The sequence below is a fragment of the Frankia sp. Allo2 genome (assembly GCF_000733325.1).
Classification (GTDB): domain Bacteria; phylum Actinomycetota; class Actinomycetes; order Frankiales; family Frankiaceae; genus Frankia; species Frankia casuarinae.
In genome coordinates this window covers 1-57,671 of the sequence record NZ_JPHT01000009.1, presented here as the reverse complement: position 1 = coordinate 57,671, position 57,671 = coordinate 1, and the positions used below count along the sequence as shown (strand labels likewise).

General features: G+C 70.4%; 48 protein-coding genes, 2 tRNA genes, 1 other RNA gene, 3 pseudogenes and 1 riboswitch (1 of these 55 running past the window's edge). Of the genes and pseudogenes, 25 read left to right on the top strand and 29 right to left on the bottom strand.

Translation table 11 applies throughout. From position 1 onward, the window contains the following. Window positions 1-617: the 5' portion of an RNA polymerase sigma factor gene (locus ALLO2_RS08865; RefSeq protein WP_035731191.1), read on the bottom strand. 529 nt of this gene lie to the left of the window's left edge; 617 of the gene's 1,146 nt are visible here — the first part of the coding sequence; its start codon is at window positions 615-617; its stop codon lies beyond the left edge, outside the window. Window positions 618-625: 8 nt separating this feature from the next. Next, window positions 626-1,033, bottom strand: a complete 408-nt coding sequence (locus ALLO2_RS08860; RefSeq protein WP_011434713.1) for a YciI family protein — start codon at window positions 1,031-1,033, stop codon at window positions 626-628. Window positions 1,034-1,195: 162 nt separating this feature from the next. Here ALLO2_RS08860 and ALLO2_RS08855 point away from each other — a divergent pair, with 162 nt between their 5' ends. Next, window positions 1,196-1,465 carry a type II toxin-antitoxin system VapB family antitoxin gene (locus tag ALLO2_RS08855; RefSeq protein ID WP_011434714.1) on the top strand — a complete coding sequence of 90 codons (270 nt, stop codon included), beginning with the start codon at window positions 1,196-1,198 and terminating at the stop codon, window positions 1,463-1,465. Window positions 1,466-2,082: 617 nt separating this feature from the next. Further along, window positions 2,083-2,322 (top strand): hypothetical protein, encoded by a 240-nt coding sequence (locus ALLO2_RS25525; RefSeq protein ID WP_023840133.1) that lies wholly within the window; start codon window positions 2,083-2,085, stop codon window positions 2,320-2,322. A 3-nt stretch (window positions 2,323-2,325) separates the two neighbouring features. On the opposite strand, the pseudogene ALLO2_RS08845 reads toward ALLO2_RS25525, so the two are convergent. From ALLO2_RS08845 to ALLO2_RS08810, 8 genes and pseudogenes are all read right to left on the bottom strand, one after another. Next, a pseudogene (locus tag ALLO2_RS08845) lies at window positions 2,326-3,167 on the bottom strand (transposase family protein). A gap of 322 nt (window positions 3,168-3,489) precedes the next feature. Beyond that, window positions 3,490-4,416, bottom strand: coding sequence for an ABC transporter ATP-binding protein (locus ALLO2_RS08840; protein WP_023840131.1), 927 nt, complete (start codon window positions 4,414-4,416; stop codon window positions 3,490-3,492). Further along, on the bottom strand, window positions 4,389-5,231 hold the full coding sequence (locus ALLO2_RS08835; RefSeq protein ID WP_035731189.1) for an ABC transporter permease: 843 nt from the start codon (window positions 5,229-5,231) through the stop codon (window positions 4,389-4,391). Before ALLO2_RS08835 ends, ALLO2_RS08840 begins: the two co-directional genes overlap by 28 nt. A 42-nt stretch (window positions 5,232-5,273) precedes the next feature. Then, on the bottom strand, window positions 5,274-6,314 hold the full coding sequence (locus ALLO2_RS08830) for an ABC transporter substrate-binding protein (RefSeq protein WP_035731091.1): 1,041 nt from the start codon (window positions 6,312-6,314) through the stop codon (window positions 5,274-5,276). A gap of 189 nt (window positions 6,315-6,503) precedes the next feature. Then, entirely contained in the window at window positions 6,504-7,430 is a 927-nt protein-coding gene (locus tag ALLO2_RS08825) for a TauD/TfdA family dioxygenase (protein WP_011434720.1), read from the bottom strand. 310 nt (window positions 7,431-7,740) lie between these two features. Then, window positions 7,741-9,120 carry an ROK family transcriptional regulator gene (locus ALLO2_RS08820; protein ID WP_035731187.1) on the bottom strand — a complete coding sequence of 460 codons (1,380 nt, stop codon included), beginning with the start codon at window positions 9,118-9,120 and terminating at the stop codon, window positions 7,741-7,743. 470 nt (window positions 9,121-9,590) lie between these two features. After that, on the bottom strand, window positions 9,591-10,829 hold the full coding sequence (locus ALLO2_RS08815) for a M56 family metallopeptidase (RefSeq protein ID WP_035731089.1): 1,239 nt from the start codon (window positions 10,827-10,829) through the stop codon (window positions 9,591-9,593). Between the two features lie 13 nt (window positions 10,830-10,842). Further along, window positions 10,843-11,400, bottom strand: coding sequence for a BlaI/MecI/CopY family transcriptional regulator (locus ALLO2_RS08810; RefSeq protein ID WP_023840127.1), 558 nt, complete (start codon window positions 11,398-11,400; stop codon window positions 10,843-10,845). Between the two features lie 548 nt (window positions 11,401-11,948). Between ALLO2_RS08810 and ALLO2_RS08805 the strand changes: the two genes are divergently transcribed. The 5 genes from ALLO2_RS08805 to ALLO2_RS08785 all read left to right on the top strand — a co-directional run bounded on the left by ALLO2_RS08805 (window position 11,949) and on the right by ALLO2_RS08785 (window position 17,847). Continuing rightward, window positions 11,949-13,616 (top strand): cytochrome ubiquinol oxidase subunit I, encoded by a 1,668-nt coding sequence (locus ALLO2_RS08805; protein ID WP_023840126.1) that lies wholly within the window; start codon window positions 11,949-11,951, stop codon window positions 13,614-13,616. Beyond that, the gene (locus ALLO2_RS08800) at window positions 13,616-14,608 is read left to right on the top strand and encodes a cytochrome d ubiquinol oxidase subunit II (protein WP_011434725.1); all 993 of its coding nucleotides are present in this window, start codon (window positions 13,616-13,618) and stop codon (window positions 14,606-14,608) included. Before ALLO2_RS08805 ends, ALLO2_RS08800 begins: the two co-directional genes overlap by 1 nt. Before the next feature lie 73 nt (window positions 14,609-14,681). Continuing rightward, complete coding sequence (locus tag ALLO2_RS08795) at window positions 14,682-15,482, top strand: CPBP family intramembrane glutamic endopeptidase (RefSeq protein WP_232234979.1); 801 nt, start codon at window positions 14,682-14,684, stop codon at window positions 15,480-15,482. Between the two features lie 186 nt (window positions 15,483-15,668). Continuing rightward, window positions 15,669-17,237: a CYTH and CHAD domain-containing protein gene (locus tag ALLO2_RS08790; protein WP_035731087.1), complete on the top strand. Its 1,569-nt coding sequence runs from the start codon at window positions 15,669-15,671 to the stop codon at window positions 17,235-17,237. A gap of 406 nt (window positions 17,238-17,643) precedes the next feature. Beyond that, a complete protein-coding gene (locus ALLO2_RS08785; RefSeq protein ID WP_009740954.1) occupies window positions 17,644-17,847 on the top strand; it encodes a cold-shock protein in 204 nt (67 codons plus the stop codon). 209 nt (window positions 17,848-18,056) lie between these two features. On the opposite strand, the gene ALLO2_RS08780 is transcribed toward ALLO2_RS08785, so the two are convergent. Together ALLO2_RS08780 and ALLO2_RS08775 are read right to left on the bottom strand one after the other, a co-directional pair. Then, window positions 18,057-19,136: an aspartate-semialdehyde dehydrogenase gene (locus ALLO2_RS08780; protein ID WP_035731185.1), complete on the bottom strand. Its 1,080-nt coding sequence runs from the start codon at window positions 19,134-19,136 to the stop codon at window positions 18,057-18,059. Between the two features lie 109 nt (window positions 19,137-19,245). Continuing rightward, a complete protein-coding gene (locus ALLO2_RS08775; RefSeq protein ID WP_011434729.1) occupies window positions 19,246-20,514 on the bottom strand; it encodes an aspartate kinase in 1,269 nt (422 codons plus the stop codon). Between the two features lie 299 nt (window positions 20,515-20,813). Between ALLO2_RS08775 and ALLO2_RS08770 the strand changes: the two genes are divergently transcribed. Further along, the gene (locus tag ALLO2_RS08770) at window positions 20,814-21,398 is read left to right on the top strand and encodes a TerD family protein (protein ID WP_011434730.1); all 585 of its coding nucleotides are present in this window, start codon (window positions 20,814-20,816) and stop codon (window positions 21,396-21,398) included. A gap of 13 nt (window positions 21,399-21,411) precedes the next feature. Next, on the top strand, window positions 21,412-22,410 hold the full coding sequence (locus ALLO2_RS08765; RefSeq protein ID WP_084588382.1) for a zinc-dependent alcohol dehydrogenase family protein: 999 nt from the start codon (window positions 21,412-21,414) through the stop codon (window positions 22,408-22,410). 145 nt (window positions 22,411-22,555) lie between these two features. On the opposite strand, the gene ALLO2_RS08760 is transcribed toward ALLO2_RS08765, so the two are convergent. After that, on the bottom strand, window positions 22,556-23,008 hold the full coding sequence (locus ALLO2_RS08760) for a hypothetical protein (protein WP_011434732.1): 453 nt from the start codon (window positions 23,006-23,008) through the stop codon (window positions 22,556-22,558). A gap of 633 nt (window positions 23,009-23,641) precedes the next feature. Between ALLO2_RS08760 and ALLO2_RS08755 the strand changes: the two genes are divergently transcribed. Then, window positions 23,642-24,223, top strand: coding sequence for a hypothetical protein (locus tag ALLO2_RS08755; RefSeq protein WP_232234978.1), 582 nt, complete (start codon window positions 23,642-23,644; stop codon window positions 24,221-24,223). A gap of 107 nt (window positions 24,224-24,330) precedes the next feature. Here ALLO2_RS08755 and recR read toward each other — a convergent pair whose 3' ends face one another. The 4 genes from recR to ffs form a co-directional block, all read right to left on the bottom strand. Further along, a complete protein-coding gene (recR, locus tag ALLO2_RS08750) occupies window positions 24,331-24,930 on the bottom strand; it encodes a recombination mediator RecR (protein ID WP_035731081.1) in 600 nt (199 codons plus the stop codon). 15 nt (window positions 24,931-24,945) lie between these two features. Further along, window positions 24,946-25,422, bottom strand: a complete 477-nt coding sequence (locus tag ALLO2_RS08745; protein ID WP_011434736.1) for a YbaB/EbfC family nucleoid-associated protein — start codon at window positions 25,420-25,422, stop codon at window positions 24,946-24,948. Between the two features lie 58 nt (window positions 25,423-25,480). After that, a complete protein-coding gene (locus ALLO2_RS08740; RefSeq protein ID WP_035731078.1) occupies window positions 25,481-27,919 on the bottom strand; it encodes a DNA polymerase III subunit gamma and tau in 2,439 nt (812 codons plus the stop codon). A 38-nt stretch (window positions 27,920-27,957) separates the two neighbouring features. Next, window positions 27,958-28,054, bottom strand: an RNA gene (gene ffs / locus ALLO2_RS24215) — signal recognition particle sRNA small type. Window positions 28,055-28,160: 106 nt separating this feature from the next. Here ffs and ALLO2_RS08735 point away from each other — a divergent pair. After that, window positions 28,161-28,245: transfer RNA gene (locus tag ALLO2_RS08735), tRNA-Ser, on the top strand. A 279-nt stretch (window positions 28,246-28,524) separates the two neighbouring features. Here ALLO2_RS08735 and ALLO2_RS24205 read toward each other — a convergent pair. The 3 genes and pseudogenes from ALLO2_RS24205 to ALLO2_RS26290 all read right to left on the bottom strand — a co-directional run. After that, window positions 28,525-28,758, bottom strand: a pseudogene (locus ALLO2_RS24205) (zinc ribbon domain-containing protein); the annotation flags it as partial. A 1,050-nt stretch (window positions 28,759-29,808) separates the two neighbouring features. After that, a complete protein-coding gene (locus tag ALLO2_RS26295) occupies window positions 29,809-30,354 on the bottom strand; it encodes a hypothetical protein (protein ID WP_023840119.1) in 546 nt (181 codons plus the stop codon). A gap of 19 nt (window positions 30,355-30,373) precedes the next feature. Continuing rightward, the gene (locus ALLO2_RS26290) at window positions 30,374-30,610 is read right to left on the bottom strand and encodes a hypothetical protein (protein WP_023840118.1); all 237 of its coding nucleotides are present in this window, start codon (window positions 30,608-30,610) and stop codon (window positions 30,374-30,376) included. Window positions 30,611-30,671: 61 nt separating this feature from the next. Between ALLO2_RS26290 and ALLO2_RS08725 the strand changes: the two genes are divergently transcribed. The 3 genes and pseudogenes from ALLO2_RS08725 (at window position 30,672) to ALLO2_RS08710 (ending at window position 33,272) form a co-directional block, all read left to right on the top strand. Then, entirely contained in the window at window positions 30,672-31,145 is a 474-nt protein-coding gene (locus tag ALLO2_RS08725; protein ID WP_011434739.1) for a hypothetical protein, read from the top strand. Window positions 31,146-31,176: 31 nt separating this feature from the next. Then, window positions 31,177-31,410, top strand: a pseudogene (locus ALLO2_RS27050) (radical SAM protein); the annotation flags it as partial. A gap of 824 nt (window positions 31,411-32,234) precedes the next feature. Further along, window positions 32,235-33,272, top strand: coding sequence for a hypothetical protein (locus ALLO2_RS08710; protein WP_035731072.1), 1,038 nt, complete (start codon window positions 32,235-32,237; stop codon window positions 33,270-33,272). A 37-nt stretch (window positions 33,273-33,309) separates the two neighbouring features. Here the strand turns inward: ALLO2_RS08710 and ALLO2_RS08705 are convergent, their stop codons facing one another. Further along, on the bottom strand, window positions 33,310-36,318 hold the full coding sequence (locus tag ALLO2_RS08705; protein WP_232234977.1) for a TIR domain-containing protein: 3,009 nt from the start codon (window positions 36,316-36,318) through the stop codon (window positions 33,310-33,312). A 631-nt stretch (window positions 36,319-36,949) separates the two neighbouring features. Between ALLO2_RS08705 and ALLO2_RS08700 the strand changes: the two genes are divergently transcribed. Both ALLO2_RS08700 and ALLO2_RS08695 read left to right on the top strand, forming a co-directional pair. Next, entirely contained in the window at window positions 36,950-37,285 is a 336-nt protein-coding gene (locus ALLO2_RS08700) for a DUF4326 domain-containing protein (RefSeq protein WP_023840114.1), read from the top strand. Between the two features lie 534 nt (window positions 37,286-37,819). Further along, the gene (locus tag ALLO2_RS08695) at window positions 37,820-39,205 is read left to right on the top strand and encodes a pyridoxal-dependent decarboxylase (RefSeq protein ID WP_011434745.1); all 1,386 of its coding nucleotides are present in this window, start codon (window positions 37,820-37,822) and stop codon (window positions 39,203-39,205) included. A gap of 127 nt (window positions 39,206-39,332) precedes the next feature. Here ALLO2_RS08695 and ALLO2_RS08690 read toward each other — a convergent pair. The 3 genes from ALLO2_RS08690 to ALLO2_RS08680 form a co-directional block, all read right to left on the bottom strand. Further along, a tRNA-Ser gene (locus tag ALLO2_RS08690) sits at window positions 39,333-39,419 on the bottom strand. A gap of 118 nt (window positions 39,420-39,537) precedes the next feature. Beyond that, window positions 39,538-40,068, bottom strand: coding sequence for a tRNA adenosine(34) deaminase TadA (gene tadA, locus ALLO2_RS08685; protein WP_084588380.1), 531 nt, complete (start codon window positions 40,066-40,068; stop codon window positions 39,538-39,540). 42 nt (window positions 40,069-40,110) lie between these two features. Continuing rightward, window positions 40,111-40,602: a tRNA adenosine deaminase-associated protein gene (locus ALLO2_RS08680; RefSeq protein ID WP_011434747.1), complete on the bottom strand. Its 492-nt coding sequence runs from the start codon at window positions 40,600-40,602 to the stop codon at window positions 40,111-40,113. Window positions 40,603-41,022: 420 nt separating this feature from the next. On the opposite strand from ALLO2_RS08680, the gene ALLO2_RS08675 reads away from it, so the two are divergent. From ALLO2_RS08675 to ALLO2_RS08665, 3 genes are all read left to right on the top strand, one after another. Next, the gene (locus ALLO2_RS08675; protein ID WP_011434748.1) at window positions 41,023-42,273 is read left to right on the top strand and encodes a MurT ligase domain-containing protein; all 1,251 of its coding nucleotides are present in this window, start codon (window positions 41,023-41,025) and stop codon (window positions 42,271-42,273) included. Window positions 42,274-42,371: 98 nt separating this feature from the next. Continuing rightward, window positions 42,372-43,115, top strand: coding sequence for a type 1 glutamine amidotransferase (locus ALLO2_RS08670; RefSeq protein WP_011434749.1), 744 nt, complete (start codon window positions 42,372-42,374; stop codon window positions 43,113-43,115). 136 nt (window positions 43,116-43,251) lie between these two features. Next, complete coding sequence (locus ALLO2_RS08665) at window positions 43,252-43,899, top strand: PHB depolymerase family esterase (protein WP_084588388.1); 648 nt, start codon at window positions 43,252-43,254, stop codon at window positions 43,897-43,899. A 519-nt stretch (window positions 43,900-44,418) separates the two neighbouring features. Here ALLO2_RS08665 and ALLO2_RS08660 read toward each other — a convergent pair. From ALLO2_RS08660 to corA, 3 genes are all read right to left on the bottom strand, one after another. Next, window positions 44,419-45,525: a C40 family peptidase gene (locus ALLO2_RS08660; protein ID WP_011434751.1), complete on the bottom strand. Its 1,107-nt coding sequence runs from the start codon at window positions 45,523-45,525 to the stop codon at window positions 44,419-44,421. Between the two features lie 5 nt (window positions 45,526-45,530). Beyond that, window positions 45,531-45,697, bottom strand: a riboswitch (cyclic di-AMP (ydaO/yuaA leader). A 351-nt stretch (window positions 45,698-46,048) separates the two neighbouring features. Further along, window positions 46,049-46,435, bottom strand: a complete 387-nt coding sequence (locus ALLO2_RS08655) for a hypothetical protein (protein ID WP_035731069.1) — start codon at window positions 46,433-46,435, stop codon at window positions 46,049-46,051. A 214-nt stretch (window positions 46,436-46,649) separates the two neighbouring features. Beyond that, the gene (gene corA / locus ALLO2_RS08650; protein WP_023840111.1) at window positions 46,650-47,909 is read right to left on the bottom strand and encodes a magnesium/cobalt transporter CorA; all 1,260 of its coding nucleotides are present in this window, start codon (window positions 47,907-47,909) and stop codon (window positions 46,650-46,652) included. A gap of 224 nt (window positions 47,910-48,133) precedes the next feature. Here corA and ALLO2_RS08645 point away from each other — a divergent pair, with 224 nt between their 5' ends. The 5 genes from ALLO2_RS08645 (at window position 48,134) to ALLO2_RS08625 (ending at window position 53,543) form a co-directional block, all read left to right on the top strand. Beyond that, a complete protein-coding gene (locus ALLO2_RS08645; RefSeq protein WP_035731067.1) occupies window positions 48,134-48,847 on the top strand; it encodes a PhzF family phenazine biosynthesis protein in 714 nt (237 codons plus the stop codon). Between the two features lie 204 nt (window positions 48,848-49,051). Next, window positions 49,052-49,813 carry a hemerythrin domain-containing protein gene (locus tag ALLO2_RS08640; RefSeq protein WP_232234976.1) on the top strand — a complete coding sequence of 254 codons (762 nt, stop codon included), beginning with the start codon at window positions 49,052-49,054 and terminating at the stop codon, window positions 49,811-49,813. 236 nt (window positions 49,814-50,049) lie between these two features. Continuing rightward, window positions 50,050-51,222, top strand: a complete 1,173-nt coding sequence (locus ALLO2_RS08635) for a PP2C family protein-serine/threonine phosphatase (RefSeq protein ID WP_011434756.1) — start codon at window positions 50,050-50,052, stop codon at window positions 51,220-51,222. Then, window positions 51,222-52,853, top strand: a complete 1,632-nt coding sequence (locus tag ALLO2_RS08630; protein ID WP_035731063.1) for a CHASE3 domain-containing protein — start codon at window positions 51,222-51,224, stop codon at window positions 52,851-52,853. Before ALLO2_RS08635 ends, ALLO2_RS08630 begins: the two co-directional genes overlap by 1 nt. Window positions 52,854-52,880: 27 nt before the next feature. Continuing rightward, the gene (locus ALLO2_RS08625; RefSeq protein WP_198030973.1) at window positions 52,881-53,543 is read left to right on the top strand and encodes a TIGR03085 family metal-binding protein; all 663 of its coding nucleotides are present in this window, start codon (window positions 52,881-52,883) and stop codon (window positions 53,541-53,543) included. A gap of 67 nt (window positions 53,544-53,610) precedes the next feature. Here ALLO2_RS08625 and ALLO2_RS08620 read toward each other — a convergent pair whose 3' ends face one another. Continuing rightward, the gene (locus ALLO2_RS08620) at window positions 53,611-54,957 is read right to left on the bottom strand and encodes a glycoside hydrolase family 26 protein (RefSeq protein ID WP_023840108.1); all 1,347 of its coding nucleotides are present in this window, start codon (window positions 54,955-54,957) and stop codon (window positions 53,611-53,613) included. A 483-nt stretch (window positions 54,958-55,440) separates the two neighbouring features. Here ALLO2_RS08620 and ALLO2_RS08615 point away from each other — a divergent pair, with 483 nt between their 5' ends. Continuing rightward, window positions 55,441-56,007, top strand: coding sequence for a CD225/dispanin family protein (locus ALLO2_RS08615; RefSeq protein WP_023840107.1), 567 nt, complete (start codon window positions 55,441-55,443; stop codon window positions 56,005-56,007). Between the two features lie 70 nt (window positions 56,008-56,077). Here the strand turns inward: ALLO2_RS08615 and ALLO2_RS23225 are convergent, their stop codons facing one another. After that, on the bottom strand, window positions 56,078-57,115 hold the full coding sequence (locus tag ALLO2_RS23225) for a CD225/dispanin family protein (protein WP_049760811.1): 1,038 nt from the start codon (window positions 57,113-57,115) through the stop codon (window positions 56,078-56,080). Window positions 57,116-57,671: the final 556 nt, after the last annotated feature.

Here is a 57,671-nt window from a genome sequence, read left to right as displayed (position 1 = left end):
GCGAGCAGCCCCGCCACCTCGGGATGGTCGACCGCGGCCGCGAGCTGCCGGGTGAGCCGGATGGACTCGGCGGCAAGGTCGACGTCGCCGGAGTAGCCCTCGTTGAAGACCAAGTAGAGGACGCGCAGCACGGTGGCGACGTCGCCGGGCTGGCCGAACCGCACGCCGGAGATGGTGCGCTTGGCACGGCTGATGCGCTGCGCCATGGTCGCCTCGGGCACCAGGTAGGCCTGGGCGATCTGGCGGGTGGTCAGCCCGCCGACGGCGCGCAGCGTGAGCGCGACCGCGGACGACGGCGTCAGCGAGGGGTGGGCGCACAGGAAGTAGAGCTGGAGCGTGTCGTCCACCGTGGGCGCGGGCCCGGGCGCCGGCTCCTCGTTGACGAGGTCCTCACGCCGGCGGCGGGCGGCGTCCGCCCGGGTCGCGTCGAGGAACCGGCGCCAGGCCACGGTGACCAGCCAGCCCTTCGGGTCCCGCGGCGGGTCGGCCGGCCAGACGCGGACCGCCTCGACCAGCGCGTCCTGCATGGCGTCCTCGGCCGCCGCGAAGTCGGCTCCGCGGCGGACGAGGATCCCTAGCACGCTCGGGGTGAGGCTCCGGAGCAGGGCCTCGTTTATCTGAGAGGTCACTCTGTGATGGTGGGCGGTGAGGTCAGGAACGGGCGCACCTCGAGCCACTCGTGGATCGGCTTCCCGCCCGCCCCAGGGGCGGCCGACAGGTCCCCGGCCAGCTCGATGGCGCGCTCGTAGCTGTCGACGTCGATCACCATCCAGCCGGCGATGAGATCCTTGGTCTCGGCGAACGGGCCGTCGGTGACCGGTGGGCGCCCCTCACCGTCGTACCGGACGAACGTCCCCTCGGGGGCAAGCGCCTGGCCATCGACGAACTCGCCGGTCCCCTCGAGCCGGGCCGCGAAGTCGTGCATGTACTGCATATGCGCCGAGATCTCCTCCGGGGTCCACTGGTCCATGGGCACGTTGTTGACCGGAGCCGGAGCGCCGCGGTAGTGCTTGAGCAGCAAGTACTTAGCCATCGTGTTTCTCCTCGGTGCTGGTGCTACCCATTTTGGTCACGTTCACCGCGGGGACGGAGCCAGTCGCGGGTTCTCGACATCGCCGGTTGCATCCCGAGCGCCGGAGTCTCAGCCGGTAAGACCCAACGGACGGCGGGTACCTTGGTGGAAGGACCCGCCTCCATGGTGGACGGAGCCTTGACGGTGTTGAACATCAAAAATGAGGAAGCCCAGCGTCTGAGCCGCGAGCTTGCGGAGCTGACGGGGGAGACCGTCACGACGGCCGTGCTCGTCGCTGTCCGGGAACGCCTGGAGCGGATGCGCGCCGACCGCGACGAAGGTGAGCAGCGAGCGGCCCGCATCGTTGCCCTGGGTCGTCAGACAGCGGCCGCGGTGCCCCCGCCCGGCCTGAGCATCGAGGATCTCTACGATGAGCATGGGTTGCCAGCGTGATCGTAGACTCGTCGGCACTCGTCGGCACTCGTCGGCTCAAGGGTGAGGACTTCGTCCACACTGATCTGATCGCCGCGGAGCTGGACGACGAATAGGCACACCGACGAATGACCGGCTGAGTAGGCATTCCGTTGGCTTCTGACGCACCAGGCTTTGCGGGCCAGCGCCGCTTCTCCCTTCGTTTTGGCTGGGGACTTGAGGATCTTGCCGTTCTTGCGCCAACAAGCGACATCCACGTCGTCGTGGACGTGTTGTCATTCAGTATGGCGGTGTCGGTCGCGGTCGGGCACGGGGCGCGCGTCTTTCCATACTTCAGCGAGAGTTTCTGGCCGCCGGGGGTTCTCGACGGCACGCTGTCCCTGCCCACCAGCGTGGTGGTGCTCACCAGCGCGGTGATGCCCACCAGGCCCGGCCTTCTTCCGCTTGATCGTGACAGCCTGCCGCATGTCCCCTTGGCTAGGGCCAGTCGTCGCTGCGGCCCGGGACGCCCGCATCGATCACTTGCACCTCGTCGGTCACTCGCTCGGCGCCGTCGTGGCCACGGCCACCGCAGGGCTGTACCCGACAGGGTACGGTCCCTGACGGCGCATGCCGGATGGATCAGCGCGGACCCGAGGATGGCGTTCCAGTTCGAGCTGTGGAAGCGGTTGGTGTTCGTCGACCCCGCGGCGATCGCGCAGCTGCTGTTGCTCACCGCGATGGGCAGGGAAACCCTGGACGCCTGGGAGCGGACCGATTTCGAGCGGGCGAGGGAGGCCTTCGTCGGCCTGTTGGACGGTGCCGCGGCCGGTTTCGCCCGGCAGTGTGATGCCGACACGACCATTGAGCCTTTCCGCGTAACCGATCGTCACGTTTAGTGATCACGTCGTTCGATCATGCTCGATGTGCAGGAGCACGAGAGCGGCGGCGACAATCTTCCCGATCTTCCACGGGCAGACGCTGACGTTGCGCAGCGCCTTGAACGTCATCTTCAAGAGCGAGTTCCCGCGTTCGCCGACGGCCCGTTGGGCGTTGTGCGCCTTGTTGGATGCTTTCTGGTCGTCGGTGAGCGAGCCACCCTTGGGCTTCAGCCACCCTTGGGCTTCTTGATCGCGACGGTCACGGTGTCGCGTTCGCCTTCGTAGCCNAGATCGCCCAGGACCGGCAGGCCTGCGGCGATCCAGACCGCCAGCGCCGGCAAGATCTGCGGGTGCGCGCGCAGCGCGGTGGTGTCGTGTTCGCGGCCGGGGCGCACCTCGGAAGTCCACAGCGGCCAGCCATNGGGCGNGGTGACGNCCTGGATGTTCCCGCCGTGATTGGCATGCTTGCCCGACCACCACAGGTCCACTCCCGCGGTCGGGCCCGGGGTGGCGTTCCGGTCGGTCTCGATCAGCGTGCCATCGACACTGACGTGGCTGTGACCGGCGGCTTTCGCGGCGAGCAGGGCGGATTCCAGCTTCGGGGCGCGCTCGGCCAGCACGGCGATCCCTTCGTGGAGGTAGTCGTAGCCGGTCGACTTCTTGATCCCATGGTCGACGATCAGTTGGGCGACCTGGGTGGCGTCGGCGAACCAGCGCAGCACGAGCACCGCCTGCTCACGACTGGTGAGCTTCCGTGTCCCCTTCCGGGTGCCGCGGCGGACACGTTCCGCTTCCAGCAGGCCGGTGACGAACTCGACCGTGTGGTCCTGGAACGGCAGTACGGCCGTGTATGTCGCACTCATGGCGCGCGCGGGACTCCCTGAAGCTGGTCTTTGGTCGGAACAGACTTCTACCGGGGTCCCGCGTTTCTTCTTGCACCGCCCCCTTCGGACCGCCCTACCGCCTACCGTCCGTGATGCTCACGCAGAGCTATCGATCGTTGCGCGGAAAGGCTCAATGACTGATCCGTCCAGACGTGCCCGGCGGGAGACGATCCGAGCCGAGCACGCGGCCGAGGATGCCGAAGCCGCCGAGGCGGAGGCGGTGGAGTCCGAGCAGGCCGTCCCCGGTACGGGTGCCCACATCGTCGGCGGACGGGCTGCGCGTCCGCGAGGCGGCGGCAGGTCAATGATCGCCTTCGGCGAGTTCGTCGACGCCGAGCTCGGCCAGCAGCGTGGAACGCAGCCGGTCGAAGGCGGGGTCGGTCCGTCGCCGAGGGGACGCCACATCGACTGGAACGTCGAGGGAGAGCCGTCCCTCGGTGAGGACAAGCACCCGCTCCGCGAGCAGGATCGCCTCGTCAACGTCGTGCGTGACGAACAGTACCGCCGGCCGGTGGCGACGGCACAGCTGCTGGAGCAGGGCGTGCATCCTGATCCGGGTCAGGGCGTCGAGGGCCCCGAACGGTTCGTCGAGCATGACAAGGTCCGGCTCCCGAACCAGCGCCCGGGCGAGCGCGACCCGCTGTGCCTCACCACCGGACAGCGCCACCGGCCAGGACCGTTCCCGCCCGGCCAGCCCGACCTCTGCGAGCGCCACCCGTCCGCGTTCGGCGACGTCGCGGCCGGACAGACCGATCGTCACGTTGGCCAGGGTCCGCGTCCATGGAAGCAGCCGGGCCTCCTGGAAGACGACCGAACGCTGCCGGGTGGCCAGAACCTCGCCGGAGATGCCGCCGTCGAAGCCGCCGAGGATGCGGATCAGCGTGCTCTTCCCTGACCCGCTGCGGCCCAGCAGGGCGACGAACTCCCCGGAGGCGACCGTGAGGTCGAGGCCGTCGAGGACCGTGTGATTCCCGAAGGTGCGACGCAGGCCGCGGATCCGGATGGCGGCGCCGTCGGCACCGCGGGTTTCGGCGGTTTCGGCGGTGTGCTGAGCGTCGGCGGTGTGCTGAGCGTCGGCGGTGTGCTGAGCGTCGGCGGTGTGCTGAGCGTCGGCGGTGTGCTGAGCGTCGGCGGTGGCCGGGCGCTCCAGGGTGGCGACGGCCGTGGCCGCCGCCGTGGTGTTGGTGTCGGTGTCGGTGCTCAGGTTCCGTCGAAGCCGCGGCGCCATGACAGCAGCGTCCTTTCCAGGATGCGGACCATTCCGTCGCTGACGAGTCCCAGGATTCCGTAGATGACCAGGCAGAGGACCATGATGTCGGTCCGATTCCAGGACTGCGCGCTGTTGAGCAGGTAGCCGATGCCCTTGTCGGTGTTGACCTGCTCGGCGAAGACCAGCAGTAGCCAGGCGACTCCCAGAGCCCAGCGCAGACCGACGAGGAAGCCCGGGAGCGCGCCGGGAACGATGACTCGCCGGATGAGCCCGAACCGGCCGAGGCCGAAGGTCTGGCCGGCCTCCACCAGTTTGATGTCGACCCCGCGGATGGCGGAGTAGGTGTTCATATAGATGGGGAAGGAGACCCCCACGGTAATCAGGAATATTTTTGCTTCCTCGCCGATGCCGATCCATACGATGATGAGCGGCAGCAACGCGATGACGGGGATCGTCCGTAGGAAGTTCATCGCGGAGTCGACGACGTCCTGGCCGGCGCGGAAGAAACCGGCGATCACCGCGAGAGTCAGCCCGATGGTGACTCCGAGGATCAGGCCGACCCCGCACCGGTAGAGCGAGATGCCGAGGCTGTCCAGCAGCTCGCCGCTGTTCCACAGCTCCCGTCCCGCGCCGAACACCGCGGCCGGGGAGGCCAAGGACTGGTCGCTGACGAGGCCGAATCCCGTGACCGTCCACCAGGCGGCGAACAACAGCGCGGGACCGGTGAACCGGCGGACCTCCGGCGGAATCCACCGGCGCCCGCCGGAGCNGCGCGGCCCGGCCTCGGTCCGGCCGTCAGCGATGACGCCGTCGGGTAAGATGAGTTCGTTCACGTTTATCATCCCCTCGGATGGAACGTCCCGGTGCCCTGAGGTTCAGGTGGCCAGCGAGGCCTTGGTGAACGCGGCGGTCAGCTCGGCATTGAAACCCTTGTCGATCTCGTCGTTGACGTTCAGGGTCTTCGGCAGTTGGTCGACGTCGATCAGCAGTCGGGCCTGCACGCGCTGGCTCTCGATGAAGCTTTCGGAGACCGGCTTGTAGAGTGCCCGCGGCAGCGAGTCGAAGTACTTCCTCGCCGCCTGCGGGTTCTGCTTGAGCTGGCCCACGTAGTACTTCTTGATCCACTCGTCCTCATGGGCCTTCGGCCAGGCGGATGCCCGGGACAGGCGGATCAGGAAGTCCTGCACCGCCGTGCGCTTCGCCGGATCCTTGAGGGTGTTCTTCGATGCCAGCACGACCGAGAAGACCGGGAGCGGCTTGGTCTCGATCTCATAGGAACCGGGAGCCTGCTGGCCGACCGCGGCGACGTACTGCTTGGCGTACACGATGGCGTCGACCCGACCGGAGGCGAGTGTCGCTCCGAGGCTCGTGATGGGCACGTTCACCGGGGTGATGTCGCTCTGCTTCAGACCGGCGGACGCGAGCTGGTTGAGCAGATAACCGTGCAGGGAGGTACCGAGGGTGAGGGCGATGCGCCTGCCCTTGAGGTCGGCTGGCTTGTGAATCCCGGAGCCGGCCTTGACGATGATCGTCTGGGTGTTCACCGGGTTCTCCGCGACAGCGACCGCGGTCACGCCGGCGTGCGCCCCGTTCGCGAACAGTACCGGTGTATCGCCCATGAAGCCCACGTCGATCTTGCTCGCGCTGAACGCGGCGTTCATGTGCGGACCGTCGGCGAAGGTGTTCCAGCTCAACCCGTAGGAAGTGCCCCGCGCCTCGCCGGAGAGCGTGAGCGGCAGTTCCAAATACTTGCCCTGGTCGCCGATCCGCAGCGTCACCTGGCCACCCGTAGNGGCCGAACCCGCGCTGCCGCTGCCGCCGTCGTTCCCACAGGCGGCCAGGGTCACCGCGACGGCTGCGGCAAGTCCGGCGGCCAGGAGGGAAAGACGCCGCCCGCGCGGTCGTCGATGCTGCATCGGAAATCTCCCTATCGGGTCGTTCGGTCGTGATCCGGCGGACAGACGGTGGCCGTTCGGGGTGGCTTGTCGTTCGAGGTGGATCGTTGGTCGGGGTGCCGACAGCCGCGAGGGACTTGGCCCTCGCGGCTGTCAGCGGATTGCCGGCTCCGGTATTCGTGGTGTCCGCGGATATCGGCGGACAGCGGATCAGGAGCCGAGGAACGGTTCCCCGGCGACCAGTTCGGATTCCTTGCCGTCGACGCCGACCGGAATGTCGCCCTCGATGGTCACCCGGTACAGCACCCGGTCGAAGTCGAGGTGGCCCAGGTCCGACGGGCCGAGGTGGGAGGTCGCGCGGTTGTCCCAGAAGGCGATGTCACCGGGGTTCCACTTGAACCGCACCGTGAACTCGGGCCGGGAGATCTGCTCGTAGAACAGGTCGAGGATCCGGCGGCTCTGTTTCGGCGAGAAACCGATGATCTCGCTGTCCTTGGAGGTGAAGCTCGGGCTGACGAACAGCGCCCGCTCGCCGGTCTCCGGATGGACGCGCACCACCGGGTGGATCGCGACCAGCGGGTTTGCGGCGACCTTCCGCCCGTACTCGCTCTCGCTGGGGAAGTTTCCGAAGCTATGCCGGGCGCGCAGGCCGTTGGCCAGGTCCCGAAGCTGCTCGGGCAGCTCCTGGTAGGCGGCGACCAGGTTGGTCCACGCAGTGTCGCCGCCGTATGGCGGGACGATGCCGGCCCGCAGGATCGACGCGGCGGGCGGGTTCACCAGCGCGGTGACGTCGGTGTGCCAGCCATTGTCGTAGGTGACCTTCTTCTTCGTTCCGAAGAACCTGGCGTACCGCCGGCTGTCGATCGGCAGGATCTCCGGGAAGCCCGCCGGCGGCGCGTCCTCGTGCGGGTGGGCCGGGGTCAGCTTGCCGAAGCGTCGGCCGAAGGCGACCTGCTGGGCGTGGTCGATGTTCTGGCCGGGGAAGAAGACAACCTTCCACTGGTGCAGCGTGGAGCGGATCTCGGCGATGGTCGCGTCGTCCAGGTCCTCGCGCAGGTCCACTCCGTGAATCTCGGCCCCGATATAGCCGGAAAGCGGGCGGACGTCGAGTCCCAGAAGAGGGGTCGTGGTTGTCATCCTGTGTTCCTCCAGAGGTTGGGAAAAGATGCGAAGACGGCGGGGAGGGCAGCCGGAATTCCGGGTGACGGACCGGTGGGACGCGTTCTCGGGGAGTGCCGGGAACGCCTGCGCTATCGTGATCGGCACTATTGCGATCGACTACGGATTCTGTCGCGACGGACAGCGGAACGTGACGCCGGGCGGCAACATCGGCGACAACGAGCGCTGGCTGCGGGAAATCTTCCCGTACCGCCGTTCCTGGAGTCGCTCACCGGTCAATCTTCGGTCTCGCCCTTCCGGGCCGTCAACGTTTTGTGTTCTGGTGGAATTAATACCTCCGGCGGGCGGCTGCGGCGACTGTCGGTGTCCGTGATGGTGTCCGCGACGGCATCGGGGCGGGCAGCGGGACGGGCAGACTGTGCGGGCGGCGGTGGACCGCGTCGAGGACGGTCGCTCCCGCCGCGACGGCCAGCACGTTCATGCCGAAGCTGCTCGGCAGCACCATCCGCTCGGGATCGGTGCACACACGTGAGTGCGCGGCGATCTCCTCGTGCAGGTCGACCAACAGATCCGGCAGGCAGAGCGCGGCGGCCTCGGTGAGAACGACGATTTCCGGGTCCATCATGTCCACGAGCAGGCTGATCATCCGACCCACCAGCCGGAGCCTGGCGCGCAACAGCGACAGCGCGCGCGGGTCGCCGGCGAGCCCGGCGTGCAGCAGCACCTGCAGGTCCGGACGGGAGATGATCCCGTCCTGGGTCGCCCGCAGCAGCATGGTCCGTTCCGACAGCGCCGCCTGCGCGCAGCCCGACCGGCCGCAGCGGCACGGGACGTCGCTGTCGGCGAGCCGCAGGTGAGCGATGCCGCCCGCAGCGGAATGCGGTCCGATGTGCACCGATCCGTCGGTGGCGAACGCGGCGTCGACCACGTTGCCGACGAACAGCTGCAGCAGGCTGCGCCGGGCGCGCGGGTCGCCGAAGAGGATCTCCGCCTGGGCCAGGGCGCGGGCGTGCCCGTCGACGTGCACCGGCATGCCCATGGCCGCCGCCAGCACCTCCCGGACCGGCACGTCATGCCAGTCCAGGGGCTCGTGTTCGATCACCACGCCGAGGTCGGGGTCGACCCGGCCGCCGGTGACGACGCCGAGGCCGAGGACACGGTTGCCCTGGGCGCGCCGGGCGAGGAAGTCGGGCAGATGTCGGGCGATCATCCGAAGGACGTCCGCCGGGCCCCCCTCCCGCGGCAACTGCTCCCGCGTCACCACCTGTCCACGCAGGTCGACAAGGCTGAAGGTGACGAACGGGACGGCGATGTGCACCCCGCAGGCCAGATGAAGGTCGGTGTCCACGTCCAGGGGCACGTGCGGCCGCCCGGCCCGGGGAGCCAGCGAGGAGGCGGGAAGCTCTCGGAGCAGACCCAGGGAGATCAGCCCGGCTGTCTGCCGGGAGACCGCCGCCGGGCTGAGCCCTGTTGCCCTCCCGATGGCGGTGCGGGCGACCGGACCGTGGTCGAGGACCGCCCGCAGGATCGCCGCCGCGGAGCCCGCGGGGCCGCCCGGGGCACCGTAACCACTGGGGGCGCCGGAGCCGCCGGAGCCGCCTGGGCTGCCTGGGCCGCCGGCAGTGGTTCTCCCGGCTCCAAGCCTGGAGACGACCCCCGCCGCGGCCCGCGGCCTTCCCTGCGCCGGCAGCGTTTCCCGCGCCGACATCTTGTCGCGTACTGGCGCCTTGTCGCGTACGGGCACGGAGAACCTCCTCGCGATGCGACCACGCGGCCGACGGGGCCTCTCGTCGCCGCGCACGCGCAAGGCGTGCAAACACAGGGCAGGTGGAACGCACGGAAAAGTCAGGACCGGGGGCCCGGCTGACCACAGGGACGGTGGACCGGAGGGAGGGGCCCACCCTTCGCTGACATCAGGTCGGCGGCCGTTGGCCGGCTCGGGTACGAGGCGGCAGGTGCCGTCACCGGGCGCCGGGGGCTTACGGTGACGGATGCCAGTCGGCGGAACGGGGCCTGATGATCAGCGGGATCGATGGTAAGGGTGACAGAGCGCGCTCGCGACGCGATGAAAGTCAATGTGTGCACGGCAGACCAGAAGCGGGCGCCGGCTCATGACGCTGACAGTAGATATCATTCCGCCGCTTGTCAATAAAAAAAGTAGAGATTATCGCCTTCCACTCAGCCGACTAGGAGAATAAGCGGGGGCGCGGCGAGCACGATGATCGCCCCGAAGTAGGCGCACGGCGGCATCCACCATGGCACTTCCGGCGGGTCGAGGAGCCGGGTGATCCGCGAGATGACCGGATTGGCCGTGCCGCGCCGGGGGCCGCCGCCGACCGGTCGTGTCTGGCCGGGCGCCGCATCGCCGGGCGCCGCATCGCCGGGGTCTGGCCCGCCGGCGTCTGGGTTGCCCGGGCNGGGNGGGCCGGAATCGCGGACGCCGACCGCCGTAGGCTCGTGGGAGCCGAGTGCGGGCAGCACAGCGGCCGGAGAATCGATGATCCCCAGCGCCCCGGCGGGGACCGGTGCCCTTGCCCCGCCCAGCCGGGCCAAGGCCCGCGCGAGCGATCGGCGGCTTGTCTGCCGGGCCGCCGCGTCGTCGGCGAGCATCTCGACGAGGAGCGAGACGGCCGCGGTCGCCTCCCTGGCCGGGTCCAGGAACGGGAAGGTCCGCTCCCACGCGACGAACGGCTGGATGACGAGGTCGTGACGACCGGCGACGTGGGCCGCCTCGTGGGCGAGCACGGCGTCCAGTTCGGTGGCGTCGAGGGTGTTCAGTAGCCCGCGGGAGACCACAACCCGGGCGTGCCGCACCCCCGGCACGCAGTAGGCGACCGCGACGGGATGATCGAGGATACGCAGTAGAATGCCGGCCCGGTCCCGGTGTTCGCACAGGCAGCAGCCGGTTGCGCCCCCGCCGTCGGCGGTTGTGCCAGGGTCGGTGGCCGCACCAGAGTCCGCGGCTGTGCCGGAATGATGGGACGCATGGCCGGGCGGGACGCAGGTCTCATGCCGGCGATGCCGACGGCCAGCCAGATCGACCAGGTCGCGGTGTCGGTGACGCTCGCGAAGGGTGGCGGCGCTGGAGGTGCCGAGCACCCCGAACAGCCGGGAGGCCAAGGCCGCCGCCACAGCGAGGCCGATGAGGTTGATCAGGCCCAGGCCCGTCAGCGGCGCGCCGGCCGCGATGTTGTCGAGATGGTCGACGATGGCGGTCGGGGTGTCGCCGGANAGCGGTGAGACGGTGAACGCGATCGCCGCGAGTAGCGCCGACACTCCGCCGGCCAGACCGACCGCCTGCCAGAGCACGATCGCCGCCCGTGGACATCGGTAGGGCCAGCGCGCGGCGGCCAGCAGGCGTGGGACCGGCCAGGCCAACACGCCCGCGAACAGGGCGAGAAGTGCCGCGGTCGTCATGTCCCGGCTAACGCTACCGGTGGTCGGGCGGAATCTGGGCCGTTCGATCCGGGTCGGTGGCTACCGTGACGATCTGCTCCGGGTCGTCGCGGGGCGGGTCTCCGATCGCCGGACCGCGCCGGGCCTCGGCGTGCCGGACCTCCGTGTGCGGATCCTCGGCCTGCGGATCCTCGGCGCGCGGGGCCTCTCCGCCAGGCACGAAGATGCCGGGTGCCCCGGAACCGACGGGTTCCAGGGCACGGCGAAGGATCTCGGCCTCCTCCGCGGACACCGACCCCACGAAGCGGACCAGGGCGGAACCACGATCGTCCGCCGTGCCGAGCGCCTCCATCATCGCCTCGGCCACGACGGCCTCGCGACTGTCGCTGGCCGCGTAGCGATGCGCGCGCGCCGAACGCTGACGCCGCACGAATCCCTTCCGTTCCAACCGTTCGAGCACGGTCAGCACGGTGGTGTACGCGAGATCGCGTTCATGCTGGAGACGGCCGGCGACCTCGCGGGCGGTCAGCCAGTCGTCGCTCGCCCACAACACGTCCATGACCGACCGTTCGAGGTCACCCAGGCGCGCCATGGTGCCAATCCTACGTGGCGTAGAACATTCGTGGAACCGAACGGGGTGCTTCGTTGAGGCCTGTTGCGTCACAGCCACGCGGCAACGGTGCCGGCCGTCGGGGAGGAACCGGGGAGGAACCGGCCTTCCAGCCCCCGATCTGCCTCCCGGCTCCCGATCGGCGCCCGGCTCCGGACCAGTGCGAACCCGCCGGCTGACTGATCCGCCGCCGTTCACGCGGCCCGAATTCCTTTACAAGGAAACATCTTCATGACTTAGGGGACTATCTATCCGCCGAACGGGCTATCCGCCGAACGGGCTATCCATCAAACAGGATGACGGCCGCAATGGAGGTATCTTTCGGTCCCGCCCCGTGCCGTCGACCGTGGCGCACGTCTCGACAGCGCCGTCGGTAGTGCCGTCGGTCTTGACCATGTCATCGAGCTCACTGCGCTTTGCTCGTCGCCAGGAGAATTGGCTNCATACCGTAGAAACCTCTATGCCTCGTAGAGGATCGGTTGGCTCTCGGCCGATTTTTCCCCTCGCGGCCCACCGAAGGAGCTGTGCGCATGGTTCTCGCCGCTGATGCCGTCGACCTTGCCCGCGCCCAGACAGCGTTCTCCCTCGCGTTTCACATCTGTTTCGCCGTGTTCGGGGTCGGCATGCCGTGGCTGCTGATCTACACCGAGGGGCGTTGGGTGCGGACCGGTGACGAGACCTGGCTGGCGCTCACGAAGAAGTGGTCGCGGGCATTCGCCGTGCTGTTCGCGGTCGGGGCCGTCTCGGGAACGGTGCTCTCGTTCGAGTTCGGCCTGCTCTGGCCCGCGTTCATGTCGAAGTACGGCAGTGCGCTCGGACTGTCGTTCTCCCTGGAGGGCTTCGCGTTCTTCACCGAGGCGATCTTTGTCGGGATGTACCTGTACGGCTGGAAGCGCTTGTCGCCGCGCGCGCACTGGCTCACGCTATGGCCGATCGCGATCTCCGGCACCCTGTCGACGTTGTTCATCATCACGGTGAACGCCTGGATGAACGTGCCACGGGGGATCACCGAGGTGAACGGCAAGGTCGTCGCCGCCGAGCCGTTCGCGCCCTTTCTGAGCCCGGGGACTCCGCCCCAGGTGGTCCACATGCTGCTGGCCGCGCTGATGTGCACCGGCGGGGCCGTCTCCAGCATTTACGCGGTCGGCATGCTGCGCGGTCGCCGGGACGCCTACCACCAGCGCGGGCTGCGGATCGGCCTGGCGGTGGTGCTGGTCTGTGCGCCGCTTCAGCTGATCGTGGGGGACTGGGCGGCCCGGATCGCCGGGGCCAACCAGCCGTTCAAGCTGGCCGCGATGGAAGGGCTTTACCACACCAGGTCGCACGCGCCGCTGACCCTCGGCGGGTTCTACGACGACAAGAGCGGCGAGGTCCGCTACGGGCTGGAGATCCCCGGTCTGCTCTCGCTGATGGAGGGATTCAGTACAGATCACGTGATCACCGGTCTGGACGCCGCGCCGCCGGACGAGCGCCCGAACGGCCTGCTGGTGCACGGGTCGTTCGCGACGATGGTCGGGTTCGGTTCCGCGCTGATCGGACTGTCCGCTCTGACTGGTGCCGCCGTCGTCCGCCGGCGCCGTCGCGGCGAGAAGACGCTGCTGCCCACCGGACGGCCGTGGCTGTTCGCCGCGGCGGCCACGGGACCGGCGTCCGCGCTGTCGATGATGGCCGGCTGGGAGGTCACCGAGGGTGGTCGTCAACCGTGGATCGTGGGCGGTCACATGCGGGTTCACGACGCGGTGACGGGCGCCGACGGGGTCGCGCCGATGTTCGCCGGCTCCCTGGTCTTGTACCTGGGGCTCGCGGGTGCGCTGATCCTCATCCTGCGCCGGATGGCCACCGGCGGCCCGGCCGTCGCGGAGATCCGGTCCGGGCGGCCCGCCGCGGGCGTCCACCGCACGGCCGTCCACGGCGCGGGGCAGGCGAGCCCGGCCAGGCCCGGACGGACAACCGATTCCGATTCGCCATCCATCCCGAAGCCGCGACCCGAACCGGCGGCGGTTGAACCGGCGGCGGTTGAACCGGCGGTTGAACCGCCGGTCGAACTGCCGGTCGAACTGCCGGTCGAACCGCCGGTGGCCGGCAGGCGGCGCACCGGCGGCGGTCCCGAGGGATCCCGCGGTTCGGCGCACCCGGGTGAGACAACGGGAACGGGATCCGACGGCACCACCGGTTTCGGCGGGCGGGGAGAAGACTGATGACCAGCGCTGACCTCCTTCTGATCATCATGGTGGTAGGGCTCACCGCCTACGCGCTGCTCGGTGGCGCGGACTTTGGTGGCGGGGTGTGGGACCTACTGGCACGCGGACGGCACGCCGGCGACCAGCGGAAACTGATCTCGGCGTCACTCGGCCCGGTGTGGGAGGCCAACCATGTCTGGCTGATCTTCATCGTGGTGGCGATGTTCAGCGGGTTTCCCGAGGCCTACGGGGTGATCGGCTCCTCTCTGGAGGTGCCGCTGTCCGTGGCCCTCGTCGGCATCGTGCTGCGTGGCGCCGCGTACGTGTACCGGTCCTACGGGGCGGGTGGGGCCGGTCCCGACCACTGGTGGGGGCACGTCTTCGCGGTCTCCTCGACGATCGCCCCGTTCGCGCTCGGGGTGGCCGGTGCGGCTCTGGCCAGCGGTGATCTGTCGACCGACGACCCGTTCGCGCCGGTGCGCAGCCCGTTCGGGCTCGTCTGCGGGGCCTTCGCGGTCGCCGCGACGGCCTTCCTCGCCGCCGTCTACCTCTGCCGGGACGCCGCCTCTTCCCCGGCCACCGCGCACCTGGTGGCCGACTTCCGCCGGCGGGCCATCGGCGGCGCCGTGCTCTGCGGTGCACTCGCCGCGATCCTGCTGCCCCTGCTGTGGGCGGACGCCCCGCAGGTCGCCGGCCGGTTCAGGGACCGCTCGCTTCCCCTGGTAGCCCTGTCCACCCTCGGCGGGATCGGCGCCCTCGTCGCGCTCTGGCGCGAGCAGTTCGGTGCCGCCCGCATCGCGGCCGGTCTCGCCGTCGGCGCGATGCTCTGGGGCTGGGCGGTGGCCCAGTACCCGGACCTGGTGGTCGGGCAGGCCACGGTGGACACGGCCGCGGCGCCGACGACGAACATCCGGGCCATGCTGTTCGCCATCGCCGGCGGTCTGGTGGTGCTTGTGCCGTCCCTGATGATGCTGTTCCGGCTGTTCTCCCGGCCGGAACCGGCGGAGTGATCGGGCCGGTGCAGTGATCGGGCCGGTGCAGTGATCGGGCCGGCCCGCCGCGGCGGTGGGCTACGGTCATCGCGTGACCTCTGCCCCCGCTCAGGCGCCGGTCATCGCGGGTGAGTCGCTCACCCGCCGGCAGCTCGTCGTCGAGGTCTGGCTCGTGCTCGGGGTCTCCTTCGCCACCTCGGCGCTGTTCGCGGTCATCCGCTACGTCGGGGTGCTGACCCGGCCGGGCCCCGTCCGTTCCCAGGTGGCCCGGCTGAACACCTCGGCGGCGCCGGGACGGCCTTGGCTCGACCTTGCGCTCCAACTCGCCGACCTGGTCACCGGGCTGGTGCCAGCGCTGCTCGCCGTATACCTGCTGACGAGGCACGGAGGCGGACCGCGGGCGATCGGCCTGGACGGTCGGCACACCGGTCGCGACGCCGGCCGGGGAGCGGCGATCGCGGCCGGGGTCGGCGGGCTCGGCCTGGGCCTCTACCTGCTGGCGTGGCACAGCGGGGCGAACCTCACCGTCGCGCCCTCGGGCCTGCCGGACGTGTGGTGGCGTGTACCGGTCCTGGTCCTCAGCGCGGCGCAGAACGGCCTCGCCGAGGAGGTCATCGTCACCGGGTACCTGCTGGTGCGGCTGCGTGAACTTGGTGTCGCGGCCAACCGGGCGCTGGCGGCCAGCGCCCTGCTCCGCGGTTCCTATCACCTCTACCAGGGGCTCGGTGGGTTCACCGGTAACCTCGCGATGGGCCTGCTGTTCGGCCGGATGTTCCAGCGGACCGGCCGGGTGCTGCCGCTCGTCATCGCCCACGCACTCATCGACACCGTCGCGTTCGTCGGATACGTAGCGTTGGTCGGAAAGATCTCCTGGATCCCGGCGCCGCGCTAAGGTTACGGGTGGGGAAATAGAGATCGTCTGATGGGCATACGATGCGTATCTCAACGGTGTATCGCGGAGGCGGTGGATCGTTCGAGGACGTCAACGTCGGCGGGTTCGGGGCGCCGGAAGGCCATGGGGCGCCGGAAGGCATAGCCGTCGAGTGCCTGCCGCGGTACGGCTGGTCGGGGAGGACCGATGGTCAACGGAATCCGCGAGATCGAGCGCAAGTTCTCGGTCGAACCGACCTTTGTGCTCCCGAAGTTGGGGGAGGTTGCGGGCGTCGCCACCGCGCGCACCCGCAAGACCGTCAGCCTGGAGGCCGTCTACTACGACAGCGACGATCTCCGATTGGCCCGTAACAAGATCACGATACGGCGTCGGACCGGTGGGGCGGACGCCGGATGGCACCTCAAGCTGCCCGTCCGGGTGGGGGAGCGGGACGAGCTCCAGCTCCCGCTCGACGCGGGCGTGGGCGTGGGCGTGGGGGCGGAGGGCCCGCGGTACAGCCCTCCCGCGGAGTTCGTCGATCTGGTGTCGGTCCATCTGCGCGGCGCCGAGCCGCGGCCGGTCGCCAGGCTGCGGACACTGCGGACAGCGCGCCGACTGCGGGACACGGTCGGAGTCGACCTGGCCGAGGTCGTCGATGACCAGGTCTCCGCGCAGACCCTGGGGGAGACGACGGTACTGAGCAGCTGGCGGGAGATCGAGGTCGAACTCGTCAACGGCGGGCCCGAGGNGCTCGACGAGGNCGCCGGTCTGCTCACGGCCGCGGGCGCCACCCCGGCGGCGGACTCCTCGAAGCTCGCGCGGGTCCTGGGTGAGGCGCTGGCCGCCGGCCCCGGGCCGGACGTTCCTTCGCCGCCGCGCAAGCCACGACGCGGGACGCCGGCGGGCGAGGTGGTACGGGCCTACCTGATCGAACAGGCACGTGCCCTGCTCGCGGCCGATCCGCGGGTGCGGCTCGACGAGCCCGAGGCGGTCCACAAGATGCGCGTCGCCTGCCGTCGGGCCCGCAGCACCCTGCGGACGTTCGCGCCGCTGTTCCCGCCCGAGAGAGCGCTCTTCCTGGACGGCGAGCTGCGGGACCTCGCCGGCGCGCTCTCCGGCGCCCGCGACGCCGAGGTCCAGGCCGCCTATTTCGAGACCCGCCTGGCGGAGCTGCCCACCGAGCTGGTCGCGGGGCCCGTGCGCAAGACGGTCACCGCGCACCTCGGCGCCGGCACGGCCAACGGCCGGGCGGAGGCGTTGGCCATGTTGCGCAGTGACCGGTACTTCGCGCTCGTCTCCAACCTGCTCACCCTACTGCGGGGCCCGCTCACCCCCGCGGCGGCCCGTCCGGCCGGCAAGGCCCTCCCCGATCTGCTGCTCGGCGCCGACCGGAAGCTGGCGAAGAAGGTCCGTGCCGCGAGCGCCCTGAAGGCCGGCTCGGAACGGGACGAACTGCTGCATTCCGCCCGCAAGCAGGCCAAGCGGTTACGGTACGCGGCGGAAGCCGTCGCACCGCTGTACGGGAATGACGCGGCGCGGCTGGTCGAGCAGGCCCAGATCGCGCAGGAGCTGCTCGGAACCCATCAGGACGCCACCATCGCGCGCAGGCTGCTGGGGGACTGGGGGACGGCAGCGCAGGCCCAGGGCGCCCCCACCGCGTTTACTCTGGGTGTCCTGCTGGGCCTGGAGGAGTGCCGGGCACGCATGGCGGAACGAGACTTCTTCGATGCGTGGCCCGCGATCTCGGCAGCCCGGCACCGTCGCTGGATCCGCTGACCTGAGGCCGTGCCGGGTGGGCTCTGCCGTGGTCTGACCGATTACCTCCTCCGCGTCACCCATTCGTGCGCCACATCCGGGCCATCGGGCGCACGACCATCCGCCACGGGTCGGCGCGCTCGGGAAATCCCTGTCAGCTCGACGGATTGCGGGACGGGACGGGTGGAGCTGCCGGCGGCCGGACCTGCTGCGTTGTTCTGTGACCGGGGTATGAAGTGGACTTCCTTGCCCGGAGGACTCCCGCGAAGGCCTCCGTCCGTGTAGCGTCGTCCCTGGCCGGAGTTCGGCGGTTCGCGTCTCAACCGAGGCGCGGCGGAACAACGTCAGGGGCTCTTGCAGCTTCCTGATGTTCGGCCCGGGGCCCGCGCGGTGCGGGTCCTGACTGCACCAGCAGGGAGAACGGCACGTGGCTCAGGGCACGGTGAAGTGGTTCAACTCGGAGAAGGGCTTCGGCTTCATCTCCGTGGACGGCGGCGGTTCCGACGTCTTCGTTCACTACAGCGCGATTCAGATGGACGGTTACAAGGCACTTGAGGAGGGCCAGCGGGTCGAGTTCCAGGTGACCCAGGGTCAGAAGGGTCCGCAGGCCGACGCCGTCCGCGTCGTCTGAGCCACGAGAGACTTCAACGGTCAGCCCGCCCAAGGGTCCTCCTGGGGCGGGCTGACCGCTTCTCGACTTCTCGATCAGTTCGATATCCGACAGTTCGGTGGAAGGTATGTTTTTTCCGGCTGATCTCGATCGTTTTCTCGGGCCGGAAAGCGCGGGGCGTTCATCGGTTCCCGGATGGCGTGGTTCGCGGCCAAAAGCTTAACGCCTGATTAAAGGTACAGCCAATCCTGCACGAGAAGTTCGGCGATCTGCAGGGTGTTCAACGCGGCGCCCTTGCGCAGGTTGTCCCCGCAGAGGAACAGCGCGACCTCGTGCGGGTCGTCCGGCGACTGCCGGATTCGGCCGACCCAGGTCGGGTCCGTTCCGACGACGTCGGCCGGGGTCGGGAACTCGCCGGCTGACGGATCGTCGACGACGGCGACGCCGGGAGCGTTCAGCAGCACCGTGCGCGCCTCGTCCGCGGTCACCGGCCGGGTGAAGCGGGCGTGCACCGCGACCGCGTGCGTGGTGATGACCGGCACCCGCACACAGGTAGCCGACACCCGCAGATCCGGGATACCCAGGATCTTGCGGGACTCGTTGCGGACCTTGAACTCTTCCGAGGACCAGCCGCCGTCCTTCAGTGAACCGGCCCAGGGCACGACGTTGAGCGCCAGCGGCGCCGGGAAGGGGCCGAGGCCGTCCTCACCGATGGCCTTACGCACGTCACCGGCGGTCCGCCCCAGCTCGCGGGTGCCACCGACGACGGTGAGCTGGTCGTAGAGGGCGTCGATGCCGGCCTGCCCGGCGCCGCTCGCGGCCTGGTAGGAGGCCGCGAACATCGACTCCAGCCCAAACGCCCGGTGCAGAGCGCCGACCGCAACGATCATCGNCAGGGTGGTGCAGTTCGGGTTCGCGATGATGCCCCGCGGCCGCGTGGGGATCTGGTCGGCGTTCACCTCCGGCACGACCAGCGGCACGTCGGCGTCCATCCGGAACGCGCCGGAGTTGTCGACCGCGACCGCGCCGTGGGCCGCCGCTACCGGTGCCCACCGGGCGGAGACCTCGTCGGGAACGTCGAACACGGCCACGTCCACGCCGTCGAAGACCTCCGGTGCCAGGGCCTGGACGACGACGTCCGCGCCGCGCACCCGTACCGTCCGTCCCGCGGATCGGGCCGAGGCGATCGGCCGGATCTCTCCCCAGATGCCGGGGCGTTCGTCGAGCAGCGACAGCATCACCGTGCCGACCGCGCCGGTCGCCCCCACCACTGCGAGCGTCGGTCGCCGGCCCGCCTCGTTGCTCGTCACGATCCATCCTCCTGATTCGCCACTGTGCCGCCGCGGCGTGTCCAGCTGCCGCGGCGTGTCCAGCTGCCGCGGTGTGCCGCCGTCTCGAGGACCCACGACGTCGCCAACGTCATCGTCCGGTTCCCGCGTACACGATCGCCCCGCCGTTCGGGTCACCCAGGTCGAAGGCGCCGTGCACGGCCCGCACGGCGAGCGGGAGGTCGGTGTCGCGCACCACTACTGAGATGCGAATCTCAGAGGTGGAGATGATCTCGACGTTGACCCCCGCGTCGGCGAGGGAGCCGAAGAACCGGGCGGACACCCCCGGGTGCGACTTCATCCCCGCGCCGATCAGCGACAGCTTGCCGATGTGGTCGTCGTAGAGGGTGCGCTCGAAGCCGATCTCGCTTTGGACCTTCGTGAGCGCGGTGAGCGCGGTACGTCCATCCGCCTTGGGCAGGGTGAACGAGATATCCGTCCGCCCCGACCCGGCGACCGAGCCGACCTGAACGATCATGTCCAGGTTGACGTCGGTGTCCGCCACGGCCCGGAACACCGCCGCCGCCACCCCGGGCTTGTCCGGGCATCCGACGACCGTCACCTTCGCCTCGCTGAGGTCGTGCGCGACCCCACGGATGATGGCCTGTTCCACGAGCTGTTCCTCCGGAATCTCGGTGACCCACGTGCCCGGCTTCGCAGAGAAGGACGATCGGACATGCACGGGGACGCTGTAACGGCGGGCGTACTCGACGCACCTCAGCATGAGGACCTTCGCGCCGCACGCCGCCATCTCCAGCATCTCCTCATAAGAGATCGTGTCGATGCGGCGGGCGTCGGGGACGATGCGCGGGTCGGCGGTGAACACGCCGTCTACATCGGTGTAGATCTCGCAGGCGTCCGCTCCCAGCGCGGCAGCGAGCGCCACCGCGGTCGTGTCCGAGCCGCCTCGACCGAGCGTGGTGATGTCCTTCGTGTCCTGGCTCACACCCTGGAAGCCCGCGACGATCGCGATGGCGCCGGAGTCCAGGGCGGCGCGGATCCGCCCGGGGGTAACGTCGATGATGCGCGCCTTGCCGTGCACCGAGTCGGTGATGACTCCGGCCTGGGAGCCGGTGAACGAGCGGGCTTCGGCGCCGAGGGTGGTGATCGCCATGGCCAGCAGCGCCATCGAGATTCGCTCACCGGCGGTGAGCAGCATGTCGAGCTCCCGGGCGGGCGGAAGCGGCGAGACCTGTTCGGCCAGATCGAGAAGTTCGTCGGTGGTGTCACCCATCGCGCTGACCACCACGACGACGTCGTTGCCGGCCCGCCGGTTCTCCACGATTCGCTCAGCGACTCGTTTGATGCGGTCCGCGTCGGCAACGGAGGACCCACCGAACTTCGCGACCAAGAGCGCCATGGCAGCCAGGTTACCGAGCGCGGCCGCTGACCGAGCGCGGCCGCCCGTCGCCCTTGCTCGGCGGCCTTGCCCGGATCTGGTCCGGTGTCCCTTTTCCGCCGCCGGGACGATGTCGCCCCGGCGACGGGGTGCTGGGCGTATTCCTTCCGGTGTGCCAGGGTGATGACATCCGCACGACCGGCTCACCCGTATGACCGACTCACCCGTACGACCGGCTCACCCGTATGACCGACTGCGACGCACGCGGTCCACGCGATGGTCCCCGACGCCGAGGACCAGCTCAGGAAGGACGATCCTCAATGGCAGTCAGCCTTGCCAAGGGCGGCAACGTCAGCCTCACGAAGCAGGCCGCCGAGGCCGGCACCCCCCAGCTCACCGCGTTGAACGTCGGGCTCGGATGGGACGCCCGCACGACCACCGGGACCGATTTCGACCTGGACGCCTCTGCCATCGGCGTCCGGGCGGACGGCAAGGTCCTCAACGACGGCTACTTCGTCTTCTTCAACAACCTCGCGTCCCCCGAGGGGGCGATCACGCTCACCGGTGACAACCTGACCGGACAGGGAGAGGGGGACGACGAGTCCGTTATCATCAACCTTGCACTGGTTCCAGTCGACATTGACCGGATTATCGTTCCGGTTTCCATCTACGACGCGGTGAACCGGAACCAGAACTTCGGCCAGGTGCGCAACGCCTACATCCGCGTGGTCGACCAGGGCGGAAACGAGCTGGTCCGCTACGATTTGTCCGAGGACTACTCCACCGAAACCGTCGTCATCTTCGGTGAGGTCTACCGCAACGGCGCCGACTGGAAGTTCCGCGCCGTCGGCCAGGGCCACAATGACCTTGGTGGTCTGGCTCGTGATCATGGCGTCAACATCTGAGCTACCCGAGCGGATGCGTGCCTGGCAAGTAGTCGCTCCCGGGCCGATGAGCACCCGCCCGCTGCGCCCGGCCGAGCTGCCCGTGCCCCGGCCAGGGCCGGGCCAGGTTCGGGTCCACGTCGACGCCTGCGGAGTCTGCCGTACCGATCTGCNCCTCGCCGAGGGTGATCTCCCGCCGCACCGACCGCGCACCGTGCCCGGACATGAGGTCGTCGGACGGGTCGACGCGGTTGGCGAGGGGGTGAGCGGCGTGCGCACCGGGGACCGGCTGGGCATCGCCTGGCTGGCCTCGACCGACGGGACCTGCGGGTACTGTCGGCGCGGAGCGGAGAACCTCTGCCCGGCCTCGACCTACACCGGATGGGATGTCGACGGCGGATACGCCGAGTACGCCTGCGTGCGCGCCGACTATGCCTACCGNCTGCCCGACGGCTACAGCGATGCGGAGCTTGCCCCGCTGCTGTGCGCCGGCATCGTCGGCTACCGGGCGCTGCGCCGGGCGGAGCTGCCGCCCGGCGGGAGGCTCGGCATCTACGGGTTCGGCGCGTCCGCCCATCTCGCCGCCCAGGTGGCGATCGCACAGGGCGCCACCGTCCACGTGATGACGCGCTCGGCGCGGGCCCGCGAGCTTGCTCTGGAACTCGGCGCCGCCTCGGCGGGCGAGGCGTATGCCGCACCGCCCGAGCCGCTGGACGCGGCCGTGCTCTTCGCCCCGGTGGGTGACCTGGTGCCGGTGGCGCTCGCCGCGCTCGACCGTGGCGGCACGCTGTCCATCGCGGGCATCCACCTCAGCGACATCCCGCCGCTCGTTTACTCCGACCATCTGTTCCAGGAACGGTCCGTACGCAGCACGACCGCCAACACTCGCGCCGACGGTGAGGAGTTCCTGGCGATCGCCGCCGAGCACCGGCTCGCGGTGACCGTGTCGCCCTACCCGCTGTCCGCGGCCGACCGGGCCCTCGCCGACCTCGCCGCCGACCGGGTCACCGGCGCGGCCGTGCTGCTGCCCTGACCGTTTTGCCTGTCCTGTCGGTGCCGGGCCTTCCTGCCGATGCCGGCCCTTCCGGATCTGGTTCGTAGATCCGGAAGGGCCCGGGATCCGGAAGGGCCCGGAGGTTTGGCGACCTTGCCGGGGGATGCGCGCTGAGCTTCCGCGTTCAGTCGCCGCGGGTCGCGAGTCGGCGCAGGAGCAGGGTGCCCGCGGTGGTCAGTACGGCGGCCGTCGCAATCTCGCGCGGCAGGCGGTGTCGGGCCTCGTTCTGGATCGCTTCGTGGAAACGGTCGAACCGGCTCGGCCAGGGACTCACCCCGACGAAGTACCGGCCCACCTTGTCGGTGTCCGGTAGGCAGGCACCGGTCATGCCGGCGAGGACGGCGAGTCGGCGCCCGGCGGGGGCGGACGCCGTCAACAAGGCCATGGCCGCGAGTCCCGCCACGCCGTCCTTGCGTGCGATCGGCAACCATTCCGGCTCGGTGTTCGGACCCGTTCCCCAGTGGGGCAACGCGTCCATGACCAGGTGTGAGACGAAGCCGGCGGCGAGGGCGGACACCGGGTGCCGGATCGCCATGCCCACGAAAGCGCCCGCCCCGACATGTGAACTGATGATCATGCTTCAGGACCTCCTGGTGGCAGACGGACGGCAGAGCGTTCGCCGGGTACCCCCTACCCTGACGTCCCGATTGGAGGATGCGTACCGCGGGGTGATGGTGGGGCCTTCCGGTGGTCACCATCAGTGGTCGCCCGGTGGTCTCCGTGTTTGGGGGCGCGGGTACCACCGCTCCCGGGATCGGATCCGGGTGTCCGATGCTCGCGCGAAGGTGCGCGCGGACGCCGTCCCACCTTTCTCTGGATGCTCTTGCTGCCGCCCGTCTCGATGCGTTCGTCGATGCTCCGGCCGATTCCCACGCCGACGCGCGAGCCGACGAATTCGTCGAATGCCCGCGCAGATGCTCGGGCGAATGCGCATCATGGGTAGATCGGCGCGCCTCGTAGCATCTGGGCGCGTAGCGGAGCGACTCGGCGGCAATCCATGGATGAAGGGCTGCTGTAGCGTGAAGGAGATAACTCAGAGTGATCAATTTTGAGGTTTGGGTGGCGTTGGTGCGGGAAGCTACCGGGATGTCCTCCGGTGAGGATGGCGGTTCGCCGGGCGGTCCGGGGCACCGCGGCGGCGTGGGTCCGGGGCACCGCGGCGCTGGAGACCTGAGCGGTGTGGATGGATAGGCGCGTCCGTGATCTACGCATGTGCCACCTACCAGCCGTCTGCGACCTGGCCACGCCGGTGCCGTCGGGGGTGGTCGTCTCCGTCGCGTGGCGGCTGGAAGGGGCCGGGCGGATCATCGGCGGCATGGTGCCCCGCGGCCATCCGGGGGCTGGCCCGCAGGGTAAACGGGTCCTGCACGGTGAGGGGATCTGGGCGGCCGAGATGTATCCGCGGGACCGGGAGATCGCGGCGGAGGCCGACCTCGTCGAGCCGGGTTCGGCGGCCCGGCCGGTCCGGCTGGTGGTGCACGGCTCCGACCGGGACATCATCGGCTATCTGGATCAGCCCTGCCTGCCGGCCACCCGACTCGCCCGGCTCACGACCGGGCTGCGCCGGGACGCCCGTCAGGTCAGGGTCCGGGCGGCCGGGCGGGNCTGGTGGCTACGGGCGACGAACGTCTTCGGAGTACAGGTCGTCCGGGATCCCGAGGTACGGATCTACCGCACCAGAGGATTACACGCCGTGTTCAGTGCCGAGGCCGACCACCTTGACGTCAGCGTGGTCCTGCTGGCCCTGGCCTCGATTCCCAGCTCGGCTTATGCCCCCATCCTGGGGTTCTAGCGGCTGCAGCGGCCCCGGCGGACCCGGTGGCGGACCGGCGGACCCGGTGGCGGACCGGTGGAGCCGGGTGGCTTCGGGGTGGGACCGGGTGACAGCAGGCCGGGGTGTCAGGCGCTGACGACGCGGCGTCCCTCGAAGGCGCGTCCCAGGGTCACTTCGTCCGCCCATTCGAGGTCACCGCCCATGGGCAGGCCGCTGGCGAGGCGGGTGACCTTCAGGCCCATCGGAGCGATCTGCCGGGCCAGGNAGGATGCGGTGACCTCACCCTCGGTATTCGGATCGGTGGCGAGGATCAGTTCGGTCACCGTGCCGTCCGCCAGGCGGGCGACGAGTTCCCGGATGTGCAGGTCGTCGGGACCGACACCGCCGATGGGATTGATCGCGCCCCCGAGCACGTGGTACCGCCCCCGGAACTCGCGGGTGCGTTCGATCGCCACGACGTCCTTGGGTTCCTCGACCACACAGATCGAGCTCGGATCGCGGCGGGGATCGGAGCAGATCCGACACAGTTCCGACTGCGCCACGTTGAAGCAACTCCGACAGAACTGGACCTTCTCCTTGACCTCGGTCAGGGCGGTGGCCAGCCTGCGGACGTCCACGGGGTCGGCGGCCAGCAGATGAAACGCGATCCGCTGGGCACTTTTGGGACCGATGCCGGGCAGCCGCCCGAGCTCGTCGATCAGATCCTGGACGATGCCCTCGTACACCGGTGCCGCCGGTTGTCAGCCGAGCCCGGGAAGGCCCGGGCCACCCGGAGGGGGGCCTCCGAGGCCGCCACCGGACAGCAGGCCACCGAGTCCACCGAGTCCACCGAGTCCACCGAGTCCGTCGGCGCCACCCGGACCTGCCGGGCCGCCCGCGCCGAGGCCACCGGTGATCGCGTCCATCCGGTCGGCGGCGAGCTTGTGGGCATTCGTGGTCGCGTCACGGACCGCCGCGAGGATCAGATCCGCGAGCGTCTCAGTGTCCTCGGGGTCGACCGCCTCGGGGCTGATCGTCAGATCGACCAGTTCCCCGCCGCCGTTGACGGTGGCGCGGACCAGGCCGCCGCCGGCCGTCCCGTCCACCCGGGCGGTGGCGAGGTCCTCCTGGGTGGCGAGGATCGCGGCCTGCATCTTCTGCGCCTGTTCGAAGAGCTGCCCCAGCGCCCCGCCCCCGGCGGAGGCCCCACTCCCGGCGCGGTTCTGTGGGTTAGACATGTCGATGAGCCTACGTCTCCTTCAACCGGACGAGATCTGTTCCTTCAGCCGGACGAGATCAGCCGGACGAGATCTGTTCGATGATCGTGGCACCCAGTCCGCTCCGTAGCAGGGACACGGCGGCCTCCTCGCCCCCGCGGGCCCCGCCGGGACCGGACGGGACGGCCTCGTCGTCGAGGGACGGCTCGTCCTCGCGCCGCGGACCCGGCTCCTCCCCGGCGGGAGGTGCGCTGGCAGCGGCGGCGACCCCGTTCGCCGGTCCGGGCGACGAGCCGTCCCGGCCCGTGGCGGACCAGGGCCTGTCGCCCTCGGGGCCGGGGCCGCCCTCGGGGCCGGGGCCCGGGCCGGTGGAACCGTGCCCGGCGCCGTGGGAGTCGCCGTGTTCGCGGGGGTCGCCGTGTTCGCGGGGGTCGCCGTGTTCGCGGGGGTCGCCGTAGCCGTCCGGGCCGCGGCCGGGGTCTGTCGTGCCGCCTTCGGTTCCGTCGGTGGAGCCGCCGTAGCCGTTCCCGGTGTCGGGGGACANCCCCGCCGGTCCGCGCATCTGGCCGGGCATGGCTCGGGGGGATCCCGGCGAGACGGCGCGGTTCTCGGCGCCGACGGGCGGATCCAGCCGCGGGCCCCAGGAGGGGCCGGAGGATTGTCCTGCCGGGCCGGCGGCCCGTGCCGGCGCCGGTGCTGGTGCCGGTGAGCGGGATGCTCCCGCCTGGCCGGTGGGCCCGGGGGCTCCGCCCGAGCCGGCGAACCCCGAGGCCTTGGAGGGACCGGGCGGGCCGGAGTAGCCACCGCCGCCCGGACCGGGACCCGCTGCGGGCCGCCCGCTGCCGCGACCAGATCCGCCCGCGGGAGCGACGGTGACCCGCCAGGTCCCGCCGAGTCTCTCCGCCAGCACCGTACAGAACAGCTCGGCGTTGTTCCCCTGCCCGAACATCCGGCCCATCGTCGGGGTGGCGAAGGCCAGCACGACCTCGTCGCCCCGAACGTCGGCAACGGTCGCGTGATCCTTCAGGATCGCATGCGTCTTCCGGCTGTGGCGGCCGGCGAGCGCGAGAAGCTCGTCCCACAGCATCCGCAGGCCGGCGGCGTCGATCCGCCCGGTCCCGGGCGTGCCGGCCGTGCCCGGAACACCTGCCGGGCCCGAGGGGCGATCACCCGACGTGAACGCGGGACCCGGCGAACCAGGCTGGGGGCCCGCCGCCGGTCGAGACACCGGTCCGGTCCGAGCGGATGCCCGGACTGCCAGCGGCATGGGCTCCGGGTCCGCGGCGGGCGGGTGGACCGGCGCGGGAGCCCGGCCGACCGGCAGCGGGGCCGGGGGGCCCGGCTCCGGTTCTTCCCCGCCGAGCACGGCCCGCCGTTCCAGCCGCTCCAACCGGGTGAGCAGCGCGGCCGGGTCGGTCGACGCCGTGGGCAGCAACGCACGGGCCATGATCAGTTCCAGTATCAGCCGTGGGCTCGCCGTCCCCCGCATCTCGACCAGGCCGTTGTGCAGGACGTCCGCCGTCCGGGACAGCTCGGCGGGGCCCATCCGGGTGGTCTGCGCCCGCATCCGGTCGATCTGGTCGGGGGAGAAGGATTCCAGCAGGCCGCGGGCGTCCGCGTCCGGAACGGCCGCCATCACGATCAGGTCGCGGAACCGGTCGAGGAGATCGGTCGCGAACCGGCGCGGGTCGTGACCGGCGGAGACGACCTTGTCGACCACGGTGAACAGGGCCGCGCCGTCGCGGTCGGCCAGCGCGTCGACGGTCTCGTCCAGCAAGACGCCGTCGGTCATGCCGAGCAGCGCCACCGCCCGGTCGTAGCGCAGGCCGTCGTCGTCCGCGCCGGCCAGCAGCTGGTCGAGAACGGACAGCGAGTCGCGAACCGATCCGGCGCCCGCCCGCACGATCAGCGGCAACACGGCTGGNTCGACGACGACCCCCTCCCGGGCGCAGACCGACGCCAGATGTTCGCGCAGCACGCCCGGCGGAACCAGCCGGAAGGCATAGTGGTGCGTCCGGGACCGGATGGTCGGGATGACCTTGTCCGGTTCGGTGGTGGCGAAGACGAACTTGAGGTACGGCGGGGGCTCCTCNACGACCTTCAGCAGCGCGTTGAACGCCGCCGCGGTCACCATGTGCGCCTCGTCCACCACGAAGACCTTGAACCGGGCCGACGCAGGGGCGAAGAACGCCCGCTCGCGCAGGTCACGGGCGTCGTCAACGAGACCGTGCGACGCGGCGTCGATCTCCGTGACGTCCATCGAGGCGCCCGTCCGGATGCCCACGCACTCGTCGCACACCCCGCAGGGTTCAGGGGTCGGGCCCTGGACGCAGTTCAGCGAGGCGGCGAGGATCCGGGCGGAGGAGGTCTTGCCGCAGCCCCGGGGGCCGCTGAAGAGATAGGCGTGGTGCAGCCGACCGGTGCGCAGGGCCTTGCGCAGCGCGTCGGTCACGTGCTCCTGGCCGACGACCTGAGCGAACGTCGCGGGACGGTAGCGGTTGTACAACGCTGTGCTCACTGACCTGCTCCGCGTGCTCGACGAGACGATCGGCGAAACGAGAGGACCCCCCGCACACCCGCCAGAGCCCGCTTACCCTTGCTGCCTTCCGGCCCTGGGGGGGTTCACGAGGGTAACGCCGCACGAGGGGTCTGCTGTGCAGTCTAGCCCGTGATGGACGATCATGAATTCCGAGGTCTGCCGGGCGGCACGGCGGCAGGCCCGGCGCCCGGCCCCGCAACGATCAGATAGTCTCATCCACGGAGGATTCGCCTAGTGGCCTAGGGCGCACGCTTGGAAAGCGTGTTGGGGGCAACCCCTCGCGAGTTCGAATCTCGCATCCTCCGCCGTTTCGCTGTATTCCGGCAATTATGATCAAGGCTCCTGACCTGGGCGGATTCCGGGTCGGACACAGGGTCACCATCCTCCGATGATCGTTGTGAGAGTCCCGTGAGAGTCCGGCGTGTGCGGGGCACCGCGGTAGCCACCGCCTCGGCGGCCCGCTGGCCGGACGACCGCATCAGGTGGACGTAGAGGTTGCCGGTGATCGCGGTGGAGCTGTGCCCGTGCCGCTTGGACACCAGCGTGATGTCGACACCGTTGCATGTGAGCGTCCAATGGTNCTCTCATGCCGCCTTGCCTCTCGGCGAGGCGCCCCGAGTCTGATCGGCCGAAGCCGCGCTCGGTTCCCGCTTCTTAGCCACCTGCCCGCTTGCGCGGGTCTTACGGTCGTCTCCACGGGCGTTTACCGTCTCCGACGCACTGGCGGCGACGAGGTTGTGCAGGTTGATTGCGGCGTTGTGGTCGCGGTCGAGTACCAGTCCGCAGGACTGGCAGGTGAACGTGCGCTCGGACAGCGTCCGCAGGCGCGCCCCGCGCGGCGATCGCGGAGGGAGGCCGGTGGTCTCCAACGTCGACCGCGCTCGACCGGTACACCCGGCAGACCGACCTCCGCAGGAACCACCCGCTCCGCAACGTGGCGATCCGACCTGCCCCTGCACGACGTCCAGGACGCCGCCGGCCACGCCGACCCGCGCACCACTCAGCGGTACAACCGCGCCCGGCACCCCGCCTACGCCCTCGCTGGACACCGCGCCGGCTGACGGTCACCGCTGCCGTGACACTCTCTGAGCTCGCGGTGCTGGATATGCCCGTCCGTAGGCTCTGAGGAGGGCTTCCCGCTCCGCCGGAGTCGCGCCGCGAAGCACCACGATCAGCCCCAGCAGCCAGACACCGCGGTANAGCGCCTCGGGTACCGCGGTCATCAGAACGATCAGAAACACGGGGTTCCTCCCTTTAGCCAGACCACTCCCTTGTGGAGCGGACCGACCGAGGGCGACCCACATCCGTTCATATCGACGATCATCCGGCTACGGCAAATTATTGATCTTGAAACATCAAGATCTATGATCTTCTATTGATTGACCCGCTATGTGACTGAGATCACGCGATTGGGGGCCGGGGCTGCGGGTTCCGGGCCGGATTCCGGTTCGGGACGGAGCGGCGAATACGCCTTCCCGTCCGTGTCCATCGCAGCGAACACGTTGACCTTGTGACGGATCAGCCCGGCGCGGGCGTACAGGTCATCCATGGCTGTTGCCTTCCTGGAGGATCGCGATCAGGCGCGCTAGGTCATCGCGGGACATGTGCTTACGGAGAGCGGCAGCGACCGCGGTAGGCGAGGAGACGACGATCCGCGGGTGCCGCCAGCCCATTTCCCGCGCGGCGGCATTTGCGGACATCTGGCCACCGACGACCCTCGCGGCCAGATCTGCGGCCTCGGGATCCGTTACTGCATCTGCGCGTCGCACACCGACGCCGTGACGCTGCCCGCCCGCTATGGGCAGAACGGGCGCCGCCGCGGTCCCTATGGCCGCGGAGCACGCGGTAGGCATGCAGAAAGGCGCGGCTCAGACGTTCGTTCCGGACGTCAGTGCCGGGCGTTGCGCTGCCGCGACCGGTTCGCCGAGTTCCCGGACCGCCGGCATCGTTCCCCAGCGGGCATCCAGGGTGCGCCAGGTCTTCGCGGCTGGTCCGACGACCCACGAAGTCCGCTGGTCTCCGACCGCCTCCAACGCACTGCGCGTCGCAGCGGTGGCCCGTTCCGGGTCCGGTTCGGCCCGGTGCAGGTAGCTGCGGGCGAGGGCGTTGTAGGAGCCGCCGAGGTTCGCCGACCGGCCGCTTCCGAGGTAGGCGTCGACGGCGCGCTGCGCGAACTTCTCGGAGGCCGGGTCCCGCAGGGTGGCGAGGATCGCCGCTGTCTGAGCCACGGCCTGGCCTTCATCGATGCGGACCTCACCGGGCATGACGGGTCCGTTCCACAGGTGGTCCCACATGTCGTCTAGCGCGGCTCGCGCGGTCGACTCGTCGCCCCCGCGGGCGGCGGACCGCGATTCGCAGGCGGCCAGCATGGGCCGCGCGTAGGGGTGCGCGTCACGGCGCCGCTCCGCGGCCACGCTCCGCGCGCGATGCGGATCATTCCGGAAGTAGGCGAACGAGCTGTCCGACCGCGGCGACGCAGTCGGACAGGAGCCGGTCGCCGGCTTCCTGGGCGTGCTGACCGGCAAGATCGAGATAGGTGTCGGAATCCTCCTGCGCGCCGAGGTCGTTGGCGGTCAACGCGAGATAGATCGCGTACTGGCCGGCGCGGAGGTCCAACGTGGTCCGGGTCTTCCCTCGCACCCGGCGATCGAGCATCTGCTCGACGGCCATCCACTCCCGTTCGGCTTCGGCGGCGAGCTCGGCCGGCGGGGTGACGATGTAGGCGCGGGCGATGCGGTTGATGTTCGCCTCGATCTCCCGCAGCGTCGGGGGGCGATGGCGGCGGCGGCCGCGATCCGTCCGGAGATCTGGGCGGCAACGGCAGCGGCTCCGAGCAGGCCGACTGTTCGGCCAGGACGTCGAGCACCGCGAGGCCCTGAACCTCAGCGACGAGCAGGTGAAGATCCTCACCGAGGAGTGCACCCGCTACCAGGGCACCGCCGACACCAACGTCCGCCAGATGGCGCGGACCGTCGCGCTCGTCCACCACCTCCTGTACGGCGGCACGCTGCCCGCGACCGAGCAGATGGAGGAGATCGACCGCCAGCTCGTCCAGTGGGCGGCGCTCGCGCTCGAACTCGCCCGCGCCCAGGTCGCCGGCACCTACCACGGGATGAAGGCCCTCACCCCCGACCAGCTCACGCAGCGCGCCGCCCTCCACCAGGGCGGCGAGCTCCATCCCCCGCGAGCCCTCACCGCCCACTGATCCCCNCCGCATCCNCCCGCAAGGAGAACAAGTGACCNCCNCCCTTGCCCCACCGCCGATCGACCGGCTGTCGCTGGAGCTCACCGGCCGCTGCCAGCTTTCCTGTTCCCACTGCTACGCCGACTCGGGCCCGGCCGGCGGGCACGGGCCGATGACCGCGGCCGACTGGGCGGAGGTCATCGACGCTGCCGCCGAGCTCGGGGTCCGCCTGGTGTCGATGATCGGCGGTGAGCCGACGTTGCACCCGGCGCTGCCCGAGTTTGTCGGCCGGGCGCTCGACACCGGCATGACGGTGGAGATCTTCACCAATCTGGTCCGGATCCCGGATGGCCTCTGGCCGACACTGACGCGGCCTGGGGTACGGATGTCCACCAGCTACTACACCGCGGGGCGGCGCCGTCGAGGTGCACCGGGGGCGGATGTGGCGGGGCATGGCGGNGCAGCGCCNGNTCCTGCTCNACGCGNCCCNCGGCCGNTATGTGCTCTACCTCGACGACGATGTGCTCTGCGAGCCGGCCCTCGTGGACCGGCTGCTCGCCGCCATCCGCATCCTGCGCTGCGGCTTCGTCGGCACCCCACCGCAGGGGCTGAGCCACGTCACGGACGTGCGGCCGCACGAGCAGAAACCCTTCGAGACCGTTACCGACGCCGCGGACGTCCGGCCGGAGCGGGTGCGCAAGGGCACTCCCGGCTGGGAACGCTGGCGGTTGCACAACGCGGCGANCCTCNCCCACATCNCCGCCGACCTCGCCCGTCGCGGCCGGCTGCCGGCGGGCGGCTGCCACGACCGCACTGAGGCTCCGCCGGTGCAAAAGTCACGGCTAGTGACCTGCGCCGGGTCGACCGGTGCCGCCGTGGGACGCCGTGGGCCGTGGCCCGCAGGCCGCGGGAGACCACGTTGTGCTGGGTGTTTCCGCTTCCGGCGGGCGGCCGCCCCGGCTAGCGTCCAGCGAGTGTGCAGTCGGACCGGCAGACGGGGCATGATCATGGAAGACGGGGCGTGACCATGGACGATGACCCGTTTCTCGACTGCCCACGGACGGATCATGGTCATGGGAGGCGGGCGACATCCCGAAGCGCAGGTGCGGCATGGGCGACGAGTCCGATCGACGGCGGTTCCTCCGGCTGGCGGCGGGGGCATCCCTGCCACCCGGGCTGTTCATGGTCCGGAGCGGGCGAGTGATCCCGAGAGTGATCGCGTCCGAGGACGTCCTGAACCACATCGACGTCCGCATCGAGCAGATCACCGGGGCGTACGAGCGGACTCCGATCGGCGCGACGAGCGTGTACCTACGCCGGCATCTGCCGGCCGTCCGCTCCCTGCTCGCCGAGGGCGGGCACCCGACCGCCGTCGACGCCCGCCTGCACCGCGCCGCCGGCCGCCTGGCCGCCCTGTGGGCCACCACCCGCCACGACCTCGGTGATATCCCCGGGGCGACGGCCGCGTTCGCCGAGGCGTTCGGCCACGCCGAGGAGGCGCGGGACCGGACACTTCAGTGCTGGGTTCGGCTGTGGCAGAGCTCCCTGGCCCGCAAGTCCGGCCGCCTGACCTCCGCCCTCGCGCTGGCCCGCGCCGCCACGTCCCACGTCGGTGCGGGCTCGCCGGCCGCCAGCCGCGCCGCGGCGATAGAGGCCCGTACCCTGGGCGCGCTCGGTGAACGGGCGGGCGTGCACGAAGCGATCAATCGTGCCTGGCGCATCCAGGGGACGCTGAGTCGCGCGCAGTCGGGTAACCCCGNGTTCTCGATCGACACCCTGCACATGCTGACGCTCGCCGAACTGTCCGCGGCAGCGTACGTCGAACTCGGCCAGCCGGACGCGGCATCGGTCTATACCGACGCCTCGGTGCACCATCTCGATGTCGCCGGGGCGACCGGCCTGCGGTCGATGGCGAGGATCGCCGCGGCTACAGCGGCCCTGTACCGCCACCACGTCGACGAGGCTGAAGCGCTCGTCACCGAGGCACTGGACATCTCCGAGCACCGGCCGAACGCCGTGATGGTCACGCGGACCCACCGGTTCCTCGCGGACGCCCGGCGGATCGCCGGGCGGCGCCAGGGCACGAACAACATCGCCGAACGCCTCGACACCTGGACGTTGCCGTCGTTGCCGTCGTTGCCGAGGTAGCCGTCGTTGCCGAGGTAGCCGCCGGTGCCGCCGGCGGTCACCCCGCGCAGGTGTCCTGGTAGGGCAGGCCGGGAATGTGGAAGCTCCACGCCGACCGGTCGAGCCCGCCCTGGGCCTCGTGGCAGGCGTACTCGACGACGCCGTTGCGGCGGAACGCGTCGACCGCGGCGAGCCGCCACAGCCGGACGGTGCCATCGTTGCCGCCGGAGGCCAGCGTCCCGCCGTCCGGGGAAAACGCCAGCGACAGGACGGAGCGGGTGTGCCCGGTCAGCGGCTGCCCGATCTGCCGCGGCGGGGTGACGCTGGTATCCCAGAGCCATACCCTCCGGCCAGATCCGACCGCGGCCAGGACCTGCCCGTGCGGGGAGAAGGCCACGGCCCGGACCGGTCCGGGGTCGGCGAGAAGGATGCTGGGCGGCCGGGGCCGATCCGGGGCGGTGACATCCGCCAGCATGATTGATCCGTCCTGGCCGGTGGCTCTGAGGCGCCCGTCCGGGGAGAACGCATCCCACGGCGTGGGGAGGGCCGCGGCGGCGTTCACACGCCCCCGCAATTGTGGCCGGTCTGGGTCGGTGACGTCCCACCGCAGCACCGTCCCGTCGACGCCGGTCGCGTCGAGGTTCCGGCTGTCCGGCGAGAACGTCACCGACGTGATCCCGCTGTGCTGGCCGGTGAGGGGCGGGTCGATCCGACGATGTTGACCCTCCGTCACATCCCACAGCACGACCGTTGCGTTCGCGCCGCCGACGGCCAGGATGCGTCCATCCGGGGAAAACGCCACCGAGGTGACGGGATCGCCGCGGCTGGCGAGTGGGTTCGGGTCCTCGGCGAGGGTTTGCAGCAGGTTCGCCCGGCTGTCGGCGCCCCTGTCGGCCTTACCGCCGGCCTCACCACTGGCGGCCTCACCACTGGCGGCCTTACCGCCGGCCGCACCACCGGTACCGGGGTCGATGTCCTCGGCGGCGATGGCGAGTCGTAACGCGCGCACCTGGTCCGTCGCCCGCGCGGCGTCGGCGTCGGCGAGCAGGGTGTGAGTGATCAGGGCGTGCCGCGCCCGTTCGGTGGTGCGCTGCGCCCGTTCCGCGGTGCGCTGCGCCTGCCGGGCGGTGAGGGACTGCCAGGTGGCGACCGCGGCCCCGACGACGGTGAAGACGAGGAGCACGGAAAGGACAGCGATGACCTGCTGGCGGCGTTGACGTTCGTGACGTTCCCGGCGGCGGGCCGCCTCGACGCGCGTACGTTCCTGGCGACGGGCTTCCTCGATCCGCTGGTCGCACGCGTCAATGAACCTCCGCCCGGCCGGTTTGAGATGGACCACCGGCTCCTCACCGGCGCGGAAACGCTCATAGGACTGCCACAGCGTCGTGATGGCGGTGGTCAGCCGGTCCTCGTCCCAGAGCGGGCCGTCGTTGTGCTCCCACTCGGCGGCGGCACGCTCGACCTTGCCCTCACTGAGCAGGGCGGCTTCCCGTTCCCGGATGACGGCATCCAGTGGCTTCCAGGCGGTCAGCAACGCCTCGTGGACGACCCCGACGGCGGTCCCCAGGCTGTCGCTGGGGGTGGACAGCAGCCATTGGTTCACGAAGACCTGGAAGGTTCTCCGCAACGCGTCGGACGGCAGGTCCTTGAGGTCGATGCGTCGGCGGGTCCGCCGACCGGCCTCGTCGAGCGTGGCGAGCTCGGCCATGCCGACCAGGATCTCCTCCCGGCCCAGCCCGCTCGTCTCCACGGCGTCGTCGAGGACGGCGTCGGCGCGGCGGGCCAGCGCCCCCCGCACGCCACCCAGCTCGTGGTACCGGTCCATCGACAGGGTGCCGCCGCGGGTCTGGTCCTTGGCCAGCTCATGGAGCGTGAACGCCAGCAGCGGCAGCGCCTCGCCGTCCTCGGTGTCCGCGACCATCCTGGCGACCAGCTCCGGCTCCACGTGCAGGCCGGCTACCCGGGCCGGCTCGGTGATGACGACCGGCAGCATGTCCCGGGCCAGCGGGCGGAGGGGGAAGACGTGCAGGTTGACCCCGCCCTGTTCGGGGGGGCCGCTCAGTTCGGGCAGGGCGAAGACCTGGTCCTGGAACTCGGAGCGAAGCGCCATGACCACCCGCACGGGACCGGTGACCCCATGCCGCAACAGGGTCGCCAACCGGGCCCGTTCCTCTTCGTCCGATCGGGTGAACAGCTCCTCNCCCTGATCGATGATCAGTAGCAGCAGGCTGTCCCGCACCGGGCCGGAGCCGGCCGTCAGAAGTTCCTCGGCCAGCCCCATCAGGGCCAGGTCGTCCTCCCTGAGCTGCCGGTCGATGTCGGTGACCGCCCACTGCTGGCCGACACGCCTCGCAGCCTGGGTCAGGGTGTGGGCGAGCTTGCGGACCGGGTCCCGGCCCGGCCAGAAGGGGTCGGCCACCTCCCAGCCGGGCTCGCCCGCCAGCTGGGCCGGCAGGCCGGCGGTGACCAGCGACGACTTGCCGCATCCGGAGGCGCCGACCACCAGTAGCAGACGCTGTTCACCGAGGGAGCGTAGCCGGTGGGTGAGTCGCCGCAGCTCGTTGCCGCGCCCGTAGAACACCTTGGCCATGTCCCGGGTGAACGGCCGCAGACCCGGGAACGGGGACCGGTCGTCCGCCCAGCCCAGCCCGCCGCCGGCCTCGACGCGCCGCAGCCCAATGTTCAGGTTGTCGGCCCACCCCGGATTCTCGTGCAGGTGAACGTGCTGCCGGTCCTCCAGAAGCGGGGAGGTGACCGTCGGCTCCACGCGCAGCGGCAGCAGCAGGCTGCCGACCTCGTAGGCGATTCCCAGTTCGTAGGCGCACCACGGGGAGGCGTTGTAGGCGTTGGTGATGACACAGACCACGGCGTCGGCGGCTCGCAGCTCGCGGTGCAACCGATCCTTCCACATGTCGCCGGGCTGGACGCCCACCCGGATGTTTTGAGCGAGGAACACCCGGTGGCCAAGAAGGGTCAGCGTCTGATGCACTCTGTCGGCCAGCTCCGCGTCGGAGCCCGCATGGCTGACGAAGACTCGTGCCACCATCGCCCCCAGGACTCGCCGCATTTGCCGCGCACATTCTCGCGGACATTCTATGCGCCGCTTGTCCTACCTCCGGCAGGCGGCATGGATACTCGTCGGCGCCCGGTCGCAACCGGTCCCGTCGGCGCCCTGGAACGATCCCGCCGCATCGCCGCGAGATATCACCAGAAGGGCCGGGACGGCAACCTCGTCGCGTCGAAAAAATGTACTTTACCCGTTATCAAATTTCCGGTGTACGGAAAGTAAAGGGGGAATGGCTGGATGGTTGTGGCTGCCCCCTTTTGCNCTGTTCCCGTGCCTCCGGCACGTTTCTTACTGCAACGATCACACGATTAACGATCGTACGGTTATTGTGTGGTTATTGCACAGAGATTGCTTGTTTATTGGGGTGGCGTTGAATCGGGTCCGCCGAACGTGGACCGTCCACTGGTTCCCGGGCCCGATGTGGCTCCTCTGGTACGTGGATCGGCGGTGAGGNGGCCTGATCGGCACGGACAGCCGGCCCGGTCCGCGCCGATCGGTTGCGAACCCCNTGCGGGGGGNTGGTGGNGTCCGTACCATCCACGCACGCCATTCTCACCGACGATCTGGATCTCACCGACGATCCGGGCGAGTTGGGCGGCGCCAGGGATGTCGTCGAGCTGGGAGGCCTCCGATGATGACCGTCGCACAGTCCCATGTCCGGCTCTCCCGCGCCGCCGGGTGGCGCAGGCCCGACGACGTGGTCGTGGTCGCCCGGCCGACCCGATGGGGCAATCCCTTCGACCAGCGCGAGTGGGGGCGGTCCGCGGCGGTAGAGCTGTACGCGGCGTGGATGACCGGCAGTGGGCCGGATGTCCGGTACGACCGGTCCGGTCGCCGCTACTCGCGGTCGGAGCGGCTCGCCGAGTTGCCCGACCTGGCTGGTAAGCGGTTGGCCTGCTGGTGCCCGCCGGGCGAGCCCTGCCATGCCGACATCCTCGCAGCCCTTGTCGCCGAACGGGTGCGATGAGGGCGACTGTGAAAGCACCGTCCAAACGCCGGGCCGCGTGAAGATTGCCCCGCGATACGACACGTGTCNATCGTGCTGTCGTAGGACGCGTCGGCTTGTCCGGCGGTCCGGTCGCACGCCTGGGACCACTTCATGGCATGCTCGGTTTCGATGGCATGAGGATGTGTCAGCCGTTCGTCCCCCGGGACGGCGGGTCTGGGCACCTTCCGCGGCGTCCATGGGGTATATGGATGGACGCCCGGGCATGTCGTCCCGTAGGCCGGGTCCTCATCGTGGAGGTTTGTTGTGAAGCGTGTCGGAGCGATTGTTCTGTTGGTTGCCCTGGTTGGTGGCGGGTTCCTCTTCCGTCGTCAGCGCGGCAAGCAGGACGCGTAGCCTCGCGTCGTCCCTCGGGTCGCGGGAGATCACCCGACCCGGGCGACTTGTGACGGTCTGCGACGAGCCGGTGTGAACTCGGGGTTGACCCGGAAACGCCGGTGTTGCGGCGGGGNGNGNTGCCCNATGTCCGGGCATGGCCGACCCNAGACTCCGCCTGTGCATCGGTTTGACGCGCAGGCTGCCGACCTCGTCCGCGCGATATGTGACTTTGCCCGCGTCCGGCTCGGATTCGATCCGGTACCGCTGGACGCGCCATTGTCATGGGACGAGTTGGCGGCGGCGGTGGGATCCACGATCACCGCCGAGGGCATCGGTGGCCGTCGCGCTCTCGAGGTGTTCGACGAGGAGCTGTCCCGCGCCTGCATCTCGACGGATCATCCCCGCAATCTCGCCTTCATCCCGGCCGCCCCGACTAAGGCGGCTGTATTGTTCGATCTGGTGGTCGGGGCGTCGTCCATCTACGCGGGCAGCTGGATGGAGGGCGCGGGCGCGGTCTTCGCGGAGAACGAGGCGCTGCGATGGCTGTCGGACCTCGCGGGCTTCCCCGCCTGCGCCGGTGGGCTGTTCGTACCGGGGGGCACCGTCGGCAACCTGTCGGCGCTGGCCGCCGCCCGGCATGCCGCCCGGAGCCGGTTGACCGCCGCCGGTCGGCCGACTCCACCGCGATGGCGGTTCGTCTGTGGGGCCGAAGCGCACTCCTCCCTCTACCAGGCCGCCACGGTGCTCGACACCGAGGTCGTCGTCGTGCCGACGGATGACGCCGGACGACTGACCGGTCCGCTGTTGGCCGAGGCGCTGGACCGGCTCGCCGAGCAGGACGGCGCCCAGGCCGTCGACGGCGTGTTCGCGGTGGTGGCGACCGCAGGGACCACCCAGTTCGGCACCGTCGATGACATCCGCGGGGTGGTGGACGTCTGTCAGGCCCGCGGGCTGTGGGTACATGTGGACGGCGCCTACGGGCTGGCCGCGCTCGCCGCCGCATCGACCCACTCTCTCTTCGACGGGATCGCCGAGACCGACTCGTTCATCGTCGATCCGCACAAGTGGCTGTTCGCGCCGTTCGATGCCTGCGCGCTGGTGTATCGCGATCCGGCGGTGGCCCGGGCGGCGCACGGCCCGCAGCGGGCCGGCTACCTCGAGGTCCTGGATTCGGCGGGGGCCTGGAACCCGTCGGACTACGCCATCGGGCTGTCCCGGCGGGCCCGCGGGCTGCCGTTCTGGTTCTCGCTGGCGACGCATGGCACCTTGGCCTACGGCCGGGCCATCGAGTCCACGCTGGCGACCGCCCGGGCGGCCGCGCTCCAGATCGCCGCGCTGCCTTACGTCGAGCTGGTGCGGGAACCGCAGCTGTCGATCGTGGTGTTCCGTCGGCTGGGTTGGCAGGCCGCGGACTACCAGCGGTGGAGCGAGAACCTGCTGCGGGACGGTTTCGCGTTTGTTCCGCCCACCGTGCACGAGGGCGAGACCGTCGCCCGGTTCGCCATCGTCAACCCGCGGACCACCGTTGACGACATCGGCGCGATCCTCGCCACGATGGCCTGATCCTCGCCGCGATGGGCTCCCTCNCCCCGCCGTCCGGTCTCCCCGCCGGCCCGGTGCCCGGGCTTGATCCTCCGGGACCGCTGTGCGGGCCCGGCCAGCACGCGAAGAGCGAGACGTGCCGCTAGGGCGGTGGAGGTGGGATTTGAACCCACGGAGGGGTTGCCCCCTCACACGCTTTCGAGGCGTGCGCCCTCGGCCACTAGGCGACTCCACCGCGGACTAGCCTACCGGACGTCGCGAGAGTCCGGTTCGCCGGGGTGTGTAGGGGTCCGACGGCGCCGAGGCTGCGGCCCGTCGCCCCGAACCGGGCGAGCGTGGCGGCGGTGTGCCGGCTAGCGCCCCGCCGGGCGCCGGCGCGCGGCGAAGAACTCCGCCAGGAGGGCGCCACACTCGTCGGCGCGGATCCCGGCGACCACTTCGGGTCGATGATTGAGCCGCCGGTCCCGCACCACGTCCCAGAGCGAGCCGACCGCCCCGGCCTTCTCGTCAACCGCGCCGTAGACGAGGCGGTCCACCCGGGCGAGCACGAGGGCCCCCGCGCACATGGTGCAGGGCTCCAGCGTGACCACGAGGGTGGCTCCCGGTAGCCGCCAGGAACCCGTCCGGCGCGCGGCCGCCCGCAGGGCGATCATCTCGGCGTGGGCGGNGGGATCGGCGCCGCGTTCCCGCTCGTTGTGCCCGAGCCCGAGCACCGTGCCGTCCTCGGTCACCACCAGGGCACCCACCGGGACGTCGGCGTGGTCCGGGGCCAGGCGGGCCTCGCGCAGGGCGAGCCCCATCGCCTCGTGGAAGCGGTCCGGTCCGGGCGGACCGCTCAGCCGGGCGGGAGCGCCCGCCCGGGGGTACTCGTCGGGATCGGTCATCCCGGATCAGCGGGCCGGCGGCGCGGGACCGAAGCGGTGGGCTCAGCCACGTGCGTCATCGAGGATCTCCCCCGCCCCGGCCCGTTCGCTGAGCGCGCTGATCACATCGCCTGGCAGCATCCCCTCCTCGCCGATCAGTTCCAACAACGCCTCCGCGGGGGTGCCCAGATCGCCGAGTAGATCGAGATCGCCCACGGGGGCGGCATGGGTGACGGCGGACGCGTCATCCTCGTCGTCCGGGGTGGTCAGCCCCGCCATCGAGGGCAGCGCGTCGGCGAACAGGCGTTCGGCGAGGTCGGAGGTCACCAGGACCCGGCGATCGGAGAGGAAGACCTGCGGATCCGGGTCGTCGGGACACACCCGGACCACCGCGAGGTACTCGTCGTCCTCCTCGAGGAAGGCGACGACGGGGCCATCACCCAGATCCCGCATCATGTCGGTGAGGGCGTCGAGGTCGTCGACGTCGGCCGGGTCGAGATCGTGCACCGACCAGTGGCCGTGTACCCGCGCGATCGCGATTGCCTTCGTGGTCACTGTGCGCCCTCACGTCCCTTCTGCAACCGCGCGGCGGACCCGGGCCGGCCGTGCCGGTCCGGGATGCCCGCCCGGCGCGGCCCCCGGTGGCCAAACCGGCGCACCCGCGCCGACCAGCCGTGTTCCGCCTGTGATTCTCACCTGTGGGGGCGGCCGTGGGTATTCCGGTTCACCCTGTCAGGTGAGTTCTACCGCGATGCCGCGTCGATTCCGCGACGGTGGTCCGGTCGACACCTTCCCCAACGGACTATGGGTAACGCCAGCTCACGTGAGGTAATGTCCGGGCTGGAACAAACCCCCGTCCGGGGGCGCTACCGNGTGGTACCGGGCCGATGACCGGGGACTGGACCGGGATCTATCGGAACAGAAGACGGGGCGGGCTTCGCCGCCCGGTGCCGTCGTGGCACTGTAGAAACCGCGATGACGACATCAATCCCCCGCCGGTTCACCGCCAGGACCCAGGCCGCGCTCGCCGTTGAACGCCTGGCGGCCGAGGCGTCACGCCGGCTCGGCCGTGGTTCCGGCGAGATGATCGGTGGCAAGCTCGCGCTGCGGGTATCCCCGGCGGCGCTCGCCGAGGTCGGCTCCCACCGGATGACCGCCTGCGTGTCGGGCACCAACGGCAAGACCACCACCACGAGGCTGCTTGCCCGGGCCCTGGGCACCCTGGGGCCGGTCAAGTCGAACAGCGGCGGGGCGAACATGGCGCCCGGGGTGCTGGCCGCGCTGTCCCGGCCGCCGTTTGACGCGGCGGCGGCTCTCGAGGTGGACGAGATCTGGCTGCCGAAGGTGGCCAGGGAGATCTCGCCGCGGGTGGTCCTGCTGCTGAACATCAGCCGTGACCAGCTCGACCGGTCCAACGAGACGCGGCGCATCGCCGCCATGTGGCGCGAGCTCGGCTCGGAGCTGCGCGACACGACGGTGGTCGCGAACGTCGATGATCCCCTGGTGGCCTGGGCGGCGGCGGGCTGGCACCGGCAGGTCTGGGTGTCGGCGGGGCAGAACTGGACGGCGGACGCGATGGTCTGCCCGCAGTGCGCCCGGCTGCTACACCGCAACAGCAGCGGCTGGTGGTCCGAGTGCGGGCTGGCCAGGCCCGAGCCGATCGTAGCGGTCACCGGCTCCCGGGAACTACTCTGGTACGGCCGCACCATCGAGGCCCGGCTCGATCTGCCCGGACGGGTGAACCTCGGCAACGCGGCGATGGCCGCCGCCGCGGCCCGGGAGTTCGGCGTCGAGATCGAGGATGCGCTTGCGGCCATGACCGGCCTGGGCGATGTGCAGGGTCGCTATCAGGAGGTGGCGCTCGGCGAGGAGGGCCATCGAGGCCGGCTGCTGCTGGCGAAGAACCCCGCTGGCTGGGTGGAGATGATGGAGCTGTTGGCGGACGCGCCGCCGCGGCCTGTCGTCATCGACTTCAACTCCCAGACCGCTGACGGGCGGGATCCGTCCTGGATCTGGGACGTGCCGTTCGAACGGCTCGCCGGCCGGCAGGTGCTGGTCACCGGGGAGCGCAAGGAGGACATGAGCGTGCGGCTGGCCTATGCGGAGGTGCCGCACAGCGTGTATGCCAGTGCGCGGGACGCGGCCCTGGCCGCCAACGAGAAGGTGGTCGACGTCGTCGCCAACTACACGGCGTTCCGCGATCTGCTGGTGAGGTCCACGCAGTGAGGTTGTGCACGTGGCTAGGTTGTGCACGTGGCTAGGTTGTGCACGCGGCGAGGTTGTGCACGCAGTGAGGTTGTGCGCGAGATGAGGGGATCCACGCGATGACGGGCGGCTCTGCGACCAGGATCGCGCTGATCTACCCCGAGCTGCTTGGTACCTACGGCGACGGCGGTAACGCGATCGTGCTGTCCCAGCGCCTGCGCTGGCGTGGTTTGCCGGTCGAGGTGGTGAACGTTCCCGCGGGGTCGGCGGTGCCCGAGAGCTGTGATATCTACCTGCTCGGCGGCGGCGAGGACGCACCGCAGGTCCTCGCCGCGGACGGCATCCGGCAGAACCGGGCGATCCGGCGAGCGGTGAGCTCGGGAGCGGCGGTGCTCGCCGTGTGCGCCGGCTACCAGGTGATCGGCGCGACCTTCCCATCCGGTGGGGAGATCCACGAGGGGCTGAATCTCGTCGACGTGGAGACCCGTCGCTCCTTCGGCCCGTCGGACGCGCCGCCGGCGCGTGCGGTCGGGGACATCGTGGTGGAACCGGACGCACGGCTCGGCCTGCCCACCCTGTACGGGTATGAGAATCACGCCGGGCGGACGAGGCGGTTGCCCGGCGCGAGCGGCATCCCGCTCGGTACGGTCCGGCTCGGGATCGGTGACGGTGACGGCGGAACGGACGGCATCGTGGATGGCCGGGTCATCGGCACCTACCTGCACGGGCCGGTGCTCGCGCAGAATCCCGCCCTCGCCGATCTCCTGCTGAGCTGGGTCCATGGTCCGCTGCCGCCGTTGGACGCGCCCCGCGAGGTGGAGGTGCTGCGCCAGGCCCGGCGCCGCGCGTTGGCCGTCACCTGACGCGTCCCCTGGCTTTTTTTGGGGGGACAAGTGGGGGGACAAGGCGGACAGGCCCCGGTCTGACCCCGGTCTTGTCGTCATCTGCTGCCAGGTTTGCGGCGTTTCCCGGCCAGCGGTGTGGTTCGGTTGGACCGTGGTGTCGAATCCCCTCGCCGGATGGTGGGGCAAAAACAAGAGAACCGTGCTCATCGTCGGTGTCGTGATCGTGGTCGTCTGGGGCTACCTCGGGACCCGTGACCGCCCGAAGACCCAGCGGGTCAGCCTGCCCGGCGACTACGCGTCGGCGGGCCGCGAGCTGCTCGTCCAGGCCCCGTCCGATCCCGCCAACCCGCTTCCGCTGGTGTTGATCCTGCACGACGACAACGCGGACGCGAAGTCACTTGACCGGCAGAGTGACGCCGGCAAGCTCGCGAACTCCCGCGACTTCGCGGTGGCCTTCCCGGAAGCCGTGGGCGGCNCGTGGCGGATCGACGGACCCGAGGGGGCCGACGTGCGCTATCTGCGCGACGTGGTCCGCTTCGTCTCCACGAAACGGACCAAGGTGGATCCGAACCGGGTCTACGTGTGGGGGATCGGCGAGGGTGCCCGGCTGGCCCTGACCGCCGCCTGCGCCCCGGGTAAGCCGGAGTTCGCCGCGGTCGGCGTCGTCGGGCAGTTCGACCCGGAGCCCGGGCCGACCTGCCAGGACCGTGTCCCGGAGGGCCGGGCCCCGGAGGCCTCCTGGGACCGGAAGGTCAGCGAGACCCTGTGGAAGTTCTCGTCTGGTCACCGGCTGGGGGCCTGACCGCGGCGCCCGCGAGCGGGCCGGGCGGTTTCCGCACCGGGCAGAGACCGAGGGCTGAAGTCCGCCGATGCCGCCGGGAGGGGGGTAGCGGCATCGGCGGACCTGGTCGGCCGGGGCCCGAGGCCCGCCGGCCTTCCCGTGCGGATGGGGGGGGAATCCGAGGGAAGGCCGGCGGAATCGGGGGCCTTCCGGCCGGACGGACGTCAGATGGGGGGGAGATCTGACGTCCGTCCCACCGGAAGGAGGGCCCGTCCGGAGAGCTGGAAAGGAACCACATAGGCGGGTTGTCGGGCGGTGACAGGGCCCGCTTGCTGGTCTGTCCGCGGCTTCGCCGGTGGGTGGGAGTCCCGGGTCCGGCTTCCACGGCTTCGGGTCGGCGCCTGGAGAGGGGCTCGGTAGCCGGCCGCTCGTGGACTGGCAGGGCTCGTGTGGTCCGCGCCCCAGCCGCGAAGGCGATCCACCGGAGCCGGGTGAGCCGTTGCGTCGGCATGAGGGCGGTGCGCCGGCTCCGACCGGCCGCTAGAGGATCCGACCGACGTAGTAGGAGGTGGTATAGATCTTCTTGAGCGACACGACGTCGCCGGTGTGCGGCGCCGCCCACATCATGCCGTCGCCCGCGTAGATGCCGACGTGGTAAATGTTCCCGGGTGTCCCGAAGAAGATCAGGTCGCCGGGCTGTTTGTTGTACTGCGACACCCGGGTGGCGGCGGCGAACTGGGCGTCGGTCGTCCGCGGCACGCTCCTGCCGAGCTGCTTGAAGATGTACTGGATGAGGCCGGAGCAGTCGAACGAGCTCGGGCCCTCCGCACCGTAGACGTAGGGCTTGCCGGCCTGCAGGGAGGCCAGGTAGACGGCCTTCTCCCCGAGGGAGCTCGACGGGACCGGAACCGACGCCTGGTCCGCGGCGTCCCCTGTCGTGAGGAGATCCGACCAGGCGGCGTTGCGGACGAGCCGGGGGGTGGGCGCCGGCCGTACGCGCAGGGTGGCGTCGTTCGCCGAGCGGGCGGACTGCAGGGCGTCCGTGCCGTCGAAGACCGCGGTGACATTCGTGGTGGTGAGCACCCGGGCCGTGTAGGAGGCGTAGCCCTGGGCGTTGGTGTAAAGGTGCTTGAAGGTGGCCCACCCGGTGGGGAGCTTCACCTGCACCTTGACCAGCTGGTTCGCCAGCGGTTCGTGGGTCTGCTCGTTGTAGAGCGAGAAGCCGATGTCGATCGGCTGGTCCGCGCTGACGCTCACGTCGGGGTTGGTCACCCGGAGACCGACCTGAACCTTGCCGGCCAGGGGCGGGGCGTCGACACCGCCCGTCGAGCCGAGCAGGGAGGTGGAGCCGTGGGTGCTGACCGCCGCGGCGGCGATGCTGCCCCCCAGGGCGGCCTGGGAGCCGATCTGCGCGGCGAGGGTGATCGGAGCGGTGTTCGGCTGCTCGTCCTTCGCGGCGTCGGCGTTGATGTCGGTGGCGCAGCCGGCGAGAGCCACTCCGGAGACCGCGACGGTCCCGGTGGTCACGGCGGCGAAGGCGCGGGCCCGGGCCCGGCTGCGGGCGGCCGGGGGCGCGGAGGGTGCGCGGTGACGGCCGCGACCGGCGCCTCGCGTTTCTTCGTCGAGCTGCACGCTTTGCGCGGACAACGGTGTATTCCTTCCCGTGCGCCTGCGAAGTGAGCTGTCGGGTTCGGGCTGGGCTGCCCGGCTCTCGCGTGACCTTCACGCGTCGAGCTTCACCCCTAGGTCGACACCGCGGATCGGCGCCGGCCGGTGGAGGTGGGTCCCCCGCTCCTGCCCCTGATGACGACTCGGAGGGGACACCGGGGCCGGGGGCAGGACTCGGCGTTCGGCCCGGTGTTGTCGTGACGTCGGCGTGAGACTAGTCCACTTGGATGGGGTGGGTAAACACTAGTCCTTCCCAACTACAGCGAGTGCGCGTTGAAGTTCCCGTCGCGCGGCGTCGGCGGCCCGCGCGGTCGGCCGGGCTGACCGGGCGGCCCTAAGGCCCTTCGCGCCCCGTTTGTCCTGCTGGTTTTTCGTTGCGTGTGGGGTCCGCGGCGGCGGCCGGTCCGGGTGAGAGGCGGGCGGGCGGGTAGCCCTCCCGCGGCCCGTGGGCGATTTTGACTACTTAAAGTAGTCGACGGGNGAGGCCGGGNGTGCNCCCCCCTCAGCGGGACCGGGAGCCGCGGCGGGTGAGGAATCCCGCCGCATCGAGCACTTGGAGCTCGACCGCGAGCTCGTGGACCTCACGGGGCAGCGAGCGGTGGTGCGCCAGCGCCTCGACCGCGGCGCGGGCGTGGTCGGCGAGCTCGTCGAGGGCGTGCTGGCGCTGGCGCATCCGAGCCCGCTCCTCCTGGATGGTCCGGACCGTGTCCTCCTGCCACCGGCGGGNCCGGNTGAGATGCTCGCTGGCGTCGGCGGCCTGCCGCTCGGCATCCTCCAGCCGGTTGAGGAGCGCGTCGAGGGCCTCCAGCCGGCCGGCGAGCTCCGCGATGAGATCGCCCCGATCGGGCAGGATGGCCGTTTTACGACTCTTGGGGTCAGGCGAGGTCATGGAGTCCCCCGAGGGGTGGGGGGTCGGCGGGGACCGCGCCGAGCGGCTGGCGCGAGACCCGGTTGCTCCGACACGGTTGGTAACGGTAACCGACGTGGCGGGCCAGGGGNAACCCATCGTACGGATACGTCGCGTCAGCCAACTTATAGTAAAAAGGGACTATGGATCTGCCGTCATTGTCGTGGTCTATGCGCGCATAGCATGCAGGTCGGTGTCAGAGCCAGCCGTTGCGCTTGAACGCACGGTAGAGAAACAGACAGATCGTCGTAATGACGGCCAGGACGGCCGGGTAGCCCCACGTCTGACGAAGCTCCGGCATGTGGTCGAAGTTCATGCCGTAGATCCCGGCGACGGCGGTCGGGACGGCGCCGATCGCCACCCAGGCACTGATCCGTCGCATGTCCTCGTTCTGCGCGATCGTCACCTGCGTCAGCGTCGCCTGGAGCACGGAGGAAAGCAGCTCGTCGAAGTGAGCTATTCGCTCGCTGACCTGCTCGAGGTGGTCGGCGACGTCCCGGAAGTAACGGCGCATCGCCACGTCGACCATCGTGGGGGCGTCCATGGTGAGGGTACGCAACGGGCCCGCGAGCGGCAGCACCGCGTGCTTGAGCTCCAGAAGCTCGCGTTTCATCTGGTAGGCGCTTTCCGTCGACGGCTTCTGATCCCGGTGGAAGACGCCCGTCTCGATCTGGTCGACGTCGGCCTGGATGCTTTCCACGGTGCGGACGTAGTCGTCCACAATGCTGTCGCAGATGGCGTGCAGCACGGCCGTCGGGCCGTGCCGGAGCATCTCCGGGTTGGCCTCCAGCCGGCCGCGCAGCTTCGTCATCTCCCCGTGCCTGCCGTGCCGCACGGTCACGACGAAGTCCTCGCCGAGGAAGATCATGATTTCGCCGGTGGTGACTACCTCGGAGGTGCCCGTTACCTGGGTGTGCTCCACGTAACTGGTCGTCTTGAGCACCATGAACAGGTGGTTCTCGTATTGCTCGAGCTTGGGGCGCTGGTGGCCGGTGACCGCGTCCTCCACCGCGAGCTTGTCCAGCCTGTACTCCTCGGCGATCGCGGTGAGCTGCTCGTAGCTCGGCTCGAACAGGCCGAGCCAGGCGAACCCGTTGCGTTCGGACCGCGCCAACCGCAGCGCGTCGGCCTGGTCGATGTCCATGGTGACCCGCCGGCCATGGCTGTACACGCCGCAGGCCATGACGCGCCCGTCCGGTGTCCGCGGTAGCTCGGAGCGGGGCGCCCCGCGTCGTTTGCGACCCACCCGGACCAGGGAGACCGGACGGGTCAGCGCGCCGGCGAGCTTATGGGCGTTGGCCGACGCCTGCTCCAGGGCGTCCCCCAGCACCTCCCGAACGGGATGCTGGCTGCCGTGGTCGCCGCCGTCCGGGCGCGCGCCATCAACGTCGCGTCCCCGGGTCTCGCGTACCGTCTCGTCGCGTACCCTTTCGCCCGGCACCGCGTCGTCCCGCATCACTGCCTTCTTCCCTGCCGCCGATCCATGTCCAGGTCCACCTGTCGGCATCTCCCACGCCCTTCCCCGCTGGTGAACCTTCATGGTGACAAGTCGGTGCCGGCCGTCCGGAGGCGATCCGGGCTTCACCGTGGACGCGGATGCCTGGCAACTGTGCCGGCGTGGTGTGGCACGAAGGGTGAGATACACGTCCGGCGCATGGGATACGTCACAGGGAGGATCGAGTGATCGGGATCGAGGTACGCACGCTTCGGGTGTTCGCCGACGAGACGGGCGCCGGCGGCAGCCTGCTCGCCGTGGTGCTGGATGCCGCGAAGCTGCTGCCCGACGCGCGGGAGCGGTCCGTCGTCGCGCGCCGACTGGGCTGCCCCGCCACGGTCTTCGTCGACGACCCGGAGTTGGCGGAGCTGGCCACCTTTACGCCCACCGGGGAGCTGCCCATGGCGGGGCACGCCTTGGTGGGGTCGGCCTGGCTGTTGGGTCGGCTGCTCGGTGGCCATCCGGAGATCCTCCGCCCGGCCGGCGGCGAGGCGGTCAGCTGGCAGGAGCAGGGCCGGGTCTGGGTCCGCGGCGCCCTGGCCGCCGTGCCCTGCTGGTGGCATGAGATGCTCGCGGACCCGGGCCAGGTCGACGCGCTCGACCTGCCCCGTCCACCCGCCGAGGACCTGACCCAGCTCTGGGCGTGGGAGGATGAGCCGGGCGGGGTCGTGCGGGCCCGGGCCTTCGCCAGCAGGCACGGCGTCACCGAGGACGAGGCCTGCGGGTCGGCTTCCATGCGACTGGCCGCGATGCTCGGGCGGCGGCTCACCATCCGGCACGGCGCCGGTTCGATTGTGCTCGCGCAGCNGGGTCCGCCCGGCCACGCCGATGTCGGCGGCTTGGTGGTCGAGGACGAGACGAGGTTCCTCGCCGATCTCGACGAGTTCCTCGCCCGGTGACGGTGCCGTTCGGCGCGGCCACGGCCGGACACCACGGGGACCAAGCCTGAGAGTGTAGGTGCCGAGCGAGGCGACTGGCACCCTTTGTGGGTACCGGGTTACGGCTGCGTGGTGGCTGCCGAGATGCGGACCGGGTCGGATAGGCGTAGCTTTGGATCCCGGTAGCTCTCCGCTGGGTATCCGCCCATGGGCTGCGAGGTGGTCATGGCCGAGACGTTGGTGACCTTGGTGGAGGCCGCGCATCAGGATGCCGTCCGTCTGATCGAGCTCTCGCGCGACGTCGGTGCCCACGGTGACGTGGATGGTCCGTCGACCGACCCGCGGCAGGCGCTGCGCGCCAGCGACGCGGCCGTGGCCGCCGTCTCCGCGCACCTGAGCGCGATGGAGTCGGTGGTCTACCCGGAGATGGCCCGCCGGGTCGTGGGCGGCCGGGCGCGGGTGGCGGACCTGGGCCGCTTGGCGCGGCGCTGCTCCTCGGTGATGCGCGGCATTGAACAGTACGTCCAGGGGGACCTCAACCGGCCCGCGGAGCCGGTCGCGAACCTGCGCCGGGATCTGGCCGCGTTGATGGTCGAACATGCGACGCTGGAGGACGAACTTCTGCGTGAGCTGATGGCCNAGCTGTCCGACGACGAGCGCCGGGATCTCCTCGACCGCTTCTCCGACGCGATGCGCCACGCTCCGACCCGACCGCATCCGCACCTTCTGCACAGCAGGCTGTTCGGTGGAAGCCTGGCGGCCCGCCTGACGGGCTACTGGGATCACCTGCTCGACGTGATGGACGCCCGGGAGGTGCCCGGCGCGCCGAGGCGGGCCCCGGTGCCCGCCGGGCTGTGGGGCTGGTACCTGCTGGGCCGTCCCACGGCGCCGGCTGCGGGTGAGACCCCGTCAGGGAAGGAAGGCGCGCAGGGCGACACCGCCGCTGGTAGCCACAACGTCACTGGTAGCCACATCGCCGCTCATTGATCCGTCCTTGCGACTGCCGTCGTTTCCGTAGGCCCACCATGTCTTCCTGAGCCCGGTCTTCCGGAGCCCGTCGCGCTCTGTCTTCCTGACGGTCTTCCTGGCCGCGGTCCACTCCGGTTCGGCGTTCCGATGCGCACGGGCGCCGTGGTCGTGCCATGCTTCGAGTCCGGGTTGGGCCGGTATGGCCTCGTGTCGTGCAATGCCGAGGAGATGTGTCAGGAACCGAGGGCACCGCGATGCGGGCGCCGAACGCTGATCCCGTAAAAGTGATCTGGCCGGTGCTGTTGGTCGAGGATGATGATGCCGACGCCTATCTGGTGTCCGAGCTCCTCGACGAGGTCTCCGCTCCGGTCGAGCTGACCCGGGTGCGCACGGTGGCCGAAGCCGCCCGTCGCAGCGAGCACGTCGCGTGCGTGCTGCTGGATCTCGGGCTGCCGGACAGCGAGGGCCTGTCGGCGCTACGCCGGTTGCTCACGGTCGAGGCGGGAGCGCCGGTCGTGGTGCTCACCGGTCTGGTTGACGAGTACCGGGGGGCGCAGGCGGTCGCCGCGGGCGCGCAGGACTATCTCGTCAAGGGTCAGGTCGACGGGCGGGACCTGGTCCGGGCCGTCCGGTACGCGATTGAGCGCAAGCGGGCCGACACCGCCGCGCAGGCGCTGCGGGAGTCGGAGCTGCTGGCGGACGAGCGGGCCCGCCTCGAACGCGGCCTGTTACCCCGGCCACTCATCGACGACGGCCGGTTGCATCACGACGCCCGGTACCGCCCCGGCCGGCAGCAGTCCCTGCTCGGCGGGGACTTCTACGACATGGTGTCCACCGCGGACGGCACGCTCCACGTCCTGCTCGGCGACGTCTGCGGGCACGGCCCGGACGAGGCGGCGCTCGGGGTGAGCCTGCGGATCGCGTGGCGCACGTTGGTCCTCGCCGGTGTTCCGGAACCCGACCGGCTCGGGTATCTCCAACGCGTGCTGGTGAGCGAGCGGGAACAGGATGAGATCTTCGCGACGGTGTGCACCCTCGCGATCGCTCCCGACCGGACCTCGGCGCGGATGCGGCTGGCCGGTCATCCGCCGCCGGCGCTGTTGCATCCGCGGCTGTCGGCGCTGCCGGGCGACGTCGTCGGTCCGGCTCTTGGCATCGTCGACGACGACCTCTCCGAGGAGGTGCGGATCGAGCTCGGGCCGCACTGGGCGCTCCTGCTCGCCACGGACGGCCTGCTGGAGGGGCGGGAGGGACCGGGCGGGGAACCGCTGGGCTGGGAGGGCGTGCTGCCCGAGATCGCCAAACTCTGGCCCGCCGACGACCCCGACGGGCTGCTCGACAACCTGATCGACCGGGTGGAGGCGCGCAATGGCGGCCCGCTGACCGACGACGTCGCGCTCCTGCTGCTGATCTGGGGTGCCGGCTGATGCCGGAGCGCACCCACCCGAACGTCACCCACCCGAACGTCACCGACGGGGGAGCGGGCGACGCGGGGCCGAGCGGAGCGGTGGAGCGCGGCCGGGTCGGGTCCGTCTGGCGCCTGCGCCGTCGACTCGAGGTGACCTACGCGGTGGCGGCGATGGTGCTGATGATCGTCGCTGGTCTCGTCGTCTCGTCGTTGGTCCGGCTTGATGACGCCCTCCACACGCGCAGCGACGTCCTCGCCCCGGCTCTGCTGAGCTCCACCGAACTGGTCTCCAGCCTGGTCGACCAGGAGACCGGGATGCGGGGCTACCTGCTTCAGGGCAGCGAGGACTTCCTGGAGCCCTACAACGAAGGGCGCAGGGCCGAGCGCACGCTGCTCGCGGACCTGCACCGACGGCTCGTGGAGCGCCCCGACCTGCTGGCGAGGCTCGCCGTGCTGGAGGACCGGATCCGGGCCTGGCACGGCGACTACGCCGATCCGGCCATCAACGCGGTGCGGGTGGGCGGTCCCGCGGCGGCCCGCCTGTTGTCACCGGAGTTCGGCAAGACCCGCTTCGAGGCGGNCCGCGCCGCGGCCGGGGACCTCGAGGCGGACCTGCGGGCCAGGGAAGTCCGGGCCCGCCAGCACGTCACGGCGGCGCTCCGTTTCCTGATCTTCGCGCTGGTGACCGGCGCGGCCGTCATGGCCGTACTCCTGGCGGTCATCGCGCGGGCGCTACGGTCCTGGGTCACCCGCCCGCTCGAGCGGGTGAGCGACGATGCGCGAACCGTCGCCTCCGGACATCTCGATCACGTGGTCGAGCCGACCGGTCCCCCGGACATCGCCTCGCTCGCCGCCGACGTGGAGTCGATGCGACGCCAGCTGATCGGGGAGCTCGGGGTCGCGCGGGCGGCGCGGTCCGCGGTGGAGGCGCAGGCCGAGGCGCTGCGGCGCTCCAATCGTGACCTGGAACAGTTCGCCTATGTCGCCTCGCACGACCTGCAGGAGCCGCTGCGGAAGGTGGCGAGTTTCTGCCAGCTCCTGGAGCGACGCTACGGTGACAGGCTCGACGAGCGGGGCACCCAGTACATCGCTTTCGCGGTGGACGGCGCGAAGCGGATGCAGCAGCTCATCAACGATCTGCTGGCCTTCTCCCGGGTGGGGCGGACTACTGACGGTTTCGTCGATGTGTCCCTGGGGGAGATCTTCGACCGGGCGGTGGGAGCGCTGTCCATCGCGATCGAGAGCGCCCGGGCCGAGGTCACCGCGGATGATCTGCCGGTCGTGCGCGGGGACCCCGTCCTGCTCACCCAGCTGTTCGCGAACCTGATCGGGAACGCGCTGAAGTTCCGGGCCGAGACGGTTCCCGCCGTGCATGTCGGTGTCGTCGACCGGGCGGACGAGTGGGAGCTGTACTGCGCCGACAACGGGATCGGAATCGATCCGGAGTACGCCGAGAAGATTTTCGTGATCTTCCAGCGGCTGCACGGCCGGGATGTCTACGAGGGCACGGGCATCGGGCTGGCGTTGTGTCGCAAGATCGTCGAGTTCCACGGCGGCCGGATCTGGCTGGACGGCGCGGTGAAGGACGGAACCNCCTTCCGNTTCACTTTCCCTAACCGGAGACTTCTAACGGCCAGAGACCCGCCGTGAGTCGCCTCATCGCCTAGAGTGCCGCACATGATGGGGTCAGGAGCGGTTCTCACCCGGCCAGGGGCCCGTGCGCAGCGGCGGGAGCTCGCGGACCTGCTGGCCGAGCGTGGCCCGGCGGCGTCCACCCTCTGCGCCGGATGGACGAACCATGATCTGGTGGCGCACCTGGTCACCCGCGAGCGGGTGCCGTGGGCCGCTCCCGGGCTCATCGTCGGTCGGCTGCACGGCATCACGGAGCGGGCCGAGCGGGCCACCATGCGGGCCCACACCTTTCCCGAGTTGGTCGAGACGTTCCGTGCCGGGCCGCCGTGGTGGCAGCCGACCCGCATCGGCCTGATCGACGATGCCATGAACCTGGTCGAGTTCTTCGTGCACGCCGAGGACATCCGCCGCGCCGCCCCTGGCTGGGAGCCTCGCGAGCTTGACACCAGAAGCCGTGACGCGATGTGGACCGCTCTGCTGCTGATCGGGTTCGCCGGGTTCCGGCGAGCCGGCCTGGGTGTCGTGGCGGAGCGTACGGACGCTCCTGGCCGGCGCGCCTTGCACGGCGGCGAGCCGGTGGTGGAGATCGTCGGGCCACCTGAGGAGATCGTGCTGTACGCGTTCGGGCGGGGCCAGGTCGCCCGGGTCGAGCTGCGCGGTTCCGACGCCGNCATCGAGCGGTTCCGCGCGGCTCCCACCGGTCCCTAGCTCCCGGCGGCTGCGATCCGGTCGGAGCCGTGCCGCTATCGGGGCGGGGCGTTACCAGAGCAAGGCGCTACCAGAGCGAGGCGTAGGTGGCCGCGCCAGCGGGATGCTCTGTCGGGTTCACCAGGGAGGAGTGCACGTTCCCGGGTGACGAATCGCTGAAGTACGTCTCGTAGGCGAGGATGTCGCGGTTCGCGGCGAACGTCTGGTACATGTTGCGGATGTACACCGGGTTGTCGCCGCCGGCCTGGCCGGCGCGGCCCGCCCCGGTATCACTCTTCCCGACGAGTCCCCATTCTGGGACCGAGAACTGCTTGCCGTGCTGGCGGGCGAACGCGATCGTCGAGCAGAGCCCGGCTTCGGCGTGACACTGACTGGCGAAGGCAGCGTCGTCCGTGCTCGCCGGCCATTGGTCGTAGCTGTCGATGCCGATGATGTCGACGTACTGGTCACCGGGGTAGACGGCCCAGGCTCCGCTGCTGTGCGCATTCAGCGCCCAGTCGATGCGGGCCTGCGGATCCGTCGAGCGGATCGCGCTGACAACCTGGCGGAAGCAGTTCACCCAGGTGGTGGGGTTGGTCTTGGAGACCGACCACGGGAACCAGTCGCCGTTGAACTCCCAGGCGAGCCGGATGACGCTCGCCGGGCGGCCCTTCGCCACCAGCCACCGGCCGAAGTCCGCCCAGTGGCCGTTGTAGGCGCCGCTCGCGCAGGAGTTCATGTCCCCACCGCCCGTGGGGTAGAAGGACTGCGAGATGACCCAGGTGCCGGCGAAGGTCGAGAACTTCTCCGGGCCCGAGCCGAGCCACGGGTTCGTCATGGTCTGCCAGCTCGACCTGTCGGTGAAGGTGAGCACGACGTTGACCGGCGAGCCGCGGAAGCTCTCCCAGGCCCGCACCTGCGTCATCGTCCCCGCGGCGACGCCGCTCATGCCGCCGGGCACCGAACCGCCCCCACCACCGACGGGGATAACGGGCACTTGTACCGCAGGCTTCGTGACCCGGGCCGCGGCGCCGGGGGTCGTCGGCCTGGCGGTGGTCCGTGGGGCCGTACCGGCCGGGGTGCCCGCGGGCACCGGGGCGGGCGACGGCGAGGCGACGGTCGCGCGGGAGTTTCCGCCGGTCGTGCCCGCCGAGGCGCTGCCCGCCGAGGCGCTGCCCGCCGAGAGGCTGGGTTGCACCCGGAGGTCATCGCCGTGTCGGGGCTTCCCGTGCTGGATGGCGGTGGCCTCGACTGTCGCCGAGCCCTCGCCCCCGGTGTCGCGTTCGGGGACGAGGGTCCACCCGACTACGGCGGCGACCAGAGCCATCACGCCTAGCGACGCGATCCAGGCAGGGTGACGCGGACGGCGGCGCCCGCGCCGGGAACCGGATCGGACTCTCGGCGGGCTGGGATTGCCCTCCGCTCGGTGCTTCACCGCGGGTATCCCTCCGTGCGTGGCAGTGTCGTCAGGACCCCCCGGGTCCCGGCTTCGGCATCGAAGCGGATGACCTCCATGTCGCACAGCAGCCTGAGACGGACCGGACCGGCCTCCGGTCGCCCCCTCGACGCCGGCTGCCGTGTCTAGATAGTTCGGACGAGACACTACACCGACGTGCTAGGCCGACTTGTCGGAACTCGGGGGTTTCGGGCGGTGAGGCTCTCGGGTGGCGTGGAGCCCGGTTGGTCGGCACGCCGGTTGGTCGACACGCTGGCTGTGCCACAATGTGCGCGCGCGGAGCCTGGGATGTGCCTGGTGGTCAACCCACCTCGCGTCACGGATTCCGCGCACGGGTCGGGGATCACGCGCCGGTGGAGTGTCCGCGGTGCCTGGTCGAGCGCCCCGGGGGTTATGCGGCCAGGCGNGGTGGCGGGGCCGTTCNCCGGCTCGCCCGCCACGACGACAACAGGAGAGCACCCAATGTCCCAGCCACCCGAGTACCCTCCCGCCGGCGGTCACGGTCAAGGGGGTTATGACCAGGGCGGCTACGGCCAGGGCGGCTACGGCCAGGGTGGTTACGGTGGCCAGGGCGGTTATGACCAGGGCGGTTACGGTGGCCAGGGCGGTTATGACCAGGGCGGCTACGGCCCTCCACCGCCCGGCTATGGACCCCCGCCCGGTGGGTACGGCGCGCCGCAGGGCTACGGTGCCCCGCTGGGATACGGCGGCCCGGGTGGGTTCGGCCCACCTCCGCCCTACAACCAGCCGATCCCGACCTACCTGTGGCAGTCGATCGTGGTCACCCTGCTGTGCTGTCTGCCCGCCGGTGTGGTGGCAATCGTCTATGCCACCAAGGTGCAGAGCCGCCAGCAGATCGGCGACATCAACGGCGCGCTGGACGCCTCCAAGAAGGCCAGGATGTGGTGCATCATCTCGGCCATCTCGATCATCGTGGTGTTCCTGGTCATCCTCGTCATCGGCTTGGCCGGCGGCTTCGAGACCGATTCCAGCACGTCGTATTCGACGCTCCCACCCGCTCGCACCTGAAGGAGCGTGGCCTGACCGAGAGTCAGGCTCTCGTCGTAACGGCCGTCGGCTTGGCTCGNTTGTCGGCTCGTCAGCCGATGGAGCTCCCGCCGCAGAGCCCCGCCATCACCGAGAGAGACGCGAGGAAGAGGAGGCCGAACACGAGTCCGGCCAGGCACCAGGCCAGGCTGCGACGCGATGCCCGGCGCGCCCCGGCGACGTCGTGGGCAAGGAGTCGATTCGACGCGCGCGAGGAGTTGATGATCCCCATCACGCCGAGCGGTGCGCACAGGAATGTCGTCAGGATCGCGAGAGCCAGGTAATTGCCGACCTTTGGCGTCGCCTCGGTCCCCGGCCGCTGCCGCGTCCGCGCGTGCCGTGGTGTCTGCGCGTGCCGTGGTGTCTGCGCGTGCCGCCGGAGCGTCTGGTGGGGTTCGGCGGGTCGGTGGGCCTGTGTTCCGGGCCAGCCCGGATGGGGGCCGGTGTCGTTGTGTCGATTCCGTGGGTAGCCGGTCGAGTAGTGATGTCCGCTCGAGTAGTAGTGACCGCCGGTGTCCCCTGGCCCAGGCCACCGCACGTTGTGCGTGTTCCACCGCAATGGTTCGGTCGGAGGCGGGCGGAACTCCTCCTCCCAGCGGCTGCGGGGCCGATCGGTCCTCGGGCGACGCTGGGTGGTGCCGGTGGTGCCGGTGGTGCCGGTGGTGCGGGATGACGGGTCGCTGATGCGTGAGCCCGACCGCGGGCCGGTGTCGGCCGCGGTCCAGGGATCCCAGCGGGCACCGGTGTCCGTCCGGCAACCGGCGTTCGTGCGGGCGCCGGTATTCGTCCGGCCGGTGTGGTTCGTCGATCCCGGGCCGCCCGCGTCCGGTGCCGGGGACGAGGGCGACCCGGTGAGGCGGGCGTCGTACTCGTCCCGCCACCTGTCGAGGATTTCGTGGGACACGGTGAGGAGCTGCATCGTGCGCATGGACTGTGCGTCCCGGCTGGCGGGATTGTCGGGGTGATGAGCCCGGACGCGGGCCCGGTACGCCCGGCGGATCTCCGCCCGGTCGGCGGTGCGCGCTACCCCGAGCACGGCGTAGGCGTCGACGCCACCGAGTTCGCGAACCAGCCGGTTGAGCGGGGTCAACGTCCGATCCGCTTGACGACGTCGCCGCGGTTCCGATCGGAAGGCACCATGCGAACCGCCATTCCCCGTCGTCGGCCGGGCGCCATCAGCGGTGATGATAGGCGATCCGTCCGCCATCAGTCCGCCATTCGTCTGCCTTTGGCAGATTCGTGCTGTCAGGCCGTGACGTCCCGGCGGGCCAGGCTCNCCGCCCCGACCACCGCCGCACCGGCGGCATACAGACCTCCGACCAGCAGCGCCGACCCGTAGCCGCAATGCCACTTCCACTAAGTCGATCAAGCTGCTANCTGGGGTTTCGTGGGGTTGGCGAGNCTGATCGTGGGCGGGGCGTGGTGGCGGAGGCCGCGCTGGCCGGGTTTCTTGACCGGATACTGGTTGTGGCGCGCCCGGCGGACGACGCGGGGGTAGGTGCGTTCGCGGCGGGTGTTGAGCCGGGTCGGTCGGGTGATGTCGGTGGCGGTCTCACCCTGAGTGCGTGCCCGCTGGTCAGGGGGAAAAAGCCGGGTCGGTGACGACCCGGTCCCGGATGATCCTCACAGCGCGTTTGAACTTGATC

Bases quoted from the DNA above. Each gene is read 5' to 3' on its own strand.
- ALLO2_RS25525 (WP_023840133.1), top strand. From the start codon at position 2,083: ATGGCGTTCCAGTTCGAGCTGTGGAAGCGGTTGGTGTTCGTCGACCCC.
- ALLO2_RS08825 (WP_011434720.1), bottom strand. From the start codon at position 7,430: ATGACAACCACGACCCCTCTTCTGGGACTCGACGTCCGCCCGCTTTCC.
- corA (WP_023840111.1), bottom strand. From the start codon at position 47,909: ATGCGGGACGACGCGGTGCCGGGCGAAAGGGTACGCGACGAGACGGTA.
- ALLO2_RS08800 (WP_011434725.1), top strand. From the start codon at position 13,616: ATGACCAGCGCTGACCTCCTTCTGATCATCATGGTGGTAGGGCTCACC.
- ALLO2_RS08810 (WP_023840127.1), bottom strand. From the start codon at position 11,400: ATGGCGCGCCTGGGTGACCTCGAACGGTCGGTCATGGACGTGTTGTGG.
- ALLO2_RS08805 (WP_023840126.1), top strand. From the start codon at position 11,949: ATGGTTCTCGCCGCTGATGCCGTCGACCTTGCCCGCGCCCAGACAGCG.
- ALLO2_RS08760 (WP_011434732.1), bottom strand. From the start codon at position 23,008: ATGATCATCAGTTCACATGTCGGGGCGGGCGCTTTCGTGGGCATGGCG.
- ALLO2_RS26290 (WP_023840118.1), bottom strand. From the start codon at position 30,610: ATGGCCGTCGAGCAGATGCTCGATCGCCGGGTGCGAGGGAAGACCCGG.
- ALLO2_RS08860 (WP_011434713.1), bottom strand. From the start codon at position 1,033: ATGGCTAAGTACTTGCTGCTCAAGCACTACCGCGGCGCTCCGGCTCCG.
- ALLO2_RS08745 (WP_011434736.1), bottom strand. From the start codon at position 25,422: ATGTCTAACCCACAGAACCGCGCCGGGAGTGGGGCCTCCGCCGGGGGC.
- ALLO2_RS08615 (WP_023840107.1), top strand. From the start codon at position 55,441: ATGTCCCAGCCACCCGAGTACCCTCCCGCCGGCGGTCACGGTCAAGGG.
- ALLO2_RS08725 (WP_011434739.1), top strand. From the start codon at position 30,672: ATGCGGTTGATGTTCGCCTCGATCTCCCGCAGCGTCGGGGGGCGATGG.
- ALLO2_RS08840 (WP_023840131.1), bottom strand. From the start codon at position 4,416: ATGGCGCCGCGGCTTCGACGGAACCTGAGCACCGACACCGACACCAAC.
- ALLO2_RS08770 (WP_011434730.1), top strand. From the start codon at position 20,814: ATGGCAGTCAGCCTTGCCAAGGGCGGCAACGTCAGCCTCACGAAGCAG.
- ALLO2_RS08670 (WP_011434749.1), top strand. From the start codon at position 42,372: ATGACGGGCGGCTCTGCGACCAGGATCGCGCTGATCTACCCCGAGCTG.
- ALLO2_RS08820 (WP_035731187.1), bottom strand. From the start codon at position 9,120: ATGTCGGCGCGGGAAACGCTGCCGGCGCAGGGAAGGCCGCGGGCCGCG.
- ALLO2_RS08635 (WP_011434756.1), top strand. From the start codon at position 50,050: ATGCGGGCGCCGAACGCTGATCCCGTAAAAGTGATCTGGCCGGTGCTG.
- ALLO2_RS08855 (WP_011434714.1), top strand. From the start codon at position 1,196: ATGGTGGACGGAGCCTTGACGGTGTTGAACATCAAAAATGAGGAAGCC.
- ALLO2_RS08675 (WP_011434748.1), top strand. From the start codon at position 41,023: ATGACGACATCAATCCCCCGCCGGTTCACCGCCAGGACCCAGGCCGCG.
- ALLO2_RS08700 (WP_023840114.1), top strand. From the start codon at position 36,950: ATGATGACCGTCGCACAGTCCCATGTCCGGCTCTCCCGCGCCGCCGGG.
- ALLO2_RS08775 (WP_011434729.1), bottom strand. From the start codon at position 20,514: ATGGCGCTCTTGGTCGCGAAGTTCGGTGGGTCCTCCGTTGCCGACGCG.